Annotated in this window: 53 protein-coding genes, 2 tRNA genes and 1 rRNA gene; 53 read left to right on the plus strand and 3 right to left on the minus strand. The window is 41.0% G+C overall.

Annotation, left to right across the window (positions count from 1 at the left end):
• The first annotated feature begins 1166 nt into the window (after window positions 1–1166).
• From AC1DSK_RS15360 to rsmI, 9 genes are all read left to right on the plus strand, one after another.
• Window positions 1167–2594 carry an aminotransferase class I/II-fold pyridoxal phosphate-dependent enzyme gene (locus tag AC1DSK_RS15360; protein ID WP_477548474.1) on the plus strand — a complete coding sequence of 476 codons (1428 nt, stop codon included), beginning with the start codon at window positions 1167–1169 and terminating at the stop codon, window positions 2592–2594.
• Complete coding sequence (gene tmk / locus AC1DSK_RS15365; protein ID WP_477548475.1) at window positions 2591–3235, plus strand: dTMP kinase; 645 nt, start codon at window positions 2591–2593, stop codon at window positions 3233–3235. The genes AC1DSK_RS15360 and tmk overlap by 4 nt, the downstream gene beginning before the upstream one ends.
• Window positions 3236–3290: 55 nt before the next feature.
• Window positions 3291–3620 (plus strand): cyclic-di-AMP receptor, encoded by a 330-nt coding sequence (locus AC1DSK_RS15370; RefSeq protein WP_016429975.1) that lies wholly within the window; start codon window positions 3291–3293, stop codon window positions 3618–3620.
• A 111-nt stretch (window positions 3621–3731) separates the two neighbouring features.
• A complete protein-coding gene (gene holB / locus AC1DSK_RS15375; protein WP_016429974.1) occupies window positions 3732–4736 on the plus strand; it encodes a DNA polymerase III subunit delta' in 1005 nt (334 codons plus the stop codon).
• Complete coding sequence (locus AC1DSK_RS15380) at window positions 4729–5544, plus strand: PSP1 domain-containing protein (protein ID WP_016429973.1); 816 nt, start codon at window positions 4729–4731, stop codon at window positions 5542–5544. Before holB ends, AC1DSK_RS15380 begins: the two co-directional genes overlap by 8 nt.
• Window positions 5545–5569: 25 nt before the next feature.
• Entirely contained in the window at window positions 5570–5935 is a 366-nt protein-coding gene (gene yabA / locus AC1DSK_RS15385; protein WP_016429972.1) for a DNA replication initiation control protein YabA, read from the plus strand.
• Between the two features lie 63 nt (window positions 5936–5998).
• Window positions 5999–6745: a tRNA1(Val) (adenine(37)-N6)-methyltransferase gene (locus AC1DSK_RS15390; protein ID WP_477548476.1), complete on the plus strand. Its 747-nt coding sequence runs from the start codon at window positions 5999–6001 to the stop codon at window positions 6743–6745.
• Window positions 6732–7004: a GIY-YIG nuclease family protein gene (locus AC1DSK_RS15395; RefSeq protein ID WP_477548477.1), complete on the plus strand. Its 273-nt coding sequence runs from the start codon at window positions 6732–6734 to the stop codon at window positions 7002–7004. Before AC1DSK_RS15390 ends, AC1DSK_RS15395 begins: the two co-directional genes overlap by 14 nt.
• Window positions 7004–7885 carry a 16S rRNA (cytidine(1402)-2'-O)-methyltransferase gene (gene rsmI / locus AC1DSK_RS15400; protein ID WP_477548478.1) on the plus strand — a complete coding sequence of 294 codons (882 nt, stop codon included), beginning with the start codon at window positions 7004–7006 and terminating at the stop codon, window positions 7883–7885. Before AC1DSK_RS15395 ends, rsmI begins: the two co-directional genes overlap by 1 nt.
• A gap of 39 nt (window positions 7886–7924) precedes the next feature.
• Here the strand turns inward: rsmI and AC1DSK_RS15405 are convergent, their stop codons facing one another.
• Window positions 7925–8203, minus strand: coding sequence for an AbrB/MazE/SpoVT family DNA-binding domain-containing protein (locus AC1DSK_RS15405; protein ID WP_016429968.1), 279 nt, complete (start codon window positions 8201–8203; stop codon window positions 7925–7927).
• A 341-nt stretch (window positions 8204–8544) separates the two neighbouring features.
• On the opposite strand from AC1DSK_RS15405, the gene metG reads away from it, so the two are divergent.
• From metG to AC1DSK_RS15535, 26 genes are all read left to right on the plus strand, one after another.
• Window positions 8545–10503: a methionine--tRNA ligase gene (gene metG / locus AC1DSK_RS15410; RefSeq protein WP_477548479.1), complete on the plus strand. Its 1959-nt coding sequence runs from the start codon at window positions 8545–8547 to the stop codon at window positions 10501–10503.
• A 259-nt stretch (window positions 10504–10762) separates the two neighbouring features.
• Window positions 10763–11533, plus strand: a complete 771-nt coding sequence (locus AC1DSK_RS15415; RefSeq protein ID WP_477532333.1) for a TatD family hydrolase — start codon at window positions 10763–10765, stop codon at window positions 11531–11533.
• A gap of 129 nt (window positions 11534–11662) precedes the next feature.
• Entirely contained in the window at window positions 11663–12871 is a 1209-nt protein-coding gene (locus AC1DSK_RS15420; protein ID WP_477548480.1) for a ubiquitin-like domain-containing protein, read from the plus strand.
• A 180-nt stretch (window positions 12872–13051) separates the two neighbouring features.
• Window positions 13052–13618 (plus strand): ribonuclease M5, encoded by a 567-nt coding sequence (gene rnmV, locus AC1DSK_RS15425; RefSeq protein ID WP_477548481.1) that lies wholly within the window; start codon window positions 13052–13054, stop codon window positions 13616–13618.
• Window positions 13611–14504: a 16S rRNA (adenine(1518)-N(6)/adenine(1519)-N(6))-dimethyltransferase RsmA gene (gene rsmA, locus AC1DSK_RS15430; RefSeq protein ID WP_477548482.1), complete on the plus strand. Its 894-nt coding sequence runs from the start codon at window positions 13611–13613 to the stop codon at window positions 14502–14504. The genes rnmV and rsmA overlap by 8 nt, the downstream gene beginning before the upstream one ends.
• A gap of 147 nt (window positions 14505–14651) precedes the next feature.
• Window positions 14652–14915, plus strand: coding sequence for a biofilm formation stimulator Veg (gene veg / locus AC1DSK_RS15435; protein ID WP_016429962.1), 264 nt, complete (start codon window positions 14652–14654; stop codon window positions 14913–14915).
• Between the two features lie 114 nt (window positions 14916–15029).
• Window positions 15030–15218 carry a small, acid-soluble spore protein, alpha/beta type gene (locus tag AC1DSK_RS15440; protein WP_016429961.1) on the plus strand — a complete coding sequence of 63 codons (189 nt, stop codon included), beginning with the start codon at window positions 15030–15032 and terminating at the stop codon, window positions 15216–15218.
• Between the two features lie 158 nt (window positions 15219–15376).
• Window positions 15377–16243 (plus strand): 4-(cytidine 5'-diphospho)-2-C-methyl-D-erythritol kinase, encoded by an 867-nt coding sequence (ispE, locus tag AC1DSK_RS15445; protein WP_477548483.1) that lies wholly within the window; start codon window positions 15377–15379, stop codon window positions 16241–16243.
• A 56-nt stretch (window positions 16244–16299) separates the two neighbouring features.
• The gene (gene purR / locus AC1DSK_RS15450; protein ID WP_016429959.1) at window positions 16300–17130 is read left to right on the plus strand and encodes a pur operon repressor; all 831 of its coding nucleotides are present in this window, start codon (window positions 16300–16302) and stop codon (window positions 17128–17130) included.
• On the plus strand, window positions 17130–17504 hold the full coding sequence (locus AC1DSK_RS15455) for a RidA family protein (RefSeq protein ID WP_016429958.1): 375 nt from the start codon (window positions 17130–17132) through the stop codon (window positions 17502–17504). Before purR ends, AC1DSK_RS15455 begins: the two co-directional genes overlap by 1 nt.
• A gap of 153 nt (window positions 17505–17657) precedes the next feature.
• Window positions 17658–17948 (plus strand): septation regulator SpoVG, encoded by a 291-nt coding sequence (spoVG, locus tag AC1DSK_RS15460; protein WP_016429957.1) that lies wholly within the window; start codon window positions 17658–17660, stop codon window positions 17946–17948.
• 584 nt (window positions 17949–18532) lie between these two features.
• On the plus strand, window positions 18533–19894 hold the full coding sequence (glmU, locus tag AC1DSK_RS15465) for a bifunctional UDP-N-acetylglucosamine diphosphorylase/glucosamine-1-phosphate N-acetyltransferase GlmU (protein ID WP_477548484.1): 1362 nt from the start codon (window positions 18533–18535) through the stop codon (window positions 19892–19894).
• Between the two features lie 24 nt (window positions 19895–19918).
• On the plus strand, window positions 19919–20878 hold the full coding sequence (locus AC1DSK_RS15470; RefSeq protein ID WP_016429955.1) for a ribose-phosphate diphosphokinase: 960 nt from the start codon (window positions 19919–19921) through the stop codon (window positions 20876–20878).
• A gap of 75 nt (window positions 20879–20953) precedes the next feature.
• A complete protein-coding gene (locus tag AC1DSK_RS15475) occupies window positions 20954–21610 on the plus strand; it encodes a 50S ribosomal protein L25/general stress protein Ctc (protein ID WP_477548485.1) in 657 nt (218 codons plus the stop codon).
• Between the two features lie 107 nt (window positions 21611–21717).
• Window positions 21718–22281, plus strand: a complete 564-nt coding sequence (gene pth / locus AC1DSK_RS15480) for an aminoacyl-tRNA hydrolase (protein WP_477548486.1) — start codon at window positions 21718–21720, stop codon at window positions 22279–22281.
• A gap of 55 nt (window positions 22282–22336) precedes the next feature.
• Entirely contained in the window at window positions 22337–22564 is a 228-nt protein-coding gene (locus tag AC1DSK_RS15485) for an anti-sigma-F factor Fin (RefSeq protein ID WP_016429952.1), read from the plus strand.
• A 292-nt stretch (window positions 22565–22856) separates the two neighbouring features.
• The gene (gene mfd, locus AC1DSK_RS15490; RefSeq protein WP_477548487.1) at window positions 22857–26399 is read left to right on the plus strand and encodes a transcription-repair coupling factor; all 3543 of its coding nucleotides are present in this window, start codon (window positions 22857–22859) and stop codon (window positions 26397–26399) included.
• Window positions 26400–26489: 90 nt separating this feature from the next.
• A complete protein-coding gene (gene spoVT, locus AC1DSK_RS15495) occupies window positions 26490–27026 on the plus strand; it encodes a stage V sporulation protein T (RefSeq protein WP_016429950.1) in 537 nt (178 codons plus the stop codon).
• 264 nt (window positions 27027–27290) lie between these two features.
• Window positions 27291–28910 carry a putative polysaccharide biosynthesis protein gene (locus AC1DSK_RS15500; protein ID WP_477548488.1) on the plus strand — a complete coding sequence of 540 codons (1620 nt, stop codon included), beginning with the start codon at window positions 27291–27293 and terminating at the stop codon, window positions 28908–28910.
• A 5-nt stretch (window positions 28911–28915) separates the two neighbouring features.
• The gene (gene yabN, locus AC1DSK_RS15505) at window positions 28916–30379 is read left to right on the plus strand and encodes a bifunctional methyltransferase/pyrophosphohydrolase YabN (RefSeq protein ID WP_477548489.1); all 1464 of its coding nucleotides are present in this window, start codon (window positions 28916–28918) and stop codon (window positions 30377–30379) included.
• Window position 30380: 1 nt separating this feature from the next.
• On the plus strand, window positions 30381–30671 hold the full coding sequence (locus tag AC1DSK_RS15510) for an RNA-binding S4 domain-containing protein (RefSeq protein WP_016429947.1): 291 nt from the start codon (window positions 30381–30383) through the stop codon (window positions 30669–30671).
• Between the two features lie 83 nt (window positions 30672–30754).
• Entirely contained in the window at window positions 30755–31054 is a 300-nt protein-coding gene (yabP, locus tag AC1DSK_RS15515) for a sporulation protein YabP (RefSeq protein WP_016429946.1), read from the plus strand.
• Window positions 31051–31533: a spore cortex biosynthesis protein YabQ gene (yabQ, locus tag AC1DSK_RS15520; RefSeq protein ID WP_477548490.1), complete on the plus strand. Its 483-nt coding sequence runs from the start codon at window positions 31051–31053 to the stop codon at window positions 31531–31533. The genes yabP and yabQ overlap by 4 nt, the downstream gene beginning before the upstream one ends.
• A gap of 80 nt (window positions 31534–31613) precedes the next feature.
• Window positions 31614–32030, plus strand: coding sequence for an FtsB family cell division protein (locus AC1DSK_RS15525; RefSeq protein ID WP_477548505.1), 417 nt, complete (start codon window positions 31614–31616; stop codon window positions 32028–32030).
• A gap of 125 nt (window positions 32031–32155) precedes the next feature.
• Window positions 32156–32578 (plus strand): S1 domain-containing RNA-binding protein, encoded by a 423-nt coding sequence (locus tag AC1DSK_RS15530; RefSeq protein WP_016429943.1) that lies wholly within the window; start codon window positions 32156–32158, stop codon window positions 32576–32578.
• Window positions 32579–32712: 134 nt separating this feature from the next.
• Window positions 32713–33171, plus strand: coding sequence for a DinB family protein (locus AC1DSK_RS15535; protein ID WP_477548491.1), 459 nt, complete (start codon window positions 32713–32715; stop codon window positions 33169–33171).
• Between the two features lie 111 nt (window positions 33172–33282).
• Here AC1DSK_RS15535 and AC1DSK_RS15540 read toward each other — a convergent pair.
• Window positions 33283–33354, minus strand: a tRNA-Glu gene (locus tag AC1DSK_RS15540).
• A 205-nt stretch (window positions 33355–33559) separates the two neighbouring features.
• A tRNA-Met gene (locus tag AC1DSK_RS15545) sits at window positions 33560–33633 on the minus strand.
• A gap of 116 nt (window positions 33634–33749) precedes the next feature.
• Here AC1DSK_RS15545 and AC1DSK_RS15550 point away from each other — a divergent pair.
• The 18 genes from AC1DSK_RS15550 to AC1DSK_RS15635 all read left to right on the plus strand — a co-directional run.
• A complete protein-coding gene (locus tag AC1DSK_RS15550; RefSeq protein ID WP_477598358.1) occupies window positions 33750–36236 on the plus strand; it encodes a SpoIIE family protein phosphatase in 2487 nt (828 codons plus the stop codon).
• Between the two features lie 26 nt (window positions 36237–36262).
• Entirely contained in the window at window positions 36263–37651 is a 1389-nt protein-coding gene (tilS, locus tag AC1DSK_RS15555) for a tRNA lysidine(34) synthetase TilS (RefSeq protein ID WP_477548493.1), read from the plus strand.
• Between the two features lie 19 nt (window positions 37652–37670).
• Window positions 37671–38213 carry a hypoxanthine phosphoribosyltransferase gene (gene hpt, locus AC1DSK_RS15560; RefSeq protein WP_477548494.1) on the plus strand — a complete coding sequence of 181 codons (543 nt, stop codon included), beginning with the start codon at window positions 37671–37673 and terminating at the stop codon, window positions 38211–38213.
• Window positions 38214–38342: 129 nt separating this feature from the next.
• Window positions 38343–40349, plus strand: a complete 2007-nt coding sequence (gene ftsH / locus AC1DSK_RS15565; RefSeq protein WP_477548495.1) for an ATP-dependent zinc metalloprotease FtsH — start codon at window positions 38343–38345, stop codon at window positions 40347–40349.
• A gap of 160 nt (window positions 40350–40509) precedes the next feature.
• The gene (locus tag AC1DSK_RS15570) at window positions 40510–41274 is read left to right on the plus strand and encodes a type III pantothenate kinase (protein WP_477548496.1); all 765 of its coding nucleotides are present in this window, start codon (window positions 40510–40512) and stop codon (window positions 41272–41274) included.
• A gap of 16 nt (window positions 41275–41290) precedes the next feature.
• On the plus strand, window positions 41291–42172 hold the full coding sequence (gene hslO / locus AC1DSK_RS15575; protein ID WP_477531809.1) for an Hsp33 family molecular chaperone HslO: 882 nt from the start codon (window positions 41291–41293) through the stop codon (window positions 42170–42172).
• Window positions 42156–43094, plus strand: coding sequence for a peptidyl-prolyl cis-trans isomerase (locus tag AC1DSK_RS15580; RefSeq protein ID WP_477548497.1), 939 nt, complete (start codon window positions 42156–42158; stop codon window positions 43092–43094). The genes hslO and AC1DSK_RS15580 overlap by 17 nt, the downstream gene beginning before the upstream one ends.
• Window positions 43095–43217: 123 nt before the next feature.
• Window positions 43218–44144, plus strand: a complete 927-nt coding sequence (gene cysK / locus AC1DSK_RS15585; RefSeq protein WP_477548506.1) for a cysteine synthase A — start codon at window positions 43218–43220, stop codon at window positions 44142–44144.
• A 223-nt stretch (window positions 44145–44367) separates the two neighbouring features.
• Window positions 44368–45786 carry an anthranilate synthase component I family protein gene (locus AC1DSK_RS15590; protein ID WP_477548498.1) on the plus strand — a complete coding sequence of 473 codons (1419 nt, stop codon included), beginning with the start codon at window positions 44368–44370 and terminating at the stop codon, window positions 45784–45786.
• Window positions 45783–46376, plus strand: a complete 594-nt coding sequence (gene pabA, locus AC1DSK_RS15595) for an aminodeoxychorismate/anthranilate synthase component II (protein ID WP_477548499.1) — start codon at window positions 45783–45785, stop codon at window positions 46374–46376. Before AC1DSK_RS15590 ends, pabA begins: the two co-directional genes overlap by 4 nt.
• Entirely contained in the window at window positions 46376–47233 is an 858-nt protein-coding gene (pabC, locus tag AC1DSK_RS15600; protein ID WP_477548507.1) for an aminodeoxychorismate lyase, read from the plus strand. Before pabA ends, pabC begins: the two co-directional genes overlap by 1 nt.
• Window positions 47230–48081, plus strand: coding sequence for a dihydropteroate synthase (gene folP, locus AC1DSK_RS15605; protein WP_477548500.1), 852 nt, complete (start codon window positions 47230–47232; stop codon window positions 48079–48081). Before pabC ends, folP begins: the two co-directional genes overlap by 4 nt.
• 12 nt (window positions 48082–48093) lie before the next feature.
• Window positions 48094–48462 (plus strand): dihydroneopterin aldolase, encoded by a 369-nt coding sequence (gene folB / locus AC1DSK_RS15610; protein WP_477548501.1) that lies wholly within the window; start codon window positions 48094–48096, stop codon window positions 48460–48462.
• The gene (folK, locus tag AC1DSK_RS15615; protein WP_477548502.1) at window positions 48459–48977 is read left to right on the plus strand and encodes a 2-amino-4-hydroxy-6-hydroxymethyldihydropteridine diphosphokinase; all 519 of its coding nucleotides are present in this window, start codon (window positions 48459–48461) and stop codon (window positions 48975–48977) included. The genes folB and folK overlap by 4 nt, the downstream gene beginning before the upstream one ends.
• The gene (locus AC1DSK_RS15620; protein WP_016429927.1) at window positions 48929–49141 is read left to right on the plus strand and encodes a helix-turn-helix domain-containing protein; all 213 of its coding nucleotides are present in this window, start codon (window positions 48929–48931) and stop codon (window positions 49139–49141) included. The genes folK and AC1DSK_RS15620 overlap by 49 nt, the downstream gene beginning before the upstream one ends.
• 16 nt (window positions 49142–49157) lie before the next feature.
• Window positions 49158–50183: a tRNA dihydrouridine synthase DusB gene (gene dusB, locus AC1DSK_RS15625; RefSeq protein ID WP_477548503.1), complete on the plus strand. Its 1026-nt coding sequence runs from the start codon at window positions 49158–49160 to the stop codon at window positions 50181–50183.
• Between the two features lie 193 nt (window positions 50184–50376).
• A complete protein-coding gene (gene lysS / locus AC1DSK_RS15630; RefSeq protein ID WP_477548504.1) occupies window positions 50377–51867 on the plus strand; it encodes a lysine--tRNA ligase in 1491 nt (496 codons plus the stop codon).
• Between the two features lie 394 nt (window positions 51868–52261).
• Window positions 52262–52345 (plus strand): 16S ribosomal RNA (locus AC1DSK_RS15635); the annotation flags it as partial.

Below are 52345 nucleotides of genomic sequence, written 5' to 3' on the forward strand. Positions count from 1 at the left end.
GTTTTTTTTTAAACAGGAATCGAAGGTGTGCGAGAAAAGAGAGGTGCAAGTAGTTCGAGGAAACAAGGGGGCGAGTCTCGGAACGTATAACATACGTGAGAAACGAGAAGCCCGCAGATGACGAAGAAATGCGCAGTGCATCTCTTTTCGCAGCCTAGCGCCGATGGTAGTTGGGGGCGCCCCCTGTGAGAGTAGGACGTCGCTAGGCAAATAAAAAACCGATACCTTTCGAGGTATCGGTTTTTTTGTGTTGTATTTTAAGCTTAGTACGAAGGTGTACGAGAAAGAGGAGGAACAAAGAGTTCGAGGAAACAAAGGGAAGAGACTCGGAACGTATAATATACGCGAGACTCGAGATGGGGTATTTAATGGGAAGCTCGGTTGATTCAGCAAGTCTACTTGCTTGTGAGATGAGTTTGAGCGATAAATGCTTTGATTTGAACGATAAATCTCTAGTTTGAGCGATAAAGTATCCAATCTGCACGATAAATCTCCAGTTTGATTGATAAATTTACAACTGTTGATTTTAAGCGAAAAAACTTGTTTCATCCGGCTGTTTAACTTGGGTTATGAGACAATCGACTATCACAAACACCTGAATGGTGACGATTCTGCCGGGCGCAGTAGGGCTTCTTGGCGAGACTCGAAGACCTACGGTTGACGAAGAAATCTGCCGTTCATCGTCTTTCGCAGCATAGCGCCGATGGTAGTTGGAAGCCCCCCTGTGAGAGTAGGACGTCGCTAGGCAAATAAGAAACCGGTCCCTTCCGAGGTATCGGTTTTTTTGTGTTGTTTTTTAATGGTTTGAACAGGAGCGCAGCGAAAATAGAACTAATAGGGGGTTAAGGGTAAATGGAAACCAAATTCTTAAATTAGGATCCATGCCGCTGACTCTTCATGAATCTTTTCTGTTGGTGGAGGGTTTATATTATGGGAAGTAGGATTGAACGGGTGAATTGATTCAACAAGTCAACTTACCAGTGAGATGAGTTTGAACGAGAAATACTTCAATCTGAGCGATAAATTATCAATCGCATATATAAAAAGAGATATTTTGTTTCAGTGGTCAACTTAACTTGGTATATGAGATAACAGTGCAATGGCCGTCGGTGATTGTCCATCTTGTTGTATAATAAAGCTATATGAAAAAGTGTGAGGGATTAGATATGAAGGAACGTCCAATAGTAGAAGCGATGCAACGTTTTTATGAAAATCAAAATAGCTCGTTTCATGTGCCTGGACATAAACATGGGGCATTGTCCGAATTGCCGCGTGCTTTTAAAGATGTAATGAGGTTTGATTACACAGAGCTCAGTGGACTTGATGATTATCATCATCCGGAAGAAGTCATCGCGGAGGCACAAGATTTATTGGCAAAAACCTACGGAGCGCAACATAGTTATTTTCTGGTAAATGGTTCGACCGTGGGAAATTTGGCGATGGTGTATGCAACTTGTGGGGAAGGCGATCGAGTACTAGTGCAAAGGAATGCTCACAAGTCGGTATTCCATGCACTTGAGTTGGTAGGTGCACAACCGGTGTTTTTAACACCTCAATGGGATGAGGCTACCTACACGCCATCACACGTCAGCTTATCTACTGTAGCTGCGGCTATCGACTATTATCCAGATGCAAAAGCAATTATTTTAACTCACCCTACTTATTATGGCGTGACGAATTCTGAAATGATTGAAACCATTCAGTTGGCGCATGAACACGGAATTCCCGTCTTAGTTGACGAAGCGCATGGGGCGCATTTTATTGGAAAAGGCAAATTTCCCATGTCCGCAATTGAAATGGGTGCAGATGTGGTTGTACAGTCCGCTCATAAAACACTGCCGGCATTGACCATGGGTTCATTTCTTCATATCAACTCAAATCGAGTGTCCAATGATAGAGTGAATCGCTATTTGCGTATGCTTCAATCCAGCAGTCCCTCGTATCTATTACTGGCATCCTTGGATGATGCCCGACATTATATCGGAACGTATGCGCATGAAGATCATCAGCAGTTTATCAAGTCACGAAATCAGTTCATGGATGGGTTAAAGACGATTCCTTCTCTTGAAGTTATTGAAGTTGATGATCCACTGAAGTTACTATTACGGGTATCCCATTTGACTGGCTTCAGCTTGCAAAAACAATTGGAGCACCAGGGTATCTATGTAGAATTAGCGGACCCCGAGCAAGTTCTAATTATCTTGCCTTTATTAAAAGCTAGACATCACTTCCCATTTGCAGAAATACGAAGGAAGATAAAATCAGCTGTTGAAAAATGTTCTAAACAACAAAGAGATAAAGTGGAAATTGATTATTCGCATGATATAGAAGCACTATCAACTTTAGCCGTTTCATATAAAGAGTTACAGACGGCAGAAAATGAATGGATTTCATTTACGAAAACTACCGGACGAATCTGTACGGGAATGGTTATTCCGTATCCACCCGGTATTCCTTTGTTTGTTCGTGGGGAGAAAATTACAACTAATAAATTGAAAATGCTTGCAGATTATTTAGCGAGTGGTGCAACGATTCAAGGTGAGCATGATTTGAGCCGAAAACAGTTGCTTGTCTTGAAGGAGGAAAAAGAATGAACAACCAAGGATTTTTTATAACAATTGAGGGACCAGAAGGTGCAGGGAAAACAACTGTGATGGGCGATGTTGTTGCACAATTAGCGAATGAAGGCTACGAGATTGTATCAACACGTGAGCCGGGTGGTATCCGCATATCAGAACATATACGTGAAGTCATATTAAATAACGATTACACGGAGATGGATGGCCGAACAGAAGCACTATTGTATGCCGCGGCGAGAAGACAACACTTGGTGGAAAAAATCACGCCTGCATTAAATGAAAATAAAATCGTTTTATGTGATCGATTTATTGATGCGTCTCTTGCTTACCAAGGTCACGCCCGCGGATTGGGAATTGACGAAGTACTTTCCATCAATGAGTTTGCAATTGGCAAGTTAATGCCCGACCTAACATTATTGTTTGATTTGGAGCCTTCATTGGGTCTAAAAAGGATTGCAAAGCATGATGAAAGGGAAAAGAATAGACTAGACGCTGAAAATTTGGCATTTCATGAAGCAGTAAGAGAAGGTTACCAGGAAGTCATCAAACGATATCCAGAACGAATACATGTGGTGGATGCTTCCAAATCACAGGAAGAAGTAACGGAATACGTACTGAATGTTCTGAAAAATTCTCTTGCTTCACGTATGAAATGAACAAACTTTTCATGTTATAATAGTAGGAAGAACTTCCGGAAAAGGGGTCGAGTTGATGAAGCTTATAGTGGCTGTGGTGCAAGATCAAGATAGTAACCGTTTATCAAACGCACTTACGAAAGGTGACTTTCGTGCAACCAAATTAGCAAGTACTGGTGGTTTTTTACGATCAGGAAATACAACATTTTTAATCGGTACCGATGACGAATTAATTCCGAAAGCACTTGATTTAATCCGTGATAATTGTCGTTCTCGTGAGCAGATGGTTGCTCCGGTATCGCCAATGGGCGGTAATGCTGACTCATACATTCCTTATCCTGTAGAAGTTGAAGTGGGTGGCGCAACAGTATTTGTGCTTCCGATTGAACAGTTCCATCATTTTTAAATTTTAGTACTGCATTTATGAATCAATTTTATTTAGCTATACACGAAAAATCCCGTGTTTTCCGGATGTCCGGAGCACGGGTTTTTTCAAAAAGAAAGGGTGAGCAACTTCATGGATGCAAACCAAAAAGATGTCAGACAGTTACAACCAGTTGTAATGAAACAACTCCAAACGGTTTTTCAGAAAAATCGTGTTGCTCATGCGTATCTTTTTGAAGGAGCAAAAGGAACTGGCAAAGTAGCGGTCATGCGCGCTTTTGTGAAATTATTATTATGTGAACAACCCGTACAAAATGTTTCATGTGAAACGTGCAGAGGGTGCAGAAGATTTGAATCTGGCAACCATCCTAACTTTATTCAAATTGAGCCGGATGGACAAGATATCAAAAAAGATCAAATGCTCCAGTTGATATATGAGATGAATAAAACAGGCCTTGAAGCTGGTCGTAAAATATACGTGCTCCACAGGGCAGATCGCTTAAACGCATCTGCTGCGAATACATTGCTCAAATTTTTAGAAGAACCTGAAGGTCTGATTACAGCGATTTTGTTAACGGAAAAACCACATGCGATTTTACCGACAATTCGATCGCGTAGTCAAATTATTTCTTTCCCTGCTATTCCTTATGAAGAACGGGTGAAAGTACTGATAGATCAAGGCTTGACTGCGTCTATGGCAGCAACTGTTTCCATGTTGACGAATGATTTGGAAGAATCTTCACAATTGGCAAAAGATGAGCAGTTTGCACAGGTTCGAAAAACAGTGTTAAAATTAGTAGAGGCAGTCGAATCTAATGTACATGAAGCGATGTTGACCGTACATGAAGATTGGTTACCTTTGTTAAAAGAAAAAGAAGAAACAGAACAGGCATTGGATTTGCTTTTATTCGCATACCGCGATTTAGTATCAGTCAAGGCCAAAAGTGATTCAGCTTACGCGTATCCGGATTTTTTGCCCTTTTATCAACGACGTGCCCTTCATACTACGTATGAGCACTTGTCCAATAAAATAGAGGCTATATTAAAAGCGAAGCAACAACTGCATCGCAATATGAATCGGACGCTGTTAATGGAACAGTTAATGCTGAATCTTCAGGAGGGGTTTTCGTTTGTATAACGTGGTAGGTGTCCGCTTTAAGAAAGCGGGTAAAATATATTATTTTGATCCAGCTGATTTTCCTTTGGAAAAAGATCAGTATGTTATAGTTGAGACAGCAAGAGGGGTAGAATACGGGAAGGTCGTCGTTCCTGTAAAGCAAGTTGAAGAACACGATGTGGTTTTGCCACTTAAGCAAGTTGTACGTCCGGCTGATGAGCGTGATCGCCATCAAGTGGAAGAGAACCAACTTGAATCGCAACAGGCATTTGAGCTTGGAACAGAGAAGATTGTTGAACACACACTGGATATGAAGCTGGTCGATGTAGAGTATACATTTGATCGAAATAAAATCATTTTTTATTTCACGGCTGAAGGTCGAGTAGACTTCCGTGATTTGGTGAAAGATTTAGCTTCTGTTTTCAGAACTCGAATCGAGTTACGTCAAATCGGGGTTCGAGACGAAGCAAAAATGCTTGGTGGAATCGGACCATGTGGTCGTATGTTGTGCTGTTCTACATTTTTAGGTGATTTTGAACCTGTTTCAATCAAAATGGCCAAAGATCAAAACCTTTCTCTAAACCCATCAAAAATTTCGGGTTTATGTGGTCGATTGATGTGCTGTTTGAAATACGAAAATGATGAGTATGAAACAGCAAAAGAGTTAATGCCCGATATGGGTGCGCGAATTTCCACACCTGATGGCAAAGGAAAAGTCGTCGGAATTAATTTGCTGGAACGCGTGATGCAAGTTGAATTAGCTGAGCAACAACGTGTGCTTGACTATACATTAGAAGAAATTCAACAATATGCAGAAAACCAAGTGTAATGGACTGAACAACGAGGTGATGTACGTGAAAGATCGTAATTTTTTGGATACGGTCATGGAGTTTGAACAGCAACTGGAATCTTTGCAAGGGCAGTTCCATGCACTTAAAGAGTTCGTGGCATTGATGATGGAAGAACATCAGTCTTTGCAGCAAGAAAACTTCCTTCTTCGAACGCGACTGGATGAAATTCATGCAGCGGAAGAAGAAGTCCTGAAGCAGAACGAACTAAATGCAAAAAAATTAAGCCGGCTTGATATTGGAGAAGGTTACGATAACTTGGCACGATTATATCAAGAAGGATTCCATGTGTGTCATGTGCACTTTGGAAGCTCACGTAAAGGTGAAGATTGTTTGTTTTGCCTTTCTTTTTTAAATAAACAAAACGGGTGATGAAAGACTGATTCCACTTATTCAAGTGGATGTCGGTCTTTTGTTATGTCGGAGGGTTAACCAATGGAAATCGACTTACAAGATGATGAAAGACTAGACTATTTGCTTGCAGAAGAACTACGGATTATTCAGAGTCCGTCCGTTTTTTCATTTTCACTCGATGCGGTCCTGCTTGCAAAATTTACGTATGTGCCGATTAAACAAGGGTCTATCGTCGATCTGTGTTCAGGAAACGGCGTCATTCCTTTATTTTTAAGTGCACGAACGAAAGCCAAGATAACAGGTGTAGAATTACAGGCACGATTGGCTGATATGGCCAAGAGAAGCGTTAGTTATAATCAATTGAATGAACAAATAACTATTGTTGAAGGGGATGTAAAAACGATTCCAAAAGAGTTAGGAATTGAAAAGTATGATGTGGTGACGTGCAATCCTCCGTATTTTCCTGCCCATGAAGCAAGTAATAAAAACTTGAAAGAGCATTTAGCGATAGCCCGTCATGAACTTTATTTAACGTTAGACGAAGCGGTTCAATCTGCAAGTCAGCTGTTAAAACAAGGTGGGAAAGCGGCATTTGTTCATCGACCTGGCAGATTGTTGGACATTGTGACGGCGATGAGAGCCAATCGACTGGAGCCGAAACGCATTCGCTTTGTTTATCCGAAAGAAGGCAAAGAAGCGAATACCTTGTTAATAGAAGGAATCAAAGATGGAAAACCTGATTTAAAAATTCTTCCCCCTTTATATGTGTACGATGAAAAAGGCGAATATACAGAAGAAGTGCGTGAGATGCTTTATGGAAAAAACTAATGAGCATATTTTTTATGTATTGGAATGTGCTGACGATTCCTATTATGCCGGCTATACCAATGATTTAACAAAACGTGTAAATGTTCATAATAGCGGAAAAGGCGCCAAGTATACCCGAGCAAGACGACCGGTCTCTTGTATTTATCAGGAAGCATTCGAAACGAAACAACTGGCGATGAAAGCGGAGTATGCATTTAAACAGTTAAAGAAAAGTGACAAAATAGATTATATGGCAAATGGAATGAGAGGTGAACGGTAATGCACGCACAAAAGAGTTTTTCAGGACAATCTTCTACTGGTATTTTATATTTGGTGGCGACACCTATTGGAAACTTGGAGGATATGACCGTTCGTGCGATTCGAATGATGAAAGAAGCGGATTATATTGCTGCCGAAGATACACGTAATACGAAAAAACTGTGTAACTACTTTGAAATTGATACACCGCTTATCAGCTACCATGAACATAACTTGGAATATGGTGGGGACAAGCTTTTAGAGCTTCTGCGAAAAGGAAAGAATATTGCACTTGTCAGTGATGCCGGCTTACCGTGCATTTCAGATCCGGGAGCAGATATTGTGGCAAAGGCAGTAGCGGAGAATTTATCCGTGGTGCCAATTCCTGGTGCGAATGCTGCATTGAGTGCGTTAATATCATCTGGACTTTCCACTTTGTCATTTACTTTTTATGGCTTCCTTCCGAGGCAAAAGAAAGATCGGAAAGCTGCGCTTGAAGACCTTCAATATCACAAAGAAACGATGCTTTTTTATGAAGCTCCACATCGATTAAAGGAAACACTAAGAGATGCTCAACAAATACTGGGATCTTCGCGAAAAGTGGTCTTGGCTCGAGAAGTTACGAAGAAGTTCGAAGAGTTTGTAAGAGGAACTTTAGAAGAGGCAGTGGCTTGGGTAGAGAGTGAAGACGTGCGTGGCGAATTTGTATTGGTTATCGATGGTTCTAAAGAAGAAAATCCTGAAAAAATGGAAAAATGGTGGTTGAATTTATCCATAACTGAGCATGTTAACCATGTAATGGATAAACAAATGCTTTCTTCAAAAGAAGCCATTAAAGTCGTGGCCAAGGAAAGAGATTTACCAAAGCGGGATGTTTATCAGCAGTATCATATTGAAGCATAAAAAATCCGGAGTGACGTATTGTCGCTCCGGATTTTGAAATTATTTAGTAAGATTAGATTGAATTTCTTTTACCAATAAGTCTGCGCCTTCTGGGCTCAAGATCAGTTTTCCGCCTACTAAACGTAGGTTGTCATCTGATACTTCACCAGTAACAGCACATGTCATGTTTGGTAAATATTTTTTCAAGATGATTTTATCGTCATCCACGTAAATTTCCAATGCGTCTTTTTCAGCAATGCCTAATGTACGGCGAAGCTCTATTGGAATAACTACGCGTCCTAATTCATCAACTTTACGAACGATGCCTGTAGATTTCATGAAAAGTACTCCTCCCGAATTATAAAAGTAATTCGTCAAATTTCGACATTTCTTTCTTGTCTGTTATTTATCATACCAACTCCTCCCAAATTCGTCAATAACTATTACTCCCATTTCAAAGTAATAATTGTTAAAAATATGATATTATATAGTTATAATATAATATTTTTGACACGAATTATTTGTTAGTGTCAAGAATATGGCAATAATTGAAAAAAACTGAATTAATAATGAATGCAATTATTATTCGACAATTTCCGTCAATCTTACAGCATTGAAACAATTCAGGTACTCAGATAGAATAGTATTACTACTTTATGGGCACGAAAGGGCGAATTTAAGTGAACAGCAAAAAAAATTCTTTTTATATTACGACTCCAATTTACTACCCAAGTGGTAAATTCCACATTGGAACTGCATATACAACGGTAGCTTCCGATGCGATGGCTCGCTACAAGCGTTTACGTGGGTTTGATGTTCATTTTTTAACAGGCATGGATGAGCATGGTCAAAAGATTCAGGAGAAAGCGCAAGAAGCTGGAAAAGATCCACAATCATATGTCGATGAAATTGCGGAAGCTTCCAAACAGGTTTGGGACTTGATGCACATTTCCAATGACGATTTTATTCGTACGACTGAACAGCGTCATAAAGATGGCGTTGAAAAGATTTTCCAGTTATTCCTTGATAACGGCGATATTTACAAAGGTGAATATGAAGGATGGTATTGCACGCCTTGTGAATCTTTCTTTACTGAATCACAATTGGAAAATGGAAACTGTCCGGATTGTGGACGTCCAGTGAAAAAAGTCAAAGAAGAATCATATTTCTTTAATATGAAAAAATATGCTGACCGCTTGCTGAACTATTATGAAAATAATGTGGAATTTATTGAACCTGAGTCCAGAAAAAACGAAATGATCAATAACTTCATCAAACCAGGATTAGAAAATTTATCTGTGTCCCGAACTTCATTTGATTGGGGAATTCGAGTGCCTGGAGATGCAAAACATGTCATTTATGTATGGGTAGATGCTTTATCAAACTACATTACAGCTCTCGGGTATAAGTCGGATGATGAATCATTATTTAATAAGTTCTGGCCTGCTGATGTACATGTGGTCGGTAAGGACATTGTGAGATTCCATACAATTTACTGGCCGATTTTCTTGATGGCTTTGGATTTACCGTTACCTAAAAAAGTATTTGCACATGGCTTTATCATGATGAAAGACGGGAAAATGTCGAAGTCAAAAGGCAATGTTGTCACACCGGAACTTTTAGTGAACCGTTATGGACTAGATGCTACTCGTTATTTCTTATTACGTGAGTTACCATTCGGTGCTGATGGTGTCTTTTCACCGGAATCTTTTGTGGAACGTACGAACTATGACTTGGCAAACGACTTAGGAAACTTACTGAATCGTACTGTTTCCATGATGAATAAATATTTTGATGGTGTGATTCCAACAGAAGGAAATGAACCAACAGAATTTGATGCTACTTTACAAGAGCATGCAAAAGAAGTGAAAGAAAAATATGAAGCAAGTATGGAGAAAATGCAGTTCAGTATCGTGTTAAGCGATTTATGGTCTCTTGTTTCTCGTACGAATAAATATATTGATGAAACACAACCATGGGTATTGGCTAAAGAAGAATCAGACAAACCAAAACTAGGTTCAGTTATGTGGAATTTGGCAGAAAGTCTTCGTAAAATAGCCGTTTACTTACAACCTTTCATGACAAATGCGCCAAAACAAATTGCTGAGCAACTAGGATTGTCTGCAGATGCATTGACATGGGATTCACTTGAAAACCCATCAAGCATTGCAACTGGCACAAAAGTGATTGAAAAAGGCGTACCGATTTTCCCAAGGTTAGAAGTGGAAACAGAAATTACGTATATTCAAGAACAAATGCGTGGTCCTGTAAAAGCGGAAGAATCTGAAGTGGTAAAAGAAGAAGCGGCAGAAGTGCCAGAAATTACAATTGAGGAATTTTTGAATGTAGATTTACGAGTGGCCACTGTCACAGCTTGTGAAGCAATTCCTAAAGCGGATAAATTATTGAAGCTGCAAGTGGATTTGGGATACGAACAACGTCAGGTTGTATCGGGCATTGCCAAAAGTTACAAGCCTGAAGAATTAGTCGGGCAGAAAGTCATTGTTGTAGCCAACTTAAAACCAGTCAAGCTGCGCGGGGAATTATCGCAAGGAATGATTCTTGCTGGAGAAAAAGACGGTTATTTAACATTGGCAACCGTAGATGAAAAGCTTGAAAATGGTGCGAAAGTAAAATAAAAGAGGATCCCTATAGCCTGTCCAGCATTTGCTGAGCAGGCTTTTTCCTTGTTACTATGAATCGGAACGTGCTATTCTTTGGAAAGTTTAGGTCGTTGGAATCACTGGAAATAAAATGCAATTAATTGTAATTGCCATTTCCAGGTTATTTAGTCCTGATTGTTATGAAGAACACACGGTTCTGTCGTCAATTTGTTACAAGACAGAGATGTAGGAAATACTTATTAATTCTAAAATAGAAACAGTGAGGCGATTAATCATGTACATAGACACACACGTCCATTTAAATGCAGATCAATACGATGAAGATTTACAACAAGTCATTGAACGGGCACTAGAAGCAAAGGTAAATCACATGGTTGTCATTGGTTTTGACCGTAAAACAATTAAGCGAGCGATTTCGCTAGCGGAACAATATGATTTTATTTATGCAGTTGTTGGCTGGCACCCGGTAGATGCTATTGATTGTACAGATGAAGACTTGCAATGGATTGAGGAATTAGCGGCTCATCCAAAAGTTGTGGCGATTGGTGAGACTGGTTTGGATTACCATTGGGATAAGTCTCCGCATGATGTGCAACAAGAGTTGTTCAGAAAGCAAATTCGTTTAGCACAAAAAGTGAATTTGCCGATTGTCATCCACAATCGTGATGCTACGGAAGATGTCATCCGAATTTTACAGGAAGAACAGGCTGAAAAAACCGGAGGAGTAATGCATTGTTATGGTGGCAGTGTTGAAACCGCTAAAATCTGCATTGATTTAAATTTCATGATTTCCCTTGGGGGTCCCGTGACTTTCAAAAATGCGAAGAAGCCGAAAGAAGTAGCTGCCGAAATTCCTTTAGAGTATTTAATGATTGAAACGGATGCTCCTTACTTGGCACCCCATCCACATAGAGGAAAACGCAATGAACCGGCACTCGTAACACTTGTAGCAGAAGAAATCGCTCGTTTGAAAGATGTTTCAATTGATGAAGTGGCAAGAGCCACAACTGAAAATGCCATAAAATTTTACAAACTACCTGTATAAAAACTGGAACCGTCTCCAATACTTGGACAAAGGAGGATGTTTCAACCAGAATAGTTTGACTAATTTAGAATGGTTGACAGGCATTTTTGAAATCTATATAATCACACGAGTGATAAGGAGGCGTTTTTCATGTCAAATAATTCCATGAAAAACCTGTTCACCAAAGCATTGAGGAGTAAACAAATAGGAATAGCAGCAATCGCAGTTATCTTAATTGTTTCAGTCATATCAGCCGTTCTTTTCATAGGAACGAAACAAACTGTCGCTTTGACGGTTAATGGTAAACAACAAGAAGTTAACACCCATGCAGATACAGTTGGAGACTTATTAAATGAACAAAACATACAAGTTTCCGACGCTGATTTAGTGTCACCCTCATTGAACACGAAAATAGAAGAAGGACTTTCTATTAAGTGGGAGCAGGCAAAAAAAATTACGATTACAGTTGATGGGAAAAAACAAACCATCCAAACAGCTGCTAATCAAGTTAGTGAAGTTTTAGCAGAAGCAAAGATTGAAGTTTCTGAGCAAGATAAGTTAACACCTGGGCTTGATGCCAAGGTCGGACCCGATACAAACATTGCGATTGAAAAAGCGTTCCAAGTAACGCTCGTAGATGGTGTCAATGAAATGAAGGTTTGGTCCACTTCGACTACGGTCGCTGACTTTTTAAAACAACAAGAGATTCAAATGAATGAATTTGATCGTGTCGAACAAAGAATGGATGAACTAGTGATTCCAAACGATGTTATACAAGTCGTTCGCGTAGAAAAAGTCACCGATGTAGTGGAAGCAGCAACGAATTTCGCTGTGGAAACACGTAAAGATAAGAACCTGTTAAAAGGTAAAGAAAAAGTAGTACAAGAAGGTAAAAAAGGATCCATTAAACAAACTTATGAAATAATTTCTGAAAACGGGAAACCGGTCGCCCGCATTCTAAAAGGCGAAGAAGTAGTTAGTGATCCAGCCAAGAAAGTCGTGGCTGTTGGAACGAAGATTGTTACGGCAAGCGTTTCACGTGGTGCCTCCAGTTCATCAGAACCTAATGGCAAAGAATTTTATGTCTCTGCTACCGCATATACAGCTTACTGTAATGGCTGTTCTGGAATTACTGCTACAGGTATCGATTTGCGTTCAAACCCTAACTTAAAAGTAATAGCGGTAGATCCAAGTGTTATTCCATTGGGTTCCAAGGTTTGGGTAGAAGGCTATGGTTATGCAGTGGCTGGTGATACTGGTGGAGCGATCAAAGGAATGAAAATTGACTTGTTCATGCCAACAACAGATCAGGCATTTGGATTTGGGCGAAAACAGGTTCGGATTAAAGTATTGGACTAATTTAAATCCAGCTTTCCCATGTATTTTGGGAAAGCTTTTTCTCGTTTAGAGAAGACAGAATGAAATTTGCCTCTTGTCGTTAGTGTCGGACTATCGTGGCCTGCTACGCTTTTCTATGTACATTGAATGCGTGCGCAAGTAAAATAGGCAAAGAAGCAGTTGGAAATGAGGCAGTGAATCGTGTTTATTGAAGAAGTAATAGTGGTGGAAGGAAAAGATGATACAACCGCTATTAAGCGTGCTGTGCGAGCGGATACCATCGAAACGAACGGATCTGCCATTTCACCAGAAACCATTCAGCGTATTCAGCATGCGCAAAATAAAAGAGGAGTCATTGTTTTTACAGATCCTGACTACCCTGGTAGACGTATTCGTGCCATTATTGAAGAACAGGTACAGGGTGTAAAGCATGCGTTTTTACCGAAAGAGAAAACCATTGCAAAAAATGGCAAAGGTCTTGGCATAGAGCATGCAGCGGACGAAGATATACGTCAAGCTCTATTAAATGTATATACACCTAGAAATACGTTGAACGAAATAAAAGAAATTCCACTTCATCAATTGATGGAAGCGCGATTAATTGGGCATCCTAGTGCTAAAGCGCGTCGCGATAGGCTTGGCGAACTTTTGCAGATTGGTTATACGAATGGAAAACAACTACAAAAAAGATTATCAATGTTCCAAATTGAAAGCGAGCAGTTAAAAAAAGCTTTAGCACAATTGGATCAGGAGGGCATACATGAGTAAAGATATTGCAACCCCAAAACGTACACAAGAAATATTAAAAAAATATGGATTTTCCTTTAAAAAGAGTTTAGGTCAAAATTTTTTAATCGATCCGAACGTGCTTCATAATATTGTCAGTCATGCAAAGCTGACAAAAGATTCTGCTGCTATTGAAATCGGTCCTGGAATAGGTGCTTTGACAGAGCATTTAGCGCGTAATGCGGGACAAGTGGTTGCTTTTGAAATCGATCAACGACTATTACCGGTGTTGGAAGATACGCTTTCTCCGTACGATAACGTAGAAATCGTCCATTCGGATATTTTAAAAGCCAACGTGGCAGAAGTGATGCAGGAAAAACTGGCAGGATACAAGGATGTTATGGTCGTAGCAAACTTACCTTATTATGTAACAACACCTATCTTGATAAAATTATTAATGGAAAAACTGCCGATTCGCGGAATGGTTGTCATGATGCAAAAAGAAGTGGCGGATCGCATCACAGCTTCTCCGAGCACGAAAGCATATGGATCATTGTCGATTGCCATTCAGTATTATATGAAGGCTGAAATTGCCATGACTGTTCCGAAAACAGTATTTATCCCACAACCTAATGTCGATTCAGCTGTCATTAAATTAACTAGACACGAGACGGCTCCGGTACATGTTCAGGATGAAGATTTCTTATTCACGGTTTCGCGTTCTTCTTTTGCCCAACGCAGAAAAACCATTTTAAACAATTTGCAGTCACAACTTCCACATGGGAAAGAAAAGAAAGATTTGATTTTAGCTGCACTCGAAGGTGCGAGCATAGATCCAACCCGACGTGGGGAAACATTAACCATTCAAGAGTTCGGGAAATTGGCAGATTTATTGCTTCCAGATTTCAAGGAAACACTGACTTTATAACAAACTCAGCACACTTATTTTAAAAAAATACAGCTGGATTATACGAAACTTATTGACAAGTGCTTTTGTTCATTGTTAAAATAATAAATTTGGTTGACAAATATTTTTTGATATGGTATGCTTGTTACTAAGTGAGGTGTAAGCGAAATGCCAAAAACTTTAGCTGATATTAAGAAGTCTTTAGATTGTCATTTAGGTAAACGTTTGCAATTAAAAGCAAACGGTGGTCGCAAGAAAACGATTGAACGAGCAGGCGTTTTACGTGAAACGTATCATGCAGTGTTCGTAGTGGATCTTGATCAGGACGAGAACGCTTTCGAGCGTGTGTCTTACAGCTACACAGATATTTTAACTGAAGCAGTAGAAATTACAATTGTTGACGGAATGCAAGAACTTGTAGTCGTCAAATAATCTTTCGCACTTATGTACTTATCTTTTATCAAAACACTCTTGGGTTATATTCCATGAGTGTTTTTTTGTTTTCAGTGCATACTACATTTGTCAGTCCTCAAGAGGAGGAAAAACATGCCACGTAATCGTGTAATGTCAGATCGTCTAAAAGAGGAAATTGCGAAAGAACTTGGATTTTACAATGTCGTTGAGCGTGACGGTTGGGGAGGCATAACTTCTCGGAATGCCGGTAATATGGTAAAGCGAGCTGTTGAAATGGCACAGACCGGATTAATGAACGGGCAAAATCGCTACAAGAAGTAAGTCGCAATGATAATTTCTAATGGGACTGACAAAGGCGGAGAAATCCGCCTTTTTTACGGATAAAAAGTCAAGCTGATATCTTTTCGAGGCCTCCTTTCCTAAATCACTAGCTGTGGTAAAATAGGGAACAGCAATGAACAGATGAAGGAGGCATAGCCATGCTTTATGTGAAAGCTCCTGCAAAAATTAATTTAACCCTGGATGTCCTACAAAAACGTCCGGATGGCTATCATGAAGTAGAAATGATTATGACAACGGTTGATTTGGCAGATCGTATTGGATTAGAACCGAGAACTGATGGGCAGATTTGTATAATTTCAGCTGACCGATATGTGCCGGATGATCACAGAAACTTAGCCTATCAAGCAGCTAAGTTATTAAAAGATACATATAAGATACAAGAAGGCGTATCGATTACTTTAGAGAAAAAAATACCTGTTGCTGCTGGTCTGGCAGGAGGAAGCAGTGATGCGGCCGCTACTTTAAAGGGATTGAATGAATTATGGGATTTGAAGTTGACTGCTGATCAATTAGCCGAACACGGGGCTAAAATTGGTTCAGATGTTTCGTTCTGTGTTTATGGAGGAACGGCATTGGCCACTGGTAGAGGGGAGCAGATTCAAGAATTACCTGCCCCGCCAAACTGCTGGATTATATTAGCTAAACCTTCGATAGGTGTATCGACGGCAGATGTCTACGGAAGTCTGAAAGTTAATGAAGTGGTCCATCCCAATACAAAAGAAATGATTCGTGCAATTCGTGAGAAAGATTATGTATTAATGTGTAATACTATGGGAAATGCATTGGAATCAGTTACGTTAAAAATGCATCCCGAGGTCTCCATGATCAAAGAACACATGATGAAATTTGGAGCAGATGCGGTATTAATGAGTGGTAGTGGTCCAACAGTATTTGGCGTAGTTCAACACGAGTCCAGAGTGAATAGAATCTATAATGGTTTAAGAGGCTTTTGTGACGAAGTGTATGCAGTCAGATTGTTAGGAGAGCGAGATGCACTTGCCTAAAACCGTATATTTGTTTAAACTTACGTATAAATCATTCGTGTTTAGGAGTGTGACCAATGAAGTGGAAACGCAGTGAGCGGCTCGTTGATATGACTCATTATTTGTTAGACCATCCCCAACAGTTAATTCCATTAACATTGTTTGCGGATATGTACCAATCTGCTAAATCTTCAATAAGTGAAGATTTGACAATTGTGAAAGAAACGTTCGAAGAAAAAGGCATCGGCTTGTTAATGACAGTCCCAGGGGCCGCTGGCGGGGTTAAGTATATTCCAAGTATGCGTGATGAGGCGGTTCGTGAAGTCATTAAAGACTTTATGGAAGAGCTTGGTCACTCAGACCGTTTGTTACCTGGTGGGTATTTATTTATGACGGATTTACTTGGAAATCCTGAACTGATGAATCGTGTAGGAAAAGTATTTGCTTCAGCGTTTGCCAAACAACCAATCGATGTCATTATGACCGTGGCGACAAAAGGGATTCCGATTGCTCATGCTATTGCTCGTCACTTAAATGTACCTGTTGTGGTCGTACGTCGAGATAGCAAAGTTACGGAGGGTTCTACTGTCAGCATTAACTATGTTTCTGGATCTTCACGTCGTATCCAGACGATGGTGTTGTCCAAACGCAGTATGAAGAGTGGACAACGTGTTCTTATTACGGACGACTTCATGAAAGTCGGCGGTACAATGAATGGCATGAAAAACTTGCTTGAAGAATTCAATTGCCAATTAGCAGGTGTTGCCGTATTAGTTGAAGCGGAGCACGCTGACGAACAGTTAATTGAAAATTATTTATCACTTGTAAAACTGCATGAAGTAAATGAAAAAGATCGTACGATTGCTTTAACAGAAGGTAATTATTTTTCGAAAGGTGGAAATGAATAATGAAAGCAGTATCGACAACTAAAGCACCAGCAGCAATAGGACCATACGTTCAAGGAATGATTGTAAACGGCATGTTTTATAGTTCGGGGCAAATTCCGTTGACAGCTGAAGGGAATATGGTGGAAGGGTCAATTACAGAACAAACTCACCAAGTTTTCGCAAATTTAAAAGCTGTACTTGAAGAAGCGGGATCATCTTTACAACAAGTGGTGAAGACAACTGTCTTCATTAAGAATATGAATGACTTTGTTGTATTCAACGAAATATATGGTCAGCATTTTGGTGAACATAAACCTGCACGTTCCACTGTTGAAGTGGCACGTTTGCCGAAAGATGCACAAGTGGAAATAGAAGTTATCGCGTTAATTTCATAAGATATTTTCGAGCCATAGAGATATTTTCTATGGTTCTTTTATTGCCCTCTTAAATATTTTAAAAATTCAATTAAAAAAGAAGGGAAAATATGATAAATGTAGAATATAGTTGTCAGAGACTGTAAGGCATCTAAGAAGAAAGGTGGTGAGACAATGGAAGTAACTGATGTAAGATTACGTCGAGTACAAACCGATGGCCGCATGCGTGCCATTGCTTCCATCACACTAGACAGCGAGTTTGTCGTTCATGATATTCGTGTCATTGACGGTAATACAGGGCTATTTGTGGCCATGCCAAGTAAACGGACACCAGATGGAGAATTTCGAGATATTGCACACCCGATTAATTCTGGGACACGTACAAAAATTCAAGAAGCTGTATTGAACGCTTACGAGGAGTCTAGCGAAGAAGACATGATTCCCTATGAAGAAGCAGGAGCTTAATAGATTAGATTAAGAGACTTGTCATGTCGTATGATAGGTTTCTTTTTTTTGTATTAACATTAATCACTCTCTCTTTAGATGACGGCGTTTTCGACGTCCATGCCATTGCTCTGACGACGTCATCTAGTATTTTGATTTCAAATGGATTGGCCATCAAGGTAATAGGAGACTAAACTTCCTCTATCATATTAACGTTAAAATATTATTCCTATCATGTACTAAATTCTCTATGTTCGTCATGCAAAATGTGAAAGAGAAGAGAAATAACAAGAAAAGGACTTCCACCTTAGGGTGAGAAGTCCCTTTTAATGTCTAGTTTTAAAAGCCAGCCTGCACATAGTAAATGGACAAAAAACCCAAAATTAGAGAAGGTCTGTGCCTTGGCCGGAGTCAGGTTAGGGAGAGATTTTGTGCTCATCTCCAAGCTTTAGTACAAAATCAAGAGTGTCTCTTAGATTTTTTAAATAAAAAAGGTTAATAATAATGGTTTTGTCATCAATTTGTCAAGCGGGATTTCCTTGAATTACGGGTCTATTTCGGCTATAGTCAAAAGAGTAAATTGAACCTATTGGAGGACTCACTAGATGGCACAAACATATGCAGTGGTATTAGCTGCTGGTCAAGGTACACGTATGAAGTCCAAATTATATAAAGTACTACATCCTGTCTGTGGCAAACCGATGGTTGAACATGTGGTCGATCACATTCAAGGTATTGGAGCCGAACGAATTGTGACAATCGTTGGCCACGGTGCTGAAAAAGTACAGGATCAACTGGGAAGCCGTAGTGAGTACGCACTTCAAGAACAACAACTCGGTACGGCCCATGCAGTATTGCAGGCAAGTGAGGTATTAGGAAATCTATCTGGGACAACTCTTGTCATTTGTGGTGATACTCCGCTGATTCGCCCAGAAACGATGAAAGCGCTTCTAGCACACCATCACGAAACGGCTGCGAAAGCAACGATTCTTACTGGGATTCCTGAAAATCCTACAGGCTATGGCCGCATTATTCGTAATGCAGAAGGACATGTTGAACGCATCGTGGAACAAAAAGATGCTTCGCCTGAAGAACAAAAAGTGAAAGAAATTAACTCTGGCACATACTGCTTTGACAATGAATCCTTATTCGCAGCGTTAAAACTTGTGAAAAATGATAATTCTCAAGGTGAATATTATTTACCGGATGTTATTGAAATATTGAAAAACCAGGGCTCTATCATTTCTGCTTATGCGACAGATGATTTTGAAGAGACTCTAGGCGTAAATGATCGTGTGGCACTATCGCAAGCTGAAACATTGATGCGCGAGCGGATCGTTGAGAAACATATGCGCAACGGTGTAACTATTATTAATCCAACAAATACATTCATCAGCGCGGATGCGGTAATCGGTTCAGATACAGTGTTGCAACCTGGTGTCATAATTGAAGGAGTCAGTGAAATAGGGGAAGATTGCCTGATTGGTCCGAATAGTCATATCACAAACAGCAAAATCGGTCATCGTACAACTGTCCATTCGTCCGTTGTCACTCAAAGTGTTATTGGGGAAGATACGGCTGTTGGTCCGTTTGCACATATTCGCCCAGATTCAGAAATTGGCAATGCTGCAAAAATCGGCAACTTTGTTGAAATTAAGAAAACGAAATTAGGTAACCAATCGAAAGTATCACACCTAAGTTATATTGGTGATGCTGAGGTTGGTGAACGAGTAAATATTGGCTGTGGTACGATTACAGTGAACTATGATGGTAAGAATAAATTTGTTACAACAATTGATAATGATTCATTCGTAGGTTGTAATTCGAATTTGATTGCTCCTGTCAGCATTGGTCAAGGCGCTTATGTAGCAGCTGGATCGACCATTACGAAAAATGTGCCGGCGCAAGCTTTGGCAATTGGTCGAGTCCGTCAAGAAAACAAAGAAGGATATGTCAAAAAAAACTAAACTTAAAATAATAGGAGGAACATCATGGCTTACCATTATGCAGATACTAAATTAAAAATCTTTTCATTAAACTCAAACCATTCACTTGCGAAAGAATTGGCGGATGAAGTTGGGGTATCTCTAGGGAAAATTTCCGTAAACCGTTTTAGTGATGGTGAAGTTCAAATAAACATTGAAGAAAGTATTCGTGGCTGTGACGTCTTCATCATTCAGTCAACTTCTTCTCCTGTAAATGAAAACTTAATGGAGCTTTTAATTATGGTAGATGCTGTGAAACGTGCTTCAGCACGCACAGTTAACGTTGTTCTTCCTTACTATGGTTATGCCCGCCAAGACCGTAAAGCACGTGCTCGTGAACCAATCACGGCTAAATTAGTGGCAAACCTTCTTGAAACTGCTGGTGCAACTCGTGCTATCGTGTTAGATTTGCATGCACCTCAAATCCAAGGTTTCTTCGATATTTTAATCGATCATTTAATCGCGGTACCTATTTTGTCTGACTACTTCTTAGAGAAAAACATTGACCCATCTGAAATCGTGATTGTTTCTCCTGATCACGGTGGAGTTACACGTGCACGCAAAATGGCAGATAGATTGAAAGCACCAATTGCCATCATCGACAAACGTCGCCCGCGTCCTAATGTTGCAGAAGTAATGAACATTGTTGGTAATGTGGAAGGCAAAATAGCCATCCTAATCGACGATATCATTGATACAGCGGGTACAATTACAATCGCTGCGAATGCATTAGTAGAAAGTGGCGCGAAAGAAGTATATGCATGCTGTACACATCCTGTATTATCAGGTCCAGCAATCGAACGTATCGATAACTCAGTAATTAAAGAGTTAGTCATCACGAACTCAATCGAATTACCTGAAGAAAAGAATTCTCCAAAAATCATTCAATTGTCAGTTGCCCATCTTTTAGCTGAAGCAATTGTTCGTGTGTTTGAAGAGAAATCTGTCAGCACTTTATTCGATTGATGCGTCGAATGTTTCATTTTCTGTAAGTTGGGTAAACATAATACCAGAATGACTTACACAGGAGAGTGAAAATAGATGGCTACAACAGTAAAAACACAATCACGTGAAATAGGTAAACGATCTAATTTAACGAAATTACGCGATGAGGGCTTTGTGCCTGCAGTCGTATATGGTTATAAAACAGAATCTTCTTCAATCGCAGTTAGCGAATTGGATTTATTAAAAACACTTCGTGAGGTTGGGCGCAACGGCGTAATGAAATTAGACGTTGATGGTAAACCAGTAAATGTAGTATTAAGTGACTACCAAATGGACGTTTTGAAAGGTAAGTTCGTCCATGCTGATTTCTTGGCCATCAATATGTCTGATGAATTAGATGTTAACGTAAAGATTGTCACAACTGGCGATTCAGCTGTCGTTAAAGAAGGCGGCGTATTGAGCCAACCAAATCGTGAAGTGACAATCAAAGTAAAACCTTCTGCAATTCCTGATTCAATTGAAGTAGATGTATCGGGTCTTGCAATTGGTGAGACATTAACAGTTGCTGATATTCGTGATAAATCTGAATATAATATCTTGAATGAAGATGATTTCACGTTAGTATCCGTTTCTGCGCCTCGTTCGGATGAAGAGTTAGAAACTACTGCTGATGAACCAGCTGTAGCGGAAGACGGAGAAAGCGAAGAAGCGTCTAAAATTGAAGGCCAACCAAAAGCAGAAACAAAAGAATAACCAGTATAATCAAAATGGGATTGTCTTTGGACAGTCCCATTTTTTTTATGAACTATGTGCTTTGTGGTAAAATGGGAATCATTCAGAAGATAAAGGACGTATCGTTTATGAAAATGATTATCGGACTGGGCAACCCGGGGAAACCGTATGAACACACAAGGCATAATATTGGTTTTGATGTGGTGGATGAGTTGGCAAATCGATACAATTCTCCATTGAATCAAATGAAGTTCAAAGGAATGTACACTATAGTACATAGACCTGAAGGAAAAGTTTTACTCGTTAAACCGCTTACTTATATGAATCTTTCTGGCGAATGTGTGGTCCCGATGATGGATTACTACGAAATAGCAGAAGAAGATATTGTGGTCATTTATGATGACCTGGATCTGTCGGTAGGTAAACTGAGACTTCGTCAAAAAGGCAGTGCAGGCGGACATAATGGCATTAAATCGTTGATACATCATTTAGGTACACAAAACTTCAATCGCATCCGAGTAGGCGTAGATCGCCCACCTGCAGGCATGAAGGTACCTGACTATGTGTTATCAAGGTTTACATCAGAGGAAAAACCTTTGATGGATGAAGCCTTGAAAAAAAGTGCAGATGCCTGCGAAGATTGGTTATCTTCACCTTTTCTTGAAGTGATGAATCGTTTTAATGGTGCATAAGGAATAAATTGAGTTCGACCGGTCTATACTTTGAAAAAGGAGGCCGGTCCGTACTATGGCAATTCATGTAAAGTGTCGGCACTGCAAGACAGAAATGGGGCAGCTATCAGGCCAATCCGCTCTGCAGCATGGTCGAGTAAAGCAAATGAGAGAAGAATTTGCAGAAGAGTTCTTCACACAAGATGAAGAAGGAACACTAACAGTGTCCAGTATTTGTGAGCATTGTGAAAAATCTCTACGAGATAACCCAAACTACTATGCTATACAAAAGTGGATACAATAAGAATAAGCTTTGGCGCGGGTCTCGCGCACAAAGCCTTTTTCTGTTTAGATAGCACTGGTTTTTGGTTATTAGAGTGATAGAACACATCTCTATCTTTTCATGTCTTGCTCCAAGTGCCAGCCCGCACCTAAGCTTGGGCCAACAGGATGTTGGTTATGAAGGCGTCGCGACACGATGTCGCGGATTTAGCCTTCCTTCCCAATATCATGCGAAAGCAGGCTTTCGAATCGGACTTCCAGCACCGGCGTCGGGCTAGATTGGCACTTTGCGCTTTTCTTATAAGGAGGTTCGTATGGAACCATTACATCAATTATTTACGAAAGACCATCATATAAAGACGTTGCTGACAGATCTTCAAACTGGAGTCGATCAGCAGCTGGTGACAGGCCTCGCAGGAGGAGCCCGTCCACTATTTATACACTCTATGGCAAAGGAGACGGAGAGACCGATTTTAGTAGTGTCCCCGAATCTATTACAGGCACAGCGATTGTTTGAAGATATGGTAAAGCTGCTAGGTGAAGATGAAGTTCGTTTATATCCAGCTGATGAATTAATCGCGGCAGATTTGTCTGTATCGAGTCCAGAGCTTCGTGCAGAGCGTATTGAAACGCTTGATTTCATGCTGTCCCAAAAACGAGGAGTTGTCATCACACCAATTGCAGGTCTTCGTCGCCATATGCCAAATTTAGCTCAATGGAGAGCGAGTCGCCTAGAAACAGCTATCGGACAAGAAGTGAAAATGGACGAATGGCTCGATCAGTTAGTGGCGATGGGTTACTCCAGGCAAGCAATGGTTACCGCGCCGGGTGAGTTTGCTTTGCGTGGAGGTATTTTGGATATTTATCCGATTTACTTGCAACACCCAGTACGTCTTGAATTTTTCGATACTGAAGTGGATTCAATACGCACGTTTTCTGCGGAAGATCAGCGTTCCATTGAAAAGCTGAAAGAAGTCTGTATCCTGCCAGCAACGGAATTTGTGTGGACGCGACAACAACTTATGATTCTGGCTGAGAAATTAGAAGAATCATTGGCTGGTAGTTTAAAAAAATTGAAGAAGCCCGAAACGAAAGAACTTCTGCTTCAACATATCAATCATGACATCGAATTGCTGAGACAAGGCGATATTCCAGAACAAATGACGAAGTATGTATCCATTCTCGAAGACCACCCTACTTTCCTGGGCGATTATTTTGCTCAAGACGGTTTGGTGTTATTTGATGAGCTCGGTCGTATACAAGAGACAACGGATTCATTGGAACGTGAAGAGAAAGATTGGTATGTTTCATTGCTTGAAGAAGGCAAGACGGTTCATGATGTAAAGCTTTCGTTCAGTTTTAAAGAAATTCTTGGGATGTTGGATCAGAAGAAAATTTATTTTTCTTTGTTTGCTCGTACTTTCTCGGGTATTCCTTTAAAGAAATCGATTGCGTTTTCTTGTAAACCAATGCAACATTTCCATGGGCAAATGAGTGTCCTAAAAAACGAAATGGAACGGTTTGAAGTCGGCAAGTTCTTTATTTTTGTCATGGCTGAAGGAAATGAACGTCAGAAAAAAGTAAAAGACGTTTTGGAAGATTACGGGATGGACAGTCATGTCCTTACGAAACAAGAAGCACCTGATCAACCAGGGATATATATTATCGATGGAGAAATTTCGAGTGGTTTTGAATTGCCACTCCAACGAATTGCGTTAATGACGGACGAGGAACTATTTAAACAGCGACCTAAAAAGAAATCACGTCCACAAAAAATGACGAATGCTGAACGAATCAAAAGTTACTCCGAAATCAAACCTGGTGATCATATTGTTCATATTCACCACGGGATTGGGAAATATATAGGCATTGAAACGCTTGAAATCAATGGCATTCACAAAGACTATTTGCACATTCGCTACCGTGCGGAAGATAAATTGTTTGTACCGGTCGATCAAATCGATCAAATTCAAAAATATGTCGCCTCGGAAGAGAGAGAGCCTAAGCTCCATAAGTTAGGTGGAGCAGATTGGAAGAAAACAAAAACTAAAGTCTCGGCAGCAGTACAAGACATTGCGGATGACTTAATAAAACTATATGCCAAACGCGAATCTGAAAAAGGGCATGCTTTTGAGCCTGATCAAGATATGCAACAAGCTTTTGAAACGGCTTTTCCATATGAAGAAACAGACGATCAATTGCGCTCCATTGAAGAAGTTAAACGTGATATGGAAAAAGAGCGACCAATGGACCGTTTGATTTGTGGGGACGTTGGGTACGGCAAGACGGAAGTGGCAATTCGTGCAGCTTTTAAAGCTGTGCAGGACAGCAAACAAGTGGCCTTCCTTGTACCGACGACCATCTTGGCACAACAGCATTACGAAACAATGAAAGAGCGATTTGCCGATTTCCCTGTGGAAGTTGGTTTGTTGAGTCGATTCCGTTCGAAAAAGCAACAAACCGAAACAACAAAAGGATTAAAAGCAGGCACAATCGATGTAGTCGTGGGCACACATCGTTTATTATCAAAAGACATTGTGTATCACGATTTAGGATTGCTTATTGTCGATGAAGAACAACGCTTTGGTGTGACACATAAAGAAAAAATCAAGCAATTGAAAACGAATGTAGATGTCTTGACGTTAACAGCGACCCCAATTCCAAGAACACTACATATGTCGATGATAGGTGTACGTGATTTATCGGTAATCGAAACGCCACCAGCCAATCGTTTCCCAGTGCAGACATATGTAATGGAACAGAACGGTGCATTAGTGCGAGAAGCCATAGAACGTGAAATGGCGCGAGGAGGCCAAGCGTTTTATCTATACAATCGTGTAGAAGATATGGCACGCAAAGTGGATGAAATCCAAATGCTTGTGCCTGAAGCACGTGTTGGCTTTGCACATGGGCAAATGACTGAAAGAGAGTTAGAGTCCGTCATTCTGGCATTTTTGGAGGGTGATTACGATGTACTCGTTACTACAACGATTATTGAAACAGGGATTGATATCCCTAATGTTAATACACTTATAGTGCAAAATGCAGATCGCATGGGACTCTCTCAACTGTATCAACTAAGAGGTCGTGTCGGCCGTTCAAACCGTGTGGCTTATGCATACTTCATGTACCAACGGGATAAAGTGCTGACAGATGTCGCTGAAAAACGATTGCAAGCTATTAAAGAATTTACCGAACTCGGTTCAGGATTTAAAATTGCCATGCGTGATTTATCGATTCGCGGAGCGGGGAATCTACTTGGTTCACAGCAACATGGCTTTATTGATTCGGTTGGATTTGATTTATACGCACAAATGTTACAAGAAGCAATCGAAGAGAAACAAACCGGCGTGAAACAGGAAGAAGTGCTTGATGTCGAGATTTCCTTGCCGTTTGATGCCTATTTGCCAGATGCCTACATTCCTGACGGATTCCAAAAAATTCAGATGTATAAACGAATTAAAGCTGTTGAGAGTGAGAAAGACTACGCAGATTTAGTGGATGAATTAATTGACCGTTTTGGAAATATGCCGATTGAAGCAGAACGATTAATGCGAATTGCCCGTATTAAAGTTTGGGCAAAAATTTCAGGTGTTGAATCGATTAAAGAACAACATAAACAATTGGTCATAAAATTATCGAAAAAAGGCACACAAAATACGAATGGTGCCATGTTAGTGGAATCTTCAATGGACTATGGGAGAGCGGTTGGTTTCCAAATGAATAACCAACAACAATTACTTGTAACAATTGATGAAAAGAAAACTGCCAAACATCATCCATTTGATGTTTTGGAAGCTATGATGAGGCATTTGCCTGAAGCTCGAAAAGAAGTGAATTCCTTTGTTGGGGAGTAATGGAGACGCTTGCATATTTTATCCAAACATGACGCATACTGAGATAGAAATCAAAGAAATTTGAATTCTGTCGAAAGTGAGGCAACAAAGATGAAAGCTACAGGTATCGTCAGACGAATTGATGACCTAGGCCGTGTCGTCATTCCGAAGGAAATTAGAAGAACGCTTCGTATCCGTGAAGGAGATCCACTCGAAATATTTACGGACCGCGACGGCGAAGTCATTTTAAAAAAGTATTCCCCAATTAATGAACTCGGTGATTTTGCTCAGGAGTATGCTGAAACGCTTTATGCGACACTAGGCACTCCCGCTTTGATTAGCGACCGTGACGAAATGATTGCAGTAGCAGGTGTATCGAAAAAAGATTATTTGAACCGTCGACTGTCTTCTCAAGCAGAAGACATTCTACAAATGCGAACCATCGTGACGGAAAAAATCGAAAAATCGGTGGAATGGATTCCGGGACAAGTAGAACAAGTCAAATCGTATTGTGTAGCACCAATCATTGCTAGTGGTGATCCAATCGGCGCGGTCTACTTACTCTCAAAAGTCCACTTCATCGGTGAAGCCGAAATCAAAGCAGTAGAAACAGCAGCCCATTTCCTAGCCAAACAAATGGAACACTGAAAAGTGAAGTGCGCCGTGGTAGACCGACGCCGGCGCTGGAAGGATGAAAGGTGAATGAATCGCCTTTCTGACCCCAAAGGGCCCGCGGACTGGCGTACGTAACTAGACACTGTTAAGTGAAGTAAGCATCGGAACTGGAACTGAAAAGCGAAAAGCGTCTTCTTAATCAAATAAGAAGACGTTTTTTTCGTGTTATAATATACTCATCAAAAGCGCGGAATCCGTGCATGGAACGAGCCACTGTGATTGGAATGAGGAACAACTATGAACAACGAATGGACGATGCAAAAATTTATGAAAGGCACAGTTTTATTAACCATTGCCGCCTTAATCGTCAAAGCGCTAAGCGCAGTCTACAGAATCCCTTTTCAAAACATTGTGGGAGATCAAGGATTTTACATATACCAACAAGTTTATCCATTCATTGGAGTGCTAACCGTTTGGACGTCGTATGGCTTTGCGGTAGCCATTTCAAAACTATTGGCCGATACACATGACCAACCAGAATCCAATCAACGAGTAACTATTTTACGAACTGCTTTTATTTATTTAAGCGTAATATCAATCATTAGTTTTTCCTTGTTGTTTTCGGGAGCCGATGTGCTTGCCCGTTGGATGGGGGATGGGGAACTTGCGCAATTACTACGTACTGGCTCTTTTGTCGTATTATTGATGCCTGTGTTGGCTTTGTTGAAAGGATCTTTTCAAGCGGAAGGTCGAATGGAGCCAGTCGCTTATGGACAAGTAGTGGAGCAAACGGTTCGGGTGACGGTTATTTTAGTAGGAACATTTATTGTGGTGAAAACAGGCGCGTCTTTGTATGTTGCCGGAAGCACTGCTTTGTTAGGTGCTATCGTTGGTGAGATTGCAGGCATTGTGTTGCTTTTATTATTTGTTCGAAAAAAAACCAAACATGAAGTAGGAATGAGAGTTCATAAGCACGTTAAAGTTGGACCCATTATCAAGGATTTGACCATTATTAGTTTAAGTGTCAGCATGAGCTCGCTCATTTTACTTTTTTTTCAACTGGTTGACTCTTTTACAATTTTCAGTAGTTTGACGGAAACAGGGATGGACCGAATAACTGCAATGGAAACGAAAGGCACGTATGACAGAGGATTGCCCCTCGTCCAAATGGGCATTCTCATCGCTTCAACCTTGTCACTTTCCATCGTTCCGTTGATTGCGCACACAACGCAAAAGAAGACAGGCCGAAATGCGATTCCATATGCGCAATTAACGTTTCGAATTGCTCTTTTATTTGGAACCGCAGCCACACTGGGACTAATTCTAGTGTTACCGCCAGTTAATGAAATGTTGTTTGAAACAAGAGATTTATCCGCCACATTGATGGTATTTTGCATCCAAATCTTTTGGCTTTCATTAATTTTAACGATGACTTCTTTATTGCAAGGGTTGGGGAAAGTGGTCCTTCCTGCATTTTTACTGATTGTGGGACTCGTATTGAAGTGGTTGTGTAATGCTTGGTTGTTGCCTAAGATGGGAATTATGGGAGCGGCAATTGCCAGTAATGTTGGCTTCGCCTTCATTGCAATCAGTTTATATGTCTATGTCTATTCAATTTGGAAGATTCGTTTTGCGAATACCAGATTTTATGGTCATTTAGGTGTCGCTTCATTATTAATGATTTGTAGCGTATTAACATGGATGTATGTAGCTGATGGTTGGTTATTTGATGGACTTTCCAGCCGCTTCGCTGCGATGTTGACGGCCCTCACCAGCGTGGGTTTAGGTGCAACTGTATTTTTGCTTTACATCGCCAAAAGTCGAATAATTGCCGAGAAGGAATGGTTCTTATTACCACTCGGACGAAGAATGGCCATGATTCAATTGTGGCTTTACGGTAAAAAAAGAAAGTGGTGATTCTTATGAATACAATTACAGTGCTTGGTCTTGGAGCAGGGGACTTGGAACAATTGCCGTTAGGTGTATATAAAACATTGCTGAAAGCACAACGACTGTATGTGCGAACAGCTGAACATCCCGTATTACAAGAATTAAAGGATGAAGGCATTACATATGAAAGCTTTGATGCAGTTTATGAAAAACATGATGCATTTGAAGCGGTATATAAAGAGATTGTCGAAACGCTAATAACACTATCTCAATCCGGTCCGTTGTTTTATGCCGTTCCGGGTCATCCATTAGTGGCTGAACAGACTGTTCAATGGTTGGTGGATGCAGAAAAAGAGGGGCGTATTCAACTTGAAATTGTGGGCGGACAAAGTTTCCTGGACCCAATTTTCAATGCTCTGCGTATTGATCCTATTGAAGGTTTTCAATTACTTGATGGAACAATGTTCAAACGGGATGATGTCCAGATGTCCCAACATGTATTGATTGCACAAGTATATGATGCCTACAGTGCATCCGAGGTAAAGTTGACGTTAATGGAAAAATATCCGGAAGACTACCCGGTTACCATCGTCACAGCAGCCGGCTCAAGTGGAGAAGTACTCCGCACCGTACCTTTGTATGAGCTGGACCGTGCTGCTGAATTGAACAATTTGACGACCGTTTATGTACCACCAGCTAATAACCGTGAAGCCCGCTTGAAAGAGTGGTCCATATTTAGAGAAATTATTGCGAAGCTGCGTGCACCAGATGGTTGTCCGTGGGACCGTGAACAAACACATGAAACGTTAAAGAAATATTTAATTGAAGAAGTGCATGAATTTTTACAAGCTGTAAACGATCAGGATGACGATGGAATGATTGAAGAACTCGGAGACGTGTTGCTGCAAGTGTTTTTACATGCTCAAATCGGAGAAGATGAAGGATATTTCAGTTTGGAAGATGTTCTTGAAAGCGTATCTTCGAAAATGATTCGTAGACATCCGCATGTTTTTGGCGATGTGGAAGTAGAAAATTCAGAGGACGTGTTGCGCAATTGGCAACAACTGAAGTCAGCAGAAAAAGGCAACGACAAAACCCGAATTCTGGATGGACAAGAGCGCTCGGAATCTTCACTTTTAACTTCGTACAATTTCCAAAAAGCCGCCGCGAAAGTAGGGTTTGACTGGCCGGAAGTAGAGGGTGCCTGGTTGAAATTTGAAGAGGAATGGGAAGAATTCAGACATGAAATTTTGAATGGTTCAGCAACATCACAGCTGGATGAGTTGGGCGATGTGCTATTTACGATTGTCAATGTAGCGCGCTTTTACGGGCTTTCGCCTGAAGAAGCAATGATGCATGCGAATCGAAAATTCAAAACCCGTTTTCACTACGTCGAAGACAGTGTGACGAAGGGCAAGGGTGAATTCAGCGCATACACGTTGGATGAACTCGAAGAATTTTGGCAACAGGCTAAACAAGCAAAAGGGGATGAATGACATGAGATTAGATAAATTTTTAAAAGTATCACGACTGATTAAACGACGTACACTTGCAAAAGAAGTCGCTGATCAAGGCCGTATCACAATTAATGGCAAAGTAAGTAAAGCCAGCTCCGTCGTGAAGGTAGGGGATGAATTAGCCATCCGTTTCGGGCAGAAAGTTGTGACGGCTCGCATTGAAATGCTAAAAGATGCAGTTAAAAAAGAAGAATCCACGATGATGTATAGCATCTTAAAAGAAGAGCGTCTGGAGAAAGTCGACCCTGAATTTATAGATGATGAAGATTAAATAAAGAGCATGGCCAAATCTGGTCATGCTTTTTTGTTTGCCTGCATATAGTAAGTGGACTGGACAAGTAAAGGAGGAATTTTATGCAATATCAAGCCGAACATGCATCCATCACGATTCCATCAGGAGATCACGTAGTTAGTTTGCGAAACCGCAAACGTATGGACTTAACATCTGTCAAATCCATTGAGCGATTTGACCAAGAAGAATTCGCTGTACGTACATCGCAAGGTCATTTAAGTATTAGAGGCGAAGAGTTACGCATTGTTCATTTAGATGTGGACAAGGGGTTGCTGACACTTGAAGGTCACGTGCGCACGTTCCAATACGATGAAGAAGAACGTGAACAAAGCCGTAATTTCTTGCATAAATTGTTTGGATGACGATCTCTTATCAATTTTTAAGCCTGTTGGCCATGATTGTCAGTGGCGTGGCCACAGGTTTTTTAGTTGAAAGTTTTCGTGACAGTTGCCAAGCTCTCCGTCCACGTGCTCTATTAAGACGTTTCCAAAAAATAATTGAAATTTTTTTATGGTTGGGATTAGGAATCGCAAGCTTTTATTTATTATTTCAGTTAAGAGATGGGACTTGGCGAATATACGACCCGTGTGCTCAACTCGTCGGAATAATTCTCTATGAGTTATGGTTTCGTAGGCCGTTGCTATTCGTAAGGCATGTATTTATGCGTTTAATCGTGTATCCGATCTGGTGGGTTATTCAACTGATCATCAGGATTATTCGCTCAATTGTCCTCCTCTTTGTTAACATATTTATGATTCCTATACGACCTCTTATTAAATTAATAAAAAAAATTCTAAAATTACTACAAAAATCCCCTTTAAAAATCCCTGAAAAATCTTGAGTTATTGCTTGTTATCGGTTATAATTGCAACTACAAAACGGTTGACAAATTATGGCTGACGAGGAGTGAACAACTTGAGTATGAATAATCATGGTAACGAAGAAAAACGTAATATTGCTTCCATCAACAAGGATTATGTCCGCTCGGTTGAACGCCACGAAAAACGTCAAAAAGCACATAAAGTCCGTTTGTTTAGACGCTTGGCTGCATTTGCAGTCCTTGTAGTCGTGGTTATGGGATGGTTGACTTATACAATGGTAAATCAATCTCGTGTTCTGGCTGCCAAGGAAGATAGAAAAGAACAAGCGCTACAAACTTTGGAAGAAGTGAAAGATCAACAAGATTTGTTGAATTCTCAAATTCTCAAATTAAATGATGATGAATACATTGCGAAGCTTGCCAGAAAAGAATATTTCCTATCTGACGAGGGAGAAATCATTTTTGCAATCCCTGAAAAAGAAGAAAATGAAGGCAAAAACAACGATTCAAAAGAGTAGTCTTATTGACACTCTTTTTTTGTTGGCTATAATTAAGAATGGAGACCTGTATTTTTAGGTCCGCTATTACGATTACAAGGCTTCTAAAGAAGCCGGCTTAATTTTTAAGGAGGAGCATTTTTTTTATGTCAATTGAAGTAGGCAGCAAGGTACAAGGTAAAGTAACAGGAATCACAAATTTCGGCGCATTCGTCGAACTACCAGGTGGCTCAACAGGTCTTGTTCATATCAGTGAAGTCGCTGACAACTATGTGAAAGATATCAACGAGCATTTGAAAGTTGGAGATATGGTTGAAGTAAAAGTGATGAATGTGGAAGCTGACGGCAAAATCGGCTTATCAATTCGTAAAGCCAAGCCACAACCTGAGCGACCAGAACGTCCTCAACGTCCACGCCAAAATAATCGTCAAAACGATCGAGATCGTCCGTTTAAAGAGAATTTTGAGCAAAAAATGGCACGTTTCTTAAAAGATAGTGAAGATCGTTTGTCCACTTTAAAACGTGCAACTGAATCGAAGCGTGGCGGTCGCGGCGCAAAACGAGGATAATTTGCTGGCTGTTTTAATCGTAGAAAAAGTGTTTTGTATAGCATCCCTGTTGTCATACAGGGATGTTTTTTTGTGTTCTAAAAAAGGATTCCTAACGTGATTTAGCGAAATTTATATGGAAAGGAGTGAGGGATATGAAGAAACAACAAATTCTGGAGACTCATAAAAATTATCAAACCTGGTTGGATTCATTGCAAGCGATGAATAAGGAACAAGCAATGAGTCCGCATGCTCCAGGCAAATGGTCGCCCAATGAAATTGTCATGCACTTAGCTGAATGGGATCGTTTTACATTTGAAGAACGACTCCCTGTCATGAAAGAAGGTGCGAAACTTGAAAGTTTCCCGGCGTTCGATGAGTTTAATGCAAAAGCTGCAGCACGTGCTGCTGAACAAACATTTGAAGAAACCGTTACGTATGCGAAAAATGAACGTCAGCGCATCACGCAAAAACTTGAAGAACTAGATGAGAATGAATGGAATAAAGGATTCCACATCGGAGATCACGCTTTGTCGATTACAAGCTATTTTACTGATTTTTCTCAACATGATGAGCATCATAAACGACAAATTGAGCAAATTCGCGGTAGTTAAAGATTGAATTTTGGATAATTCACCTTACATTAAAAAAATTAATTCACATTTCATTTGAAAACGCAAAGAAAAAACCCACAAGAGAATAATGTCTCTTGTGGGTTTTTGGGATGACCCCTACGGGATTCGAACCCGTGTTACCGCCGTGAAAGGGCGGTGTCTTAACCGCTTGACCAAGGGGCCTTGGTGGAAAGTGCTACGTTCAATGTCTAGCTTCAAGCGCCAGCCCGCACCTAAGCTTCAGAAACTCATTCGGAAACAAGTTTCCGAATCGTTTCTTCCAGCGCCGGTGTCGGGCTAGAGTAGCACTTTACGCTTGGGTCCACAGGATGTGGATCATGCATCCGTTGCCGCAGGACGCGGCGAACTTAGGATGCGTACATCAGTATGGCGGCCGAGGGGATCGAACCCCCGACCTCACGGGTATGAACCGTACGCTCTAGCCAGCTGAGCTAGGCCGCCTTTGTTAAAGAACATTTTTAATAATACAAGCGAAGATAGGGTGTGTCAAGCAGTCTTTTGAAAATATATCACGTTTCTTCTGATATTTCGTCGAAATGTTTTTTATGAGGGCTGTCATGAATAGACAAACTTCAAACAAACCTTCTCCTATAATGAAAAACATCGTATGGGAAGGGATTGGTTTCATGAAATCGTGGACAACTGATGGTATGAAGAAAATGCCTGTTTGGAGTCGTTGGGTGCACGTCGTAAAAAAGAAAAAATTGAAAATCACATTATCCGTACTTATTTTATTTTTTGCGTTCTTCTTATCGAAAGCGGTTTTGTTTGAAGCAGCGGTTCCATTTTTTCTACCCATTTGGGCCATTGTGGCAAGGCGGTACCCACGTTATTTACCGTTTGTTTGGATTGGGGGACTCAGTGGGAGCTTGACGCTCGGAATCGGGCAGACCGTCCTCCATGTCCTGCAAGTTGGTGGCTACCAAGCGGTGAGTCAAGTTGTTAAGAACAAAAAGTTGATTCCGTTCCAGGTAGCTATGGTGATTTTGCTTGTCCAGGTTGGATGGCAATGGGTATCGTACGGGGGAGAAATCCCACTATCCGTCTCCTTACTCGTTTTATATGAAAGCATTTTGTCCGCAATCATGACGGTCTTTTTATTCCAATTGTTTGTCCCGATGCACGCTTTAACAACTGCAAAGTGGACGTTTGAACGCATAGGGGCAGCTGTGATGGTAAGCGCATTAATGCTAACGGGAATGGGTGGATTATTGTTTGGGCTCATTTCCATTCCACTTGTTCTCGTTCATGTTATGTTGTTCGGGGCGGTCAGTGTGGGAGGGGTATTCGTAGGGACTGCTGTCGCCACAATCATGGGAACAATCCTAAGTTTGTCTCAATTATCTTTTAGCGGCATGATTGCCGTTTACGCCTTATCCGGATTGTGCGCAGGACTATTTCAAAATAAAGGTCGCATATGGATGGCCATCGGATCGATTGGCGCGGCTCTTTTCTTCACCGTATATGACACGTCACTACCACTTGATAAAGTCTATTTTGCTTCACTGGCTCTCGCGATGATGATTTTTTTCATCATGCCGTCTTCTTGGATAAGCTATGCTCAAAATCAGTTGTTCCCGAAACCTTCTTCCGTGCTTTTTAAAAGACAACAATGGTTGACAAATAAAGTAAATACACAACTTTATGATTTCCAACAGTTCGTTGAGTTCATCACCCAACTTGTGAACGACCGTTTCCCAACTCAAAAAGAAATCGCGTCTACCACACAAACACCCGATTACTCGGTTTGTGGGTCTTGCTTCCGAAAAGACAAATGTTGGGGTGCAGAAGATCAAGGCATGTACCCAATTGTGGATGAATGGAAAGAGGTGCGTGGACATACAAAATCCGGCGTTCGGTATCGTTTAAATGATCGCATTCAAGAAAAATGTGTACGTTCAAGTGGATTGATTGATGCACTTGAAGAAGAATACGCAAACAATAAATTAGCTGGACACTACGCTCATGGCAAGAAAATGCTTGCCTATCAACTACGTGACATGAGTAAGCATGTGAGCGAACTGATGGCAGATCTTCAGCTAAATGAAGCAAACCATGAATCAGAAGAAGAAAAGATTTCTAAACGTCTGGATGAAGCGAAAATTGCACATTTTCAAATTGATATGCTGTCTGAAGAACCGGGAGCAAGGAAAATTGTATGTTGTTTACCGGTGAAACAAGCGGAATGGGAAACGAATCAAATGGTCGGAGAACGATTGATCATTCCTATTCTTCATGAATTATATGATGAACCTTTTGAAATTAGTCGTACAACTGAAATACAAGATCCATTTGCTCATATTCAAATTACATTCCAATCCGCAGTTAGATTCACATATGATTATGGGGTGTTTACAAGGTCTTTCCAGAATACGGTTTACTCAGGTGATGCTCATAGTGTCATTCCTTTGCATAGCGGGCTAGTCGCATTCGTATTATCGGATGGGATGGGGCAGAACATGGAAGCTTACCACGAAAGTAGAAAAGTCATTCGTTTGTTGCGTGAATGCTTGCAACATCAAATGAACCCTGAAACAGCAATGCATACACTACATTATGTTATGTCTCTTAAGCACCATTCTGACTTATATGCTACGGTTGACTTAGCACTACTTGATTTACAACAAGGAAAACTTTGGTCATTTAAAGCAGGGAGCATGTCTACGTATTTGCTGAGAGGGAAAGACTGTGTGAAAATCGATAGTCAAAGTGTACCGATTGGGTTCCTACCAACCATGTCCGTTGATGCGGAAGAACGTATTGTAAAAGATGGAGATATTCTAGTCATGCTGTCAGACGGCATGTTCTCCCCAGAATACTCTTTGGAAGAACAAGAAAATGAACTGATTCGATTGATGAGAAAATATGAATCAACACCTACTAGTTCACTTGCTGATTTATTAGCTGCCGAATTCAGTCGCAAATATCCTGCCGCAGAAGATGATCGAACATTAATTGTTGTGAAAGTGAAGCACTCTGTCCCAGAATGGTCATTATTTTCACCGTCTAATCGAAATATTTCCCGGGAAAGAATGATAAAATAGAATAAAAGCAAGGAGGTGACAAGAAGTTGGATTTTCGGTATGAGATATTGACGTATAATCAGAAACATCAATTGATAAGCGAAGGGGATCGACTTCTTGTCGCATGTTCCGGGGGCGCAGATTCAGTTGCGCTCCTCACTTTTTTACATCAGCAAAAAGAAAATTTGGGAATTGACATTGGCTGTATACATGCAAACCATGGTCTGAGAGATGAAGAGTCCGACGCAGACGAACGTTTTGTAGAAACGTTATGCCAAAAATTAATTATCCCTTTCTATACGAAAACTTTGGAGATACAAGAGATTCTACAAAGTGAAAATGGGAATTTGCAAGATGTATGCCGTCGTGAACGTTATCACTTTTTTGAACAAACGATGAAAGAAAAAAATTATAACAAACTCGCAGTAGCACATCATGCTGACGATCAAGTGGAATCTGTTTTCATGGGGCTGACGAGGGGTACTCGAGCAAATGGGATGTACGCCAAAAGAAGTTTCGGGACTGGTGAGTTGATTCGACCATTGTTATTCGTTACTCGCCAGCAAATCGAACAGTATTTGAACATACAGCAGTATACATATCGTGAGGATTCAAGCAATCAAAAGGATACATACACGCGTAATCGGTTCCGCCATCATATTATGCCGCTGGTTCAAGAAGAAAACCCCAATGTGGCGATGGCTATCTCACATTGGACACTGCAACAGCAACAGGATGAACAGTTACTGCAAAAGTTTGCAGTGAAAGAATATGAGGGAATAATCGTTTTTTCTTCCAGCCATTCTTTGGAGATTGACTTAAGTCGATTCCGAGACATCGAGCTGGCTTTACAAAAAAGGGTCGTTCTACTACTATTAAACTATCTATACCCTAATGAAAAATTATGGTTAAGTCATTCACTTATTGATCAAATCCATAGCCAGTGTCTCGAACGTGACGGTTCAAGTGAGGTTCATCTTCCAAAAGGAAGAAAAGGATACCGCCACTACTCGACGATGTTTTTTTCTTTTGATGGTGCAAACTCTTCCGCCCCCACTTCCGCAACAAGCATTGACATTGGTCAATGGCATTCTGTCGGATCGGATTTGCGGATAAAGTTATGTAACAGGGATGATGGATTTTGTCTTGAGGACGGATGGTATATAACACTTGAGCCAAGTGAGCTGCCAATTCGTTCGAGAGGAAGGTTGACGGGAGATCGATTGTTATTAAAAGGAATGAAGGAGCCCAAACGGTTGTCACGTCTATTGATAGACGAGAAGGTGCCTCGTCAAATCCGTGATGACATCCGATTGCTCGTAACGCAGCAAGAAGAAATTATTGGTGTACCAGGGGTACGATTAGGTACACGTTTTACCACACAACCACATGATGGTTGGACACATAAGATTATGATTAAAAAAGAGAGCAACTAAGCTTGAGGAGGAACCCCAAATGTTAGAAAAAGATATTCAAGAAGTGTTGATTTCTGAAGAGCAGTTACAAACAAAAATTCGTGAACTAGGCGAAGAATTAACAGCTGATTACAGCGACAAGTTTCCACTTGCAATCGGTGTGCTAAAAGGTGCAATGCCTTTTATGGCGGACCTAATGAAACGTATGGATGTATACATGGAAATTGATTTCATGGACGTTTCCAGTTATGGAAATGCAACTGTTTCCTCAGGTGAAGTGAAAATCGTCAAGGACTTGAACACAAGTGTTGAAGGTCGTGATGTATTGATTCTAGAAGATATTATCGATAGCGGTTTGACTCTTAGCTATTTAGTGGATCTTTTCAAATATCGTAAAGCTAAATCGATTAAAGTGGTTACATTACTAGACAAACCTACAGGCCGTAAAGTGGATTTACAAGCAGATTACGTTGGTTTTATAGTGCCGGATGCGTTTGTAGTAGGATACGGATTGGACTACATGGAGAAATATCGTAACTTGCCTTACGTTGGTGTTTTAAAGAAAGAAGTTTACTCATTTTAAAAGAGCGGACGAAAATCTGTCACGAATTTAATATGGCATGTAAAAAGCAAGGCATATCGTTGTACCCTTTTTTCTGCGTATGATAAGATTATCAATAGTTTTTCTGTATATTTTGTGAGGAGGCTTGGGATGAATCGAATATTTCGATACACCATATTTTATTTATTAATTTTCCTCGTGATTATCGGGATTTTTGGTACGTTTAACAGCGGGAAAGAACCAACCAAAGAAATCGATTTAGGCGAGTTCATAACAGCGTTAGACAGTGGAGAAGTGAAAGAGTTTTCCATGCAGCCCGACCAAGGGGTTTATGAAATACGAGGCAAGATGAAGGATTATAAAGAAGACGAAGAATTCGTCACAAATATTCCTCCTGAAATGGAATCTCTTCATAAGAAAATTTCTGATGCCGCAGTAACAGAAGACGTAAAAATCTTGAAAGCACCTGAAACAAGTGGTTGGGTGCAATTCTTCACTGGCTTAATACCATTCATTATCATCTTCATCCTATTCTTCTTCCTGTTGAACCAAGCTCAGGGTGGCGGAAACCGTGTGATGAATTTCGGGAAAAGCAAAGCGAAATTATATGACAACGAAAAGAAAAAAGTACGTTTCAATGACGTAGCAGGTGCAGACGAAGAGAAACAAGAACTTGTTGAAGTGGTTGAATTCTTGAAAGACCCTCGCAAATTCGATGCTATCGGCGCGCGTATTCCAAAAGGGATTCTTCTTGTAGGTCCTCCGGGTACTGGTAAAACGTTGCTTGCTCGTGCAGTTGCAGGAGAAGCAGGCGTACCTTTCTTCTCAATCAGTGGTTCAGACTTTGTGGAAATGTTTGTTGGGGTCGGGGCATCTCGTGTGCGTGACCTTTTCGAAAATGCAAAGAAAAATGCACCATGTATCATCTTCATTGATGAGATTGATGCAGTAGGTCGTCAACGTGGAGCAGGTCTTGGTGGCGGTCACGATGAACGCGAACAAACCTTGAACCAGTTACTTGTTGAAATGGATGGTTTTGGTGCAAACGAAGGAATTATTATTATCGCTGCAACGAACCGCCCGGATATTCTAGATCCAGCTCTTCTTCGTCCAGGACGTTTTGACCGTCAAATCACGGTTGGTCGCCCGGATGTTAAAGGTCGTGAAGCAGTACTTCAAGTACATGCCCGCAATAAACCTTTAGATGAACATGTGGATTTAAAATCAATCGCACAACGTACACCAGGGTTTTCTGGTGCAGATTTAGAAAATCTATTAAACGAAGCGGCTTTAGTTGCTGCTCGTCGTAATAAGAAAAAAATAGATATGTCCGATATCGATGAAGCAACCGACCGTGTTATTGCAGGTCCTGCGAAAACGGGTAAAGTCATATCTGCAAAAGAACGTAATATTGTGGCCTACCACGAAGCTGGGCACGTTGTCATTGGATTGACATTGGATGACGCAGAAATTGTTCATAAAGTAACCATCGTTCCTCGTGGGCAAGCAGGCGGCTATGCCGTTATGTTGCCAAAAGAAGATCGTTACTTCATGACAAAGCCTGAGTTACTCGATAAGATTTCAGGTCTACTTGGTGGACGTGTAGCAGAAGATATTGTCTTCGGTGAAGTGTCGACAGGAGCTCACAATGACTTCCAACGTGCAACAAGCATTGCTAGAAGTATGGTAACGGAATACGGAATGAGTGATAAACTCGGACCGATGCAGTTTGGTCAAGCACAAGGCGGAAACGTCTTCTTAGGTCGTGACTTCAACTCTGAGCAAAACTATTCAGATGCGATTGCATACGAAATTGACCAAGAAATGCAAAGTATGATCAAAGAGCAGTACGCCCGCACAAAAGAAATTTTGACGGAAAAACGCGAATTGCTTGAGCTGATTGCGAAAACACTTCTTGAAGTGGAAACGCTTGATGCTGGTCAAATTCTACACTTGAAAGAACATGGTACTTTACCGGTTCGTCCGCATGAAGTTTCAAAAGATGAAGCTGCTGACAAAAAAGATGATGTAGAAACAAAGGTTGACGTAGTGACACCAGATGTTACGGGTGCACCAAACGATCCATCAATTGCTGATTTACCGAAGGAAGAACCGACGGTTGAACCTACAGGTGACATAAAAGAAGATCGTAAATAATAGAGAAAACACTTAGAGCTGATTGACCTCCCTTCGCGGAAGTCAATCAGCTTTTTTATGCACGATGAGTTATGGTATGATGACTTACAGAAAAGCGGAAAGCACCACTTTAGTTCCACAAATTTAAGCAACTTATTAATGGAATATGTGAGGTACAACAATGATACTTGTTTTAGATACGGGAAATACGAATATTGTTTTGGGTGTATATGATAAAGACCAGCTCATTCACCATTGGCGCATGGAAACCGATCGTTACAAAACGGAAGACGAATACGGCATGCAAGTGAAGGCGTTATTTAACCATGCGGGTATCGAATTTAGCCAAATTCATGGAATCATTATTTCTTCCGTTGTACCGCCCATCATGTTTTCATTAGAGCGAATGTGTCAAAAATACTTTGGCCTTAAACCGCTTGTGGTAGGTCCCGGAGTAAAAACGGGCTTAAATATTAAATACGAAAATCCTCGTGAAGTTGGAGCTGATCGTATTGTCAACGCAGTCGCGGCAATCGATGAATACGGCCCGCCACTGATTATTGTGGATTTCGGAACGGCTACAACCTATTGTTATATAAATGAAAAAGGCGAATATATGGGAGGTGCAATTGCACCTGGCATCGGGATTTCCACAGAAGCCCTATTCGCAAGAGCATCCAAATTGCCACGGATTGAATTGACTCAACCTGATAATGTTGTCGGGAAAAATACGATTTCGGCGATGCAAGCAGGTATTGTTTATGGCTATGTCGGTCAAGTTGAAGGTATCGTAAACCGTATTAAAGCACAAAGTAAGGAAGAACCGACAGTTATCGCAACGGGTGGATTGGCGAATTTAATTGCGGCAGAATCAACAGTAATTGACACGATAGATCCGTATTTGACATTAAAAGGATTGCACATAATATACAAACGTAACCAATAAGAAAAGAGGACATACAATGAGTGATTATTTAGTAAGAGCATTAGCATTTGATGGCAAAGTGCGGGCATTTTCTGTGCGTACAACCGTTACCGTAGGGGAGGCGCAACAACGCCACGCAACATGGCCGACTGCATCTGCTGCTCTTGGCCGTACAATGACGGCTGGTGTCATGATGGGTGCTATGCTTAAAGGTGAGGATAAACTTACGGTAAAAGTAGAAGGTAAAGGCCCGATTGGTGCCATTATTGTAGATAGCAATTCAAAAGGGGAAGTACGTGGATACGCATCGAATCCGCAAACTCACTTTGATTTAAATGAACATGGAAAACTTGATGTCCGTCGTGCGGTTGGCACTGACGGTATGTTGACGATTGTGAAAGATCTTGGACTTCGTGATTTCTTCACAGGTTCAGTTCCGATTGTGTCAGGTGAATTAGGTGAAGATTTCACGTATTACTTTGTAGCATCTGAACAAGTACCTTCTTCTGTTGGATTAGGTGTTTTAGTAAATCCGGATAACAGCATTCTGGCTGCTGGAGGGTTTATTATTCAGTTGATGCCTGGTATTGAAGATGAGACCATTACAATTATCGAAGAAAAATTGAGTTCAATGGAGCCCGTTTCGAAATTGATCGCAAAAGGGTTGTCTCCTGAAGAACTTCTACAAGAGATACTAGGGAAAGAAAATGTCCAAATTCTTGACCAAATGCCAGTTTCATTTGAATGTAACTGTTCAAAAGAGCGTTTCGGCACAGCCATTTTGGGGTTGGGAGAAGCTGAAATTCGAGAAATGATTGAAGAAGACGGAAGTGCAGAGGCGCAATGTCATTTCTGTATGGAAACGTATCACTATTCAAAAGAAGAACTGGAATCTTTTATCGATGAGATTAAATCATAATAATGATCGTCGTCCAATGGATGATCGACCTACTCAGAGGAGATTGAAAACAAAACCAGTACTTATCGTATTAGGTCTTTTACTGCTAGGTAATTTATTGTGGTTCATCGCATGGATGATTCCGAATCAAAAAACTGGTGGCGGTGAAGAAGTTGCATCCGTTGGTGGTGAGAAAATCACCCGTGAAGACTGGATGGTCGCAATGGAAGAACAGTACGGAAAAGAAACACTTCTTGAACTTGTAAATGGTAAAGTGATGGAAGCGGCAGCGGAGAAATACGAAATTGAAGTAACGGATAAAGAAGTAGATTTGGAAATTGCCTTGATTCGTTCTGCTCAGGATAGTACAAATTCACAAGTACATTCGCTCAATGACGATATGCAACGCAAACAAATGAGAGCGCAATTAATTTTAGATAAAGTGTTAACAAAAGATGTGGTAATTGAAGACGAACAAATTCAAACCTTTTACGATGAAAATCAGTCCCTGTATAATATCCCAACGACGTATCGGACGAGCTTGATTGTTTTGCAGTCTGAATCGGATGCACAGGAGACGGTAAAAGAACTTGAAAATGGTTCGTCCTTTGACGTGTTAGCTCGTGAACGTTCAGTTGACGTATCTTCAGCCAGCCTTGGTGGAGATATTGGCTTTATTTCGGAAGGTCAGGAGAATGTGGACTATTCAGTTGTAACGGCAGCTAGTAAACTGGAAGTAGAGCAATATAGTGACCCTGTTCCCCTATCCGATGGAAGGTACGGCATTGTGTATGTGCAAGATATCGCAAAAGGGCGAGCTTTTTCATATGATGATGTAAAAAATCAGATTAAGAGAGAGTTAGCTTTGGAGCAATTGCCACAATCTGTATCACCTGAAGCTTTCTGGAAAGAATTTGACACCGAATGGTTTTATGGTGAATAACATATACTTAAGCAGTTTTCTGATTCGTTCAGGGGGCTGCTTTTTGTTTGCGAAATGTCAGAAGAATTGGTAGAATTAAGGAAACGAAAACCAATTGAGTTACTAGGGATTAGGAGTGAGAAAATGACACGTGTGGGAAATTCAGTAGCTGATTTAGTGGGGAAAACCCCGATTGTGAAATTAAATCGTTTAACAGGACCTGAAGATGCAGAAGTCTATTTGAAGTTAGAATTCTTCAATCCAAGCAGTAGTGTGAAAGATCGCATTGCTCTTTCAATGGTAGAAGCGGCTGAACGTGATGGGAAATTAAAACAAGGTGACACGATTATCGAACCGACAAGCGGAAACACGGGAATCGGGCTGGCAATGATTGCAGCAGCAAAAGGCTACAAGTCCGTCCTTGTAATGCCTGAAACCATGAGTTTGGAACGACGCAATTTATTGCGTGCTTACGGTGCGGATTTAGTGCTGACTCCAGGACCGGACGGAATGAAGGGTGCTATTGCGAAAGCAACTGAACTGTCTGAAGAAAATGGTTGGTTTATGCCACAACAATTCAATAACTTTGCAAACCCGGAAGTGCATCGTTTAACAACAGGACCGGAAATTGTAGAAGCTATGGATCAACTGGATGCTTTCATTTCTGGTATTGGAACTGGCGGAACGATTACAGGTGCTGGTGAAGTGCTGAAAAAGAATTTCCCAGGCATTGAAATTGTAGCGGTTGAGCCAAGCGATTCAGCTGTTTTATCGGGTGGTCAACCAGGACCTCATAAAATCCAAGGAATTGGTGCCGGTTTTGTACCTGAAGTATTGAATACTGAAATATACGATTCTATCATTCAAGTCTCAAACGAAGATGCCTATGAAACTGCGCGTAAAGTGGCACGTGAAGAAGGAATTCTAGGTGGAGTTTCTTCAGGGGCAGCTGTATATGCGGCATTGGAAGTAGCACGCAAGCTCGGAAAAGGAAAAAAAGTATTAGCAATTCTTCCTTCGAACGGGGAACGTTATTTAAGTACACCATTATACCAATTTGATGAACAATAATAATGGCAGAGGAGAGAGCGGAGACGTTCTCTCTTTTTTGTGCCTAATAAAGTATCAACTTATATTAAAAACTTCCATTCTTTCATGAATCCTGGCATAAAGGAAACCATCCTTTCAGCACCGGTGTCGAGCTAAAGTGGCACTTTACGCTTTTATTGTGGCTTTCAATAGGTCTTTCACGATAAGATGAAAGCGATAATTGTTTTTCAGGGGGAGACCGAACATGCGTGATGTTCAACTACAAACAACTACGATTTCTTTAAATAAAGATGAATTTTACTATGCCTATAAAGAATTAACGCAACATGAATCCTACCACATTTTGATGGAAAGCGGCCGTGGAGGGCACTACAGCGTTGCTTCCTGGAATCCACTTGCAGTCGTTGAATCAACGGAAGATGGATTACGCATTGAATGGCGTGATGGAAAGGTGGAAGTGCGGCAAGGAGAAGCGTTGCAATTGGTCGAGGAATTGGTAGCTGAATATCAATTTGCACATATTGACGAGCTGCCGGATTTCCAAGGTGGTGCAGCGGGGTTCATTACGTACGATTATGCTCGTCAAATCGAAGTGTTGCCTAACGAGACAGAGGATGACTTGCAAATTCCAGATCTGTACTTCTATTTACTCGACCAATGGGCGGTATTGGATATTGAAAAAGAACGTGTGCACGTTATGCATTTGCCAACCGTTTCAGTCGATTTGCAAGTTGAAAGTAACAAGTGGTTGGAAGCTGCAAAAAAAGGCATCGCTTCCAGGATGTTTTCACCAGGTGCAGCAACCGAAGTGCTGGAAGATCATACTGAACTGCATGTGTCGATGACAGGCCTTGCTTTTGAAGAAGCTGTGCGTCGCATTCAAACATACATCGGACAAGGGGATGTATTCCAGGTCAACTTATCTGTACGCCAGTCGAAAGCGTTGTCCGTTTCACCGGTGACATACTACGAGGCATTGCGTTCTTTTAATCCCTCACCTTATATGGCGTTCATCCAATCGCCTGAATTTGCGGTTGTGTCAGGATCACCGGAATTACTGGTGAAGAAAAAAGGAGACGAGCTGTCGACACGTCCAATTGCTGGAACGCGTCCTCGCGGTAAGAACGAACAAGAAGACGAGCTTCTTGCAAAGGAATTGATCGATAACGAAAAAGAACGTGCAGAACACGTGATGCTAGTGGATTTAGAACGCAATGATTTAGGACGAGTGTCTGCGTACGGTTCTGTGGAAGTAAACGAGTTTATGGTCATTGAAAAGTATTCGCACGTGATGCATATCGTCTCGAATGTTCGAGGAACACTTGCTGAGAATACGTCAAATACGGAAGTAATCCGAGCGGTGTTCCCTGGAGGAACCATCACGGGAGCACCAAAAATCCGCACAATGGAAATCATCGAAGAACTTGAACCGGTACGACGTGGTTTATATACGGGATCGATCGGGTGGCTTGGTTATACAGGAGATTTGGAATTCAATATCGTCATCCGTACAGCATTTGTACAGGATGGCTTGGCACATATACAAGCAGGAGCTGGAATAGTTATTGATTCTAGTCCTGAAAACGAATATATCGAATCGCTAAACAAAGCAAAAGCGCTTTGGCAAGCAAAAGCAATGGCGGAAGGAGTGGGCAATAAATGATTTTAATGATTGATAACTACGATTCTTTCACTTATAACTTGGTCCAGTATTTCGGTGAACTCGGCGAAGAGTTACTTGTTAAACGAAATAACGAATTGACCATGACGGATATTGAATCGTTAAATCCGCAAATGATTGTTGTCTCTCCAGGACCATGTACACCAAATGATGCAGGCGTCAGTTTAGAAGTCATTACGCATTTTGCCGGTAAAATTCCGATTTTCGGTGTGTGCCTTGGCCATCAATCCATTGGACAAGCGTTCGGAGGCAATGTCATTCGTGCAGAACGTTTAATGCACGGCAAAACTTCCCCAGTTCATCACGATGGAAAAGGTGTAAATACGGGGATGCCCAATCCATTTACAGCGACGCGCTATCATTCCTTGATTGTTGAAAAAGAATCTCTTCCTGATTGTCTCGAAGTGACTTCTTGGACTGCAGAAGGTGAAATAATGGGGCTTCGTCATCGTGAATATGCAGTCGAAGGTGTCCAGTATCACCCAGAATCCATCATGACGGAAGCGGGTAAACAATTGCTTCGTAATTTCATTGAGACGTATTGCCATTCGGCAAAGAAGCAGGAAGCGTAATGTGGGCTTGGATGAATGGGGAATTTGTAAAAGCGGAAGAGCTACGTATTTCTCCTTTTGACCATGGCTTCCTCTACGGCTTAGGTTTTTTTGAAACATTCCGTACGTATGGTGGAGAGCCTTTTTTGCTTGAAGAGCATTTGAAGCGGTTGCAACTTGCGCTCGATGAATTTCGAATGACAATAAAATTAGATATAGGCACGCTGACATCGGTTATTCAAGAGTTGAACGAGCGCAGTGGCGGAGAAGATGGCTATTTCCGCATGAACGTTTCAGCCGGTGTGCATGATATCGGTTTAGCGCCAGCAGAGTATGAAAAACCGACGTTAATTTTATTTAGAAAAGCACTGCCGCCGATGACGCGAGGAAAAGAAAAGTCGGCGGTATGGTTGGAAACGCATCGGAATACACCGGAAAGTGGAATGCGTCACAAATCACATCATTATGCCAACAACGTCCGTGCTCGCTTGGAACTTCCTTCACTAGCTGAGAAGGAAGGTTTCTTTTTGACGGAAGATGGACATGTTGCAGAAGGCATTACCTCCAATATTTTCTGGGTTCAAGAAGGTGTACTTTATACTCCCTCACTGGAGACAGGCATATTAGCGGGAATTACGCGTGACTGGGTGTTGCGAAAAGCAACTGCACTCGACTTGCATGTAGAACAAGGGCTATTTACTCCAGATAGGCTAGAAGCGGCCAGTGAAGTATTTGTTTCAAATGCGGTACAAGAATTGGTACCAATTCGCCAACTGGGGTCAAGAAGTTTTGATGGAAAAGATGGGTTAATCTATACGCAGTTACATCAACTGTATGCAAAACAAGTGGAACGGGTAAACAAGGAGCGATTTGAGTGAATTTAACACATTACACAAAACAGTTCGAAGTGAATGGGATGGTATTTGATTTTCATAACGAAACGATTGTCATGGGAATACTGAATGTGACACCGGATTCTTTTTCGGATGGTGGACGTTTTAACGCTATAGAAGAAGCAATTATTCATGCGAAAAAAATGGTGGCTGATGGAGCGAAAATAATTGATATCGGTGGGGAATCAACACGCCCGGGTCATGATGCCGTAAGTGAAGAAGAAGAAATTTCACGTGTTATTCCTGTAATCGAAGCGTTGGTGCGTGAACTGGATGTGGCTATTTCGATTGATACGTATAAAGCGAAAGTTGCGGAAGCTGCCATCCTTGCTGGCGCTCATATTATCAATGACGTGTGGGGAGCGAAACGTGAACCCGCAATTGCCGAAGTGGCGGCAAGACTTGGCGTGCCGATTTTATTGATGCACAATCGTGATAACACGGAATACGCAAATTTCTGGCCGGATGTACGTAAGGATCTGGAGGAAAGTGTGCAAATAGCTAAAGACGCAGGCGTTCCTGATGAACAAATTTGGTTAGATCCCGGCATTGGATTTGGGAAAACGACCGAACAAAACATATGGATGATGCAGCATTTACAAGAAGTAGTGGAAATGGGATATCCCGTGCTGCTTGGTACATCCCGTAAGTCCATGGTTGGCAACATTTTAAATTTGCCTGTTGAGGAACGTTTGGAAGGAACCGCAGCAACCGTTTCCTTCGGTATCATACATGGATGTCATATGATGCGTGTACATGACGTGAAAGAAATCGTTCGTACAGTACGCATGATGGATGTATTGACTGGTAAACAACCATACATAGAACGTTAAGGGGCGAAATAAATGGATTATATTCATGTGAACGATATGGAATTTTGGGGCTATCACGGTGTGTTTGCTGAAGAAACGAAACTCGGTCAACGATTCCGTGTAACCTTATCATTGGCAGTGGACTTACAGGCAGCTGGTCAAACGGACAATCTTGAGGAAACCGTTAACTATGCAGAGGCATTCTTTGTTTGCCAAAAGATTGTAGAGGGTGAACCTGTGAAGCTTGTGGAAACGGTGGCAGAGCGAATCTCACAAGAAATTTTGACGAAGTTTGAAGGAATTGTAAAAGGTTGCAAAGTGATGTTGATTAAACCTGATCCCCCGATTCCTGGACATTACCGTTCGGTAGCTGTTGAAATTACGCGAGGTACATATGTATGAATACCGCCTATCTTTCATTAGGGTCGAATTTAGGTAATCGTTTCGAGATGTTGCAAGATGCGGTTAAAATGCTGCAAATGGAGAACAATTTAGAAGTCACCGCAGTGTCGTCGGTTTATGAGACGGACCCAGTCGGTTATACAGAGCAAGCATCGTTTTTAAATATCGTCGTTGAAATCAAGAGTCCTTTAACTGCAGATGAAATCCTTCTTATTTGCCTGGAAACCGAGCAGACTCTAGGGAGAATTCGTGAATTTCGTTGGGGGCCAAGATGCATAGACCTTGACATTTTGCTCTATAATGATGAAAATATAGTGTCAGAGAAACTGACTGTCCCTCATCCACGAATGCATGAACGAGGGTTTGTTCTCGTTCCGTTGATGGAATTATTGCCTGAAGGCATACATCCAGGAACTGGTGTGTCTTTTCGCGAGTATGCAGAAGGACAGAAAGAAGGCGTTCACGTATGGAAAACAATCGATGGGGTAGACGCATTCGTGCGTTTAGAAAACTAAAAGCGATGAAGCAACTCGACTTTGCCAAACAAATTGGAATGTCGACATCTATTTTAGGGCAAATCGAGCGTGGAACTCGAGTACCAACACAACAACAACTAGAAACAATGGCATCCGTGCTGAATATAGAGGTAGAAGAGTTAATGGGTGAAACGAATTCATAAGAAAGGAGGATGAACAATGAATAAAATGAGTGAAAAGCCATTTCAAATCGGTAAACACGTAATGGATAACCGTGTAGTATTGGCGCCAATGGCAGGTATTTGCAACTCGGCATTCCGATTGACCGTTAAAGAATTTGGCGCAGGACTTGTTTATGCTGAGATGATCAGCGATAAAGGAATCGTGCATAAAAACGAAAAAACAATGAACATGCTATACATCGATGACAGAGAAAATCCGTTGTCATTACAAATTTTCGGCGGTGACAAAGAAACACTTGTTGAAGCTGCCAAATATGTGGATCAAAACACAACTGCTGATATTATCGATATCAATATGGGTTGCCCAGTTTCAAAAATCATTCGATGTGAAGCGGGAGCTAAGCTATTGCTTGAACCAGAAAAGATTTACGAGATGGTTGCGGCGGTTGTAGATAACGTGAAGAAACCCGTGAGTGTGAAAATGCGTACTGGCTGGGATCTAGATCATTTATACGCAGTTCAAAATGCACAAGCAGTTGAACGTGCGGGTGGTTCAGCTGTAGCTGTTCACGGACGTACACGTGTGCAAATGTATGAAGGTTATGCTGATTGGGATATCATTCGCCAAGTAAAAGAAAACGTCAACATTCCGGTTATCGGTAATGGTGATGTTGAAACACCTCAAGATGCGAAGCGTATGCTAGAGGAAACTGGCGTTGATGGTGTTATGATTGGTCGCGCAGCTTTAGGTGACCCTTGGATGATTTATCGCACGGTAGAATATTTGGAGTCTGGTGAGTTAAAGCCAGAACCATCTGTTCGTGAGAAAATGGATGTCTGCTTACTTCACTTCGAACGTTTAGTGGCACTTAAAGGTGAATACGTTGCCGTTCGAGAAATGCGTAAACATGCTTCATGGTACTTAAAAGGCATCCGTGGAAACGGAAAAGCTCGTAACTTGATTAACCAAACTGAATCCGCACAAGAGTTCCGTGCATTCATCAACAACTTTGCAGATGAGCAAATGGCTTTAGGTCGTGAACTTGAAACAAGCGTTATGTAAAACATGTTATTAGAGCTGTCACTTTTGGTGATAGCTCTTTTATATATAGAAATAATTTTTCAGAATTATGGAAATTCAAAGAGATTTTTCCGAAATATCAATAAAGACGTGAAGACGTATGTGAAATTGTGTACAATAGGTTCATTATGAATGGCTAACCGGAGCTATCAAAAGAAAAGGGAGTGAAATGAACATGTCTCATTTAGATGAATTAAACGATCAACTTTTGGTGAGACGCCAAAAGATGACTTCTATAAGTGAAAGTGGACTTGATCCATTTGGTGGACGTTTCGAACGTTCGCATTTATCCGAAGGTATCCGCAAGGAGTTCGATCAATTTTCAAAAGAACAATTAGATGAAGAGCCAAAAGAAGTAACAATTGCCGGAAGAATCATGACGAAGCGCGGAAAAGGGAAAGCTGGATTCGCTCACCTTCAAGACTTCGATGGACAAATCCAAATCTATGTACGCAAAGATGCAATTGGTGAAGAAGCTTACCATTTGTTTACGACTGCTGACCTAGGAGATATCGTGGGTGTTCGTGGCACAGTTTTCCGTACACAGGTTGGAGAACTTTCAGTTAAAGCGACTGAATTTACATTCTTAACGAAAGCACTTCGTCCGATGCCTGAAAAATTCCATGGCTTAAAAGACGTGGAGCAACGATACCGTCAACGTTACTTAGATTTGATTACAAGCCAAGATAGCAAACATACATTTATTACACGTAGCCGTATCATCCAATCGATGCGTCGTTATTTGGATGGACAAGGTTTCCTTGAAGTTGAAACGCCACTTATGCATGCAATTGCGGGTGGAGCAGCAGCTCGTCCATTCATTACACACCATAATGCATTGGACATGACTTTATATATGCGCATCGCAATCGAGCTTCACTTGAAACGTTTAATCGTCGGTGGGCTTGAAAAAGTGTATGAAATCGGCCGCGTATTCCGAAACGAAGGAATCTCAACGCGTCACAACCCTGAGTTCACTATGCTTGAGTTATATGAAGCATACGCTGATTACCGTGATATCATGGCGTTGACTGAAAATGTAATCGCACATGTTGCTCAAGATGTCCTGGGAACAACGAAAGTAATGTATGGGGAAGATGAAATTGATTTATCTCCAGGCTGGAAACGTCTGCACATGGCAGATGCAGTCAAAGAAGCTACTGGAGTAGACTTCTGGGCAGAGATGACAAAAGAACAAGCACACGCTTTTGCGAAAGAGCACGGGGTAGATGTGAAACCTTCTATGGAAGTGGGACATGTTCTTAACGAGTTCTTCGAACAAAAAGTGGAAGAGTCATTAGTTCAACCTACTTTCATTTATGGGCATCCAGTGGAGATCTCTCCATTGGCTAAGAAAAATCCTGAAGACGGTCGCTTTACAGATCGTTTTGAGTTATTCATTGTTCGTCGTGAGCATGCAAATGCCTTTACGGAATTAAATGACCCAATCGATCAACGCGAACGCTTTGAAGCGCAGCTTGTTGAAAAAGAAGCGGGTAATGATGAAGCGCATGAAATGGACGACGACTTTATCGAAGCGCTGGAATACGGAATGCCGCCAACAGGTGGGCTGGGAATCGGGATTGATCGTTTAATTATGTTGTTAACGAATTCTCCTTCGATTCGTGATGTACTGTTATTCCCACAAATGCGTCATCGTGATTAAGTAAACAATACAAGAAAGAAGTCGGGTTACGTCCCGGCTTCTTTTTTTGTTTTCAATGAAAAATCAGGGGCCTATTATTTTAATAATCTTTTAATTTTAAAAAGACTTGTGCACCCTTTTGTATGGTGGTATAGTAATCAAGTCGCCAAAACGAGCGGCAAACAAAAAAGAAAAAGCAAAACTTTTTGTTGACATGACAATCTGGATTTGCTAAGATATAAAAGTTGCTGTCGCGAGAGTGACCAACGAAATGAACCTTGAAAACTGAACAGCAAAACGTCAACAATAAAGCGGAACACACTTCGGTGTGGGAAGCAAAACTTGAACTTAATTGTTCATTTTAAAACGTCATTAATTTGACGCCAGCAACAAAGTCGAGCTAATCGACTCACCTATTATGGAGAGTTTGATCCTGGCTCAGGACGAACGCTGGCGGCGTGCCTAATACATGCAAGTCGAGCGGAATGATGAAGAAGCT

The sequence above is a fragment of the Paenisporosarcina sp. P4_B8 genome (assembly GCF_056402175.1).

Bases quoted from the DNA above. Each gene is read 5' to 3' on its own strand.
- rsmI (WP_477548478.1), top strand. From the start codon at position 7,004: ATGCACGCACAAAAGAGTTTTTCAGGACAATCTTCTACTGGTATTTTA.
- AC1DSK_RS15405 (WP_016429968.1), bottom strand. From the start codon at position 8,203: ATGAAATCTACAGGCATCGTTCGTAAAGTTGATGAATTAGGACGCGTA.
- AC1DSK_RS15500 (WP_477548488.1), top strand. From the start codon at position 27,291: ATGAACAACGAATGGACGATGCAAAAATTTATGAAAGGCACAGTTTTA.
- pabC (WP_477548507.1), top strand. From the start codon at position 46,376: ATGTGGGCTTGGATGAATGGGGAATTTGTAAAAGCGGAAGAGCTACGT.
- spoVG (WP_016429957.1), top strand. From the start codon at position 17,658: ATGGAAGTAACTGATGTAAGATTACGTCGAGTACAAACCGATGGCCGC.
- mfd (WP_477548487.1), top strand. From the start codon at position 22,857: ATGGAACCATTACATCAATTATTTACGAAAGACCATCATATAAAGACG.
- cysK (WP_477548506.1), top strand. From the start codon at position 43,218: ATGACACGTGTGGGAAATTCAGTAGCTGATTTAGTGGGGAAAACCCCG.
- yabP (WP_016429946.1), top strand. From the start codon at position 30,755: ATGCAATATCAAGCCGAACATGCATCCATCACGATTCCATCAGGAGAT.
- AC1DSK_RS15470 (WP_016429955.1), top strand. From the start codon at position 19,919: ATGGCTTACCATTATGCAGATACTAAATTAAAAATCTTTTCATTAAAC.
- AC1DSK_RS15390 (WP_477548476.1), top strand. From the start codon at position 5,999: ATGGAAATCGACTTACAAGATGATGAAAGACTAGACTATTTGCTTGCA.
- AC1DSK_RS15485 (WP_016429952.1), top strand. From the start codon at position 22,337: ATGGCAATTCATGTAAAGTGTCGGCACTGCAAGACAGAAATGGGGCAG.
- lysS (WP_477548504.1), top strand. From the start codon at position 50,377: ATGTCTCATTTAGATGAATTAAACGATCAACTTTTGGTGAGACGCCAA.
- holB (WP_016429974.1), top strand. From the start codon at position 3,732: ATGGATGCAAACCAAAAAGATGTCAGACAGTTACAACCAGTTGTAATG.
- AC1DSK_RS15360 (WP_477548474.1), top strand. From the start codon at position 1,167: ATGAAGGAACGTCCAATAGTAGAAGCGATGCAACGTTTTTATGAAAAT.
- AC1DSK_RS15455 (WP_016429958.1), top strand. From the start codon at position 17,130: ATGAAAGCAGTATCGACAACTAAAGCACCAGCAGCAATAGGACCATAC.
- AC1DSK_RS15510 (WP_016429947.1), top strand. From the start codon at position 30,381: ATGAGATTAGATAAATTTTTAAAAGTATCACGACTGATTAAACGACGT.
- hslO (WP_477531809.1), top strand. From the start codon at position 41,291: ATGAGTGATTATTTAGTAAGAGCATTAGCATTTGATGGCAAAGTGCGG.
- AC1DSK_RS15395 (WP_477548477.1), top strand. From the start codon at position 6,732: ATGGAAAAAACTAATGAGCATATTTTTTATGTATTGGAATGTGCTGAC.
- pth (WP_477548486.1), top strand. From the start codon at position 21,718: ATGAAAATGATTATCGGACTGGGCAACCCGGGGAAACCGTATGAACAC.
- tmk (WP_477548475.1), top strand. From the start codon at position 2,591: ATGAACAACCAAGGATTTTTTATAACAATTGAGGGACCAGAAGGTGCA.
- AC1DSK_RS15420 (WP_477548480.1), top strand. From the start codon at position 11,663: ATGTCAAATAATTCCATGAAAAACCTGTTCACCAAAGCATTGAGGAGT.
- folB (WP_477548501.1), top strand. From the start codon at position 48,094: ATGGATTATATTCATGTGAACGATATGGAATTTTGGGGCTATCACGGT.
- AC1DSK_RS15590 (WP_477548498.1), top strand. From the start codon at position 44,368: ATGCGTGATGTTCAACTACAAACAACTACGATTTCTTTAAATAAAGAT.
- ftsH (WP_477548495.1), top strand. From the start codon at position 38,343: ATGAATCGAATATTTCGATACACCATATTTTATTTATTAATTTTCCTC.
- AC1DSK_RS15530 (WP_016429943.1), top strand. From the start codon at position 32,156: ATGTCAATTGAAGTAGGCAGCAAGGTACAAGGTAAAGTAACAGGAATC.
- AC1DSK_RS15580 (WP_477548497.1), top strand. From the start codon at position 42,156: ATGAGATTAAATCATAATAATGATCGTCGTCCAATGGATGATCGACCT.
- AC1DSK_RS15370 (WP_016429975.1), top strand. From the start codon at position 3,291: ATGAAGCTTATAGTGGCTGTGGTGCAAGATCAAGATAGTAACCGTTTA.
- spoVT (WP_016429950.1), top strand. From the start codon at position 26,490: ATGAAAGCTACAGGTATCGTCAGACGAATTGATGACCTAGGCCGTGTC.
- AC1DSK_RS15475 (WP_477548485.1), top strand. From the start codon at position 20,954: ATGGCTACAACAGTAAAAACACAATCACGTGAAATAGGTAAACGATCT.
- AC1DSK_RS15415 (WP_477532333.1), top strand. From the start codon at position 10,763: ATGTACATAGACACACACGTCCATTTAAATGCAGATCAATACGATGAA.
- AC1DSK_RS15535 (WP_477548491.1), top strand. From the start codon at position 32,713: ATGAAGAAACAACAAATTCTGGAGACTCATAAAAATTATCAAACCTGG.
- AC1DSK_RS15620 (WP_016429927.1), top strand. From the start codon at position 48,929: ATGGAAAACAATCGATGGGGTAGACGCATTCGTGCGTTTAGAAAACTA.
- yabN (WP_477548489.1), top strand. From the start codon at position 28,916: ATGAATACAATTACAGTGCTTGGTCTTGGAGCAGGGGACTTGGAACAA.
- pabA (WP_477548499.1), top strand. From the start codon at position 45,783: ATGATTTTAATGATTGATAACTACGATTCTTTCACTTATAACTTGGTC.
- AC1DSK_RS15440 (WP_016429961.1), top strand. From the start codon at position 15,030: ATGCCACGTAATCGTGTAATGTCAGATCGTCTAAAAGAGGAAATTGCG.
- ispE (WP_477548483.1), top strand. From the start codon at position 15,377: ATGCTTTATGTGAAAGCTCCTGCAAAAATTAATTTAACCCTGGATGTC.
- AC1DSK_RS15570 (WP_477548496.1), top strand. From the start codon at position 40,510: ATGATACTTGTTTTAGATACGGGAAATACGAATATTGTTTTGGGTGTA.
- hpt (WP_477548494.1), top strand. From the start codon at position 37,671: ATGTTAGAAAAAGATATTCAAGAAGTGTTGATTTCTGAAGAGCAGTTA.
- glmU (WP_477548484.1), top strand. From the start codon at position 18,533: ATGGCACAAACATATGCAGTGGTATTAGCTGCTGGTCAAGGTACACGT.
- veg (WP_016429962.1), top strand. From the start codon at position 14,652: ATGCCAAAAACTTTAGCTGATATTAAGAAGTCTTTAGATTGTCATTTA.
- AC1DSK_RS15550 (WP_477598358.1), top strand. From the start codon at position 33,750: ATGAATAGACAAACTTCAAACAAACCTTCTCCTATAATGAAAAACATC.
- AC1DSK_RS15525 (WP_477548505.1), top strand. From the start codon at position 31,614: ATGAATAATCATGGTAACGAAGAAAAACGTAATATTGCTTCCATCAAC.
- rsmA (WP_477548482.1), top strand. From the start codon at position 13,611: ATGAGTAAAGATATTGCAACCCCAAAACGTACACAAGAAATATTAAAA.
- purR (WP_016429959.1), top strand. From the start codon at position 16,300: ATGAAGTGGAAACGCAGTGAGCGGCTCGTTGATATGACTCATTATTTG.
- folK (WP_477548502.1), top strand. From the start codon at position 48,459: ATGAATACCGCCTATCTTTCATTAGGGTCGAATTTAGGTAATCGTTTC.
- yabQ (WP_477548490.1), top strand. From the start codon at position 31,051: ATGACGATCTCTTATCAATTTTTAAGCCTGTTGGCCATGATTGTCAGT.
- dusB (WP_477548503.1), top strand. From the start codon at position 49,158: ATGAATAAAATGAGTGAAAAGCCATTTCAAATCGGTAAACACGTAATG.